This window comes from Lactobacillus sp. W8174, assembly GCF_016100975.1.
Lineage (GTDB): Bacteria > Bacillota > Bacilli > Lactobacillales > Lactobacillaceae > Lactobacillus > Lactobacillus juensis.
Genome location: NZ_JACFRN010000005.1, coordinates 115,344 through 173,014 on the forward strand (window position 1 = coordinate 115,344; position 57,671 = coordinate 173,014).

General features: G+C 34.7%; 51 protein-coding genes and 1 tRNA gene (1 of these 52 only partly in view). 8 read left to right on the top strand and 44 right to left on the bottom strand.

Features of this window, described 5'->3' with window-relative positions:
• Positions 1-581 precede the first annotated feature (581 nt).
• A complete protein-coding gene (locus H3U49_RS07840) occupies positions 582-2,645 on the bottom strand; it encodes a glucose PTS transporter subunit IIA (protein WP_232347656.1) in 2,064 nt (687 codons plus the stop codon).
• Between the two features lies 1 nt (position 2,646).
• Positions 2,647-3,348: an N-acetylmannosamine-6-phosphate 2-epimerase gene (locus H3U49_RS07845; protein ID WP_198180892.1), complete on the bottom strand. Its 702-nt coding sequence runs from the start codon at positions 3,346-3,348 to the stop codon at positions 2,647-2,649.
• Between the two features lie 139 nt (positions 3,349-3,487).
• Between H3U49_RS07845 and H3U49_RS07850 the strand changes: the two genes are divergently transcribed.
• Positions 3,488-4,309, top strand: a complete 822-nt coding sequence (locus H3U49_RS07850; RefSeq protein ID WP_198180893.1) for a MurR/RpiR family transcriptional regulator — start codon at positions 3,488-3,490, stop codon at positions 4,307-4,309.
• A 69-nt stretch (positions 4,310-4,378) separates the two neighbouring features.
• On the opposite strand, the gene H3U49_RS07855 is transcribed toward H3U49_RS07850, so the two are convergent.
• From H3U49_RS07855 to H3U49_RS07880, 6 genes are all read right to left on the bottom strand, one after another.
• The gene (locus H3U49_RS07855; RefSeq protein WP_198180894.1) at positions 4,379-4,864 is read right to left on the bottom strand and encodes a prolyl-tRNA synthetase associated domain-containing protein; all 486 of its coding nucleotides are present in this window, start codon (positions 4,862-4,864) and stop codon (positions 4,379-4,381) included.
• Between the two features lie 29 nt (positions 4,865-4,893).
• Positions 4,894-5,781, bottom strand: a complete 888-nt coding sequence (locus tag H3U49_RS07860; protein WP_232347657.1) for an Mrr restriction system protein — start codon at positions 5,779-5,781, stop codon at positions 4,894-4,896.
• Positions 5,782-5,859: 78 nt separating this feature from the next.
• Positions 5,860-6,570: an N-6 DNA methylase gene (locus H3U49_RS07865; protein ID WP_198180895.1), complete on the bottom strand. Its 711-nt coding sequence runs from the start codon at positions 6,568-6,570 to the stop codon at positions 5,860-5,862.
• Positions 6,570-10,955, bottom strand: coding sequence for an Eco57I restriction-modification methylase domain-containing protein (locus H3U49_RS07870; protein ID WP_198180896.1), 4,386 nt, complete (start codon positions 10,953-10,955; stop codon positions 6,570-6,572). The genes H3U49_RS07865 and H3U49_RS07870 overlap by 1 nt, the downstream gene beginning before the upstream one ends.
• Before the next feature lie 105 nt (positions 10,956-11,060).
• Positions 11,061-12,170, bottom strand: a complete 1,110-nt coding sequence (locus tag H3U49_RS07875) for a UvrD-helicase domain-containing protein (protein ID WP_198180897.1) — start codon at positions 12,168-12,170, stop codon at positions 11,061-11,063.
• A complete protein-coding gene (locus H3U49_RS07880) occupies positions 12,155-13,780 on the bottom strand; it encodes an ATP-dependent endonuclease (RefSeq protein ID WP_198180898.1) in 1,626 nt (541 codons plus the stop codon). The genes H3U49_RS07875 and H3U49_RS07880 overlap by 16 nt, the downstream gene beginning before the upstream one ends.
• 239 nt (positions 13,781-14,019) lie before the next feature.
• Here H3U49_RS07880 and H3U49_RS07885 point away from each other — a divergent pair, with 239 nt between their 5' ends.
• From H3U49_RS07885 to H3U49_RS07895, 3 genes are all read left to right on the top strand, one after another.
• A complete protein-coding gene (locus H3U49_RS07885; RefSeq protein ID WP_305067091.1) occupies positions 14,020-15,414 on the top strand; it encodes an IS3 family transposase in 1,395 nt (464 codons plus the stop codon).
• 238 nt (positions 15,415-15,652) lie between these two features.
• Positions 15,653-16,087: a LytTR family DNA-binding domain-containing protein gene (locus H3U49_RS07890; protein WP_187154505.1), complete on the top strand. Its 435-nt coding sequence runs from the start codon at positions 15,653-15,655 to the stop codon at positions 16,085-16,087.
• Positions 16,084-16,542: a DUF3021 domain-containing protein gene (locus tag H3U49_RS07895; protein WP_232347658.1), complete on the top strand. Its 459-nt coding sequence runs from the start codon at positions 16,084-16,086 to the stop codon at positions 16,540-16,542. Before H3U49_RS07890 ends, H3U49_RS07895 begins: the two co-directional genes overlap by 4 nt.
• Positions 16,543-16,632: 90 nt before the next feature.
• Here the strand turns inward: H3U49_RS07895 and H3U49_RS07900 are convergent, their stop codons facing one another.
• From H3U49_RS07900 to rlmD, 6 genes are all read right to left on the bottom strand, one after another.
• Entirely contained in the window at positions 16,633-16,998 is a 366-nt protein-coding gene (locus H3U49_RS07900; protein ID WP_198180899.1) for a TIGR02328 family protein, read from the bottom strand.
• Positions 16,995-17,375 carry a YbgA family protein gene (locus H3U49_RS07905; RefSeq protein WP_198180900.1) on the bottom strand — a complete coding sequence of 127 codons (381 nt, stop codon included), beginning with the start codon at positions 17,373-17,375 and terminating at the stop codon, positions 16,995-16,997. The genes H3U49_RS07900 and H3U49_RS07905 overlap by 4 nt, the downstream gene beginning before the upstream one ends.
• Before the next feature lie 41 nt (positions 17,376-17,416).
• Entirely contained in the window at positions 17,417-17,845 is a 429-nt protein-coding gene (locus tag H3U49_RS07910; protein ID WP_198180901.1) for a very short patch repair endonuclease, read from the bottom strand.
• Positions 17,846-17,996: 151 nt separating this feature from the next.
• Positions 17,997-19,244: a DNA cytosine methyltransferase gene (locus tag H3U49_RS07915; RefSeq protein WP_198180902.1), complete on the bottom strand. Its 1,248-nt coding sequence runs from the start codon at positions 19,242-19,244 to the stop codon at positions 17,997-17,999.
• Positions 19,245-19,292: 48 nt separating this feature from the next.
• Positions 19,293-21,083: an ATP-binding protein gene (locus H3U49_RS07920; protein ID WP_198180903.1), complete on the bottom strand. Its 1,791-nt coding sequence runs from the start codon at positions 21,081-21,083 to the stop codon at positions 19,293-19,295.
• An 890-nt stretch (positions 21,084-21,973) separates the two neighbouring features.
• Positions 21,974-23,323, bottom strand: coding sequence for a 23S rRNA (uracil(1939)-C(5))-methyltransferase RlmD (gene rlmD, locus H3U49_RS07925; protein ID WP_198180904.1), 1,350 nt, complete (start codon positions 23,321-23,323; stop codon positions 21,974-21,976).
• 173 nt (positions 23,324-23,496) lie between these two features.
• Between rlmD and H3U49_RS07930 the strand changes: the two genes are divergently transcribed.
• On the top strand, positions 23,497-24,207 hold the full coding sequence (locus H3U49_RS07930; RefSeq protein WP_198180905.1) for a Bax inhibitor-1/YccA family protein: 711 nt from the start codon (positions 23,497-23,499) through the stop codon (positions 24,205-24,207).
• Positions 24,208-24,274: 67 nt separating this feature from the next.
• On the opposite strand, the gene H3U49_RS07935 is transcribed toward H3U49_RS07930, so the two are convergent.
• The 16 genes from H3U49_RS07935 to H3U49_RS08010 all read right to left on the bottom strand — a co-directional run bounded on the left by H3U49_RS07935 (position 24,275) and on the right by H3U49_RS08010 (position 42,426).
• Positions 24,275-25,195, bottom strand: coding sequence for a diacylglycerol kinase family lipid kinase (locus tag H3U49_RS07935; protein WP_198180906.1), 921 nt, complete (start codon positions 25,193-25,195; stop codon positions 24,275-24,277).
• 30 nt (positions 25,196-25,225) lie between these two features.
• A complete protein-coding gene (gene gatB, locus H3U49_RS07940) occupies positions 25,226-26,656 on the bottom strand; it encodes an Asp-tRNA(Asn)/Glu-tRNA(Gln) amidotransferase subunit GatB (protein ID WP_198180907.1) in 1,431 nt (476 codons plus the stop codon).
• A gap of 3 nt (positions 26,657-26,659) precedes the next feature.
• Positions 26,660-28,099 (bottom strand): Asp-tRNA(Asn)/Glu-tRNA(Gln) amidotransferase subunit GatA, encoded by a 1,440-nt coding sequence (gene gatA, locus H3U49_RS07945; protein ID WP_198180908.1) that lies wholly within the window; start codon positions 28,097-28,099, stop codon positions 26,660-26,662.
• The gene (gene gatC, locus H3U49_RS07950; protein WP_198180909.1) at positions 28,099-28,401 is read right to left on the bottom strand and encodes an Asp-tRNA(Asn)/Glu-tRNA(Gln) amidotransferase subunit GatC; all 303 of its coding nucleotides are present in this window, start codon (positions 28,399-28,401) and stop codon (positions 28,099-28,101) included. The genes gatA and gatC overlap by 1 nt, the downstream gene beginning before the upstream one ends.
• A 14-nt stretch (positions 28,402-28,415) precedes the next feature.
• Positions 28,416-29,555, bottom strand: coding sequence for a CamS family sex pheromone protein (locus H3U49_RS07955; protein ID WP_198180910.1), 1,140 nt, complete (start codon positions 29,553-29,555; stop codon positions 28,416-28,418).
• 13 nt (positions 29,556-29,568) lie between these two features.
• Positions 29,569-31,581, bottom strand: coding sequence for an NAD-dependent DNA ligase LigA (gene ligA, locus H3U49_RS07960; protein WP_198180911.1), 2,013 nt, complete (start codon positions 31,579-31,581; stop codon positions 29,569-29,571).
• A 46-nt stretch (positions 31,582-31,627) separates the two neighbouring features.
• The gene (gene pcrA / locus H3U49_RS07965) at positions 31,628-33,880 is read right to left on the bottom strand and encodes a DNA helicase PcrA (RefSeq protein WP_198180912.1); all 2,253 of its coding nucleotides are present in this window, start codon (positions 33,878-33,880) and stop codon (positions 31,628-31,630) included.
• Positions 33,881-33,960: 80 nt separating this feature from the next.
• Positions 33,961-34,608: a glycoside hydrolase family 73 protein gene (locus H3U49_RS07970; RefSeq protein WP_198180913.1), complete on the bottom strand. Its 648-nt coding sequence runs from the start codon at positions 34,606-34,608 to the stop codon at positions 33,961-33,963.
• 165 nt (positions 34,609-34,773) lie between these two features.
• Positions 34,774-34,859 (bottom strand) — tRNA-Leu (locus tag H3U49_RS07975).
• Positions 34,860-34,931: 72 nt separating this feature from the next.
• Positions 34,932-36,683 (bottom strand): ABC transporter ATP-binding protein, encoded by a 1,752-nt coding sequence (locus H3U49_RS07980; protein WP_198180914.1) that lies wholly within the window; start codon positions 36,681-36,683, stop codon positions 34,932-34,934.
• A gap of 79 nt (positions 36,684-36,762) precedes the next feature.
• Positions 36,763-37,443 carry a MarR family winged helix-turn-helix transcriptional regulator gene (locus H3U49_RS07985; protein ID WP_198180915.1) on the bottom strand — a complete coding sequence of 227 codons (681 nt, stop codon included), beginning with the start codon at positions 37,441-37,443 and terminating at the stop codon, positions 36,763-36,765.
• Between the two features lie 109 nt (positions 37,444-37,552).
• Positions 37,553-38,008: a SprT family protein gene (locus tag H3U49_RS07990; RefSeq protein ID WP_198180972.1), complete on the bottom strand. Its 456-nt coding sequence runs from the start codon at positions 38,006-38,008 to the stop codon at positions 37,553-37,555.
• 1 nt (position 38,009) lies between these two features.
• Complete coding sequence (locus H3U49_RS07995; RefSeq protein ID WP_198180916.1) at positions 38,010-38,708, bottom strand: glycosyltransferase family 32 protein; 699 nt, start codon at positions 38,706-38,708, stop codon at positions 38,010-38,012.
• A 2-nt stretch (positions 38,709-38,710) separates the two neighbouring features.
• Positions 38,711-40,141, bottom strand: coding sequence for an oligosaccharide flippase family protein (locus tag H3U49_RS08000; protein WP_198180917.1), 1,431 nt, complete (start codon positions 40,139-40,141; stop codon positions 38,711-38,713).
• A gap of 3 nt (positions 40,142-40,144) precedes the next feature.
• Entirely contained in the window at positions 40,145-41,293 is a 1,149-nt protein-coding gene (locus tag H3U49_RS08005; RefSeq protein ID WP_198180918.1) for a CDP-glycerol glycerophosphotransferase family protein, read from the bottom strand.
• 284 nt (positions 41,294-41,577) lie between these two features.
• Complete coding sequence (locus H3U49_RS08010; RefSeq protein ID WP_198180919.1) at positions 41,578-42,426, bottom strand: aldo/keto reductase; 849 nt, start codon at positions 42,424-42,426, stop codon at positions 41,578-41,580.
• A gap of 290 nt (positions 42,427-42,716) precedes the next feature.
• Between H3U49_RS08010 and H3U49_RS08015 the strand changes: the two genes are divergently transcribed.
• Positions 42,717-43,457: a CPBP family intramembrane glutamic endopeptidase gene (locus H3U49_RS08015; RefSeq protein WP_198180920.1), complete on the top strand. Its 741-nt coding sequence runs from the start codon at positions 42,717-42,719 to the stop codon at positions 43,455-43,457.
• Between the two features lie 325 nt (positions 43,458-43,782).
• Positions 43,783-44,367: a TetR/AcrR family transcriptional regulator gene (locus H3U49_RS08020; RefSeq protein WP_198180921.1), complete on the top strand. Its 585-nt coding sequence runs from the start codon at positions 43,783-43,785 to the stop codon at positions 44,365-44,367.
• A gap of 70 nt (positions 44,368-44,437) precedes the next feature.
• Here the strand turns inward: H3U49_RS08020 and H3U49_RS08025 are convergent, their stop codons facing one another.
• The 13 genes from H3U49_RS08025 to H3U49_RS08085 all read right to left on the bottom strand — a co-directional run bounded on the left by H3U49_RS08025 (position 44,438) and on the right by H3U49_RS08085 (position 56,526).
• Positions 44,438-45,196: a GntR family transcriptional regulator gene (locus H3U49_RS08025; RefSeq protein WP_198180922.1), complete on the bottom strand. Its 759-nt coding sequence runs from the start codon at positions 45,194-45,196 to the stop codon at positions 44,438-44,440.
• Between the two features lie 289 nt (positions 45,197-45,485).
• The gene (locus tag H3U49_RS08030) at positions 45,486-46,019 is read right to left on the bottom strand and encodes a ClbS/DfsB family four-helix bundle protein (RefSeq protein WP_198180923.1); all 534 of its coding nucleotides are present in this window, start codon (positions 46,017-46,019) and stop codon (positions 45,486-45,488) included.
• Positions 46,020-46,080: 61 nt separating this feature from the next.
• A complete protein-coding gene (locus H3U49_RS08035; RefSeq protein ID WP_198180924.1) occupies positions 46,081-46,983 on the bottom strand; it encodes an ATP-binding cassette domain-containing protein in 903 nt (300 codons plus the stop codon).
• 3 nt (positions 46,984-46,986) lie between these two features.
• Positions 46,987-48,054, bottom strand: coding sequence for an ABC transporter ATP-binding protein (locus H3U49_RS08040; RefSeq protein WP_265892947.1), 1,068 nt, complete (start codon positions 48,052-48,054; stop codon positions 46,987-46,989).
• 5 nt (positions 48,055-48,059) lie between these two features.
• Positions 48,060-48,968, bottom strand: a complete 909-nt coding sequence (locus H3U49_RS08045) for an ABC transporter permease (protein WP_198180926.1) — start codon at positions 48,966-48,968, stop codon at positions 48,060-48,062.
• Positions 48,969-48,970: 2 nt separating this feature from the next.
• Positions 48,971-49,903, bottom strand: coding sequence for an ABC transporter permease (locus tag H3U49_RS08050; RefSeq protein WP_198180927.1), 933 nt, complete (start codon positions 49,901-49,903; stop codon positions 48,971-48,973).
• 77 nt (positions 49,904-49,980) lie between these two features.
• Positions 49,981-51,600 (bottom strand): peptide ABC transporter substrate-binding protein, encoded by a 1,620-nt coding sequence (locus H3U49_RS08055; RefSeq protein WP_198180928.1) that lies wholly within the window; start codon positions 51,598-51,600, stop codon positions 49,981-49,983.
• A gap of 15 nt (positions 51,601-51,615) precedes the next feature.
• A complete protein-coding gene (locus H3U49_RS08060) occupies positions 51,616-52,431 on the bottom strand; it encodes a PfkB family carbohydrate kinase (RefSeq protein WP_198180929.1) in 816 nt (271 codons plus the stop codon).
• A 15-nt stretch (positions 52,432-52,446) separates the two neighbouring features.
• Positions 52,447-53,424, bottom strand: coding sequence for an SIS domain-containing protein (locus tag H3U49_RS08065; protein WP_198180930.1), 978 nt, complete (start codon positions 53,422-53,424; stop codon positions 52,447-52,449).
• 232 nt (positions 53,425-53,656) lie between these two features.
• Complete coding sequence (locus H3U49_RS08070; protein ID WP_198180931.1) at positions 53,657-54,310, bottom strand: amino acid ABC transporter permease; 654 nt, start codon at positions 54,308-54,310, stop codon at positions 53,657-53,659.
• 16 nt (positions 54,311-54,326) lie between these two features.
• On the bottom strand, positions 54,327-54,965 hold the full coding sequence (locus H3U49_RS08075) for an amino acid ABC transporter permease (protein ID WP_198180932.1): 639 nt from the start codon (positions 54,963-54,965) through the stop codon (positions 54,327-54,329).
• Positions 54,962-55,777: a glutamate ABC transporter substrate-binding protein gene (locus tag H3U49_RS08080; RefSeq protein ID WP_198180933.1), complete on the bottom strand. Its 816-nt coding sequence runs from the start codon at positions 55,775-55,777 to the stop codon at positions 54,962-54,964. The genes H3U49_RS08075 and H3U49_RS08080 overlap by 4 nt, the downstream gene beginning before the upstream one ends.
• Positions 55,778-55,788: 11 nt before the next feature.
• Positions 55,789-56,526: an amino acid ABC transporter ATP-binding protein gene (locus tag H3U49_RS08085; protein WP_034977167.1), complete on the bottom strand. Its 738-nt coding sequence runs from the start codon at positions 56,524-56,526 to the stop codon at positions 55,789-55,791.
• Between the two features lie 331 nt (positions 56,527-56,857).
• On the opposite strand from H3U49_RS08085, the gene H3U49_RS08090 reads away from it, so the two are divergent.
• Complete coding sequence (locus H3U49_RS08090) at positions 56,858-57,307, top strand: GAF domain-containing protein (protein WP_198180934.1); 450 nt, start codon at positions 56,858-56,860, stop codon at positions 57,305-57,307.
• 112 nt (positions 57,308-57,419) lie between these two features.
• Here H3U49_RS08090 and H3U49_RS08095 read toward each other — a convergent pair whose 3' ends face one another.
• Positions 57,420-57,671, bottom strand: partial view of a calcium-translocating P-type ATPase, PMCA-type gene (locus tag H3U49_RS08095; RefSeq protein WP_198180935.1) — the final stretch only. 2,418 nt of this gene lie beyond the right edge of the window; 252 of the gene's 2,670 nt are visible here — the last part of the coding sequence; its start codon lies off the right edge, out of view — the gene reads right to left on this strand; it ends in the stop codon at positions 57,420-57,422.

The window sequence follows — 57,671 nt, forward strand, 5'->3', positions numbered from 1 at the left end:
TTCAACGTTGATGAGATATTAGCAAATTCAAATAAAAACTAAACTGATGAAATCCATCACCATTTAATGATTAAATGAATATTAATTATTCTAACTAAAACAACAGTTTATTGAGAAATTAGGTTTATACACAAGAAAGAAAGATACTTAATTAACAATGATTTAAATGTTTAATTAATGTCAGGATTAAACTGATAACTAAATTTTTAACATCAGATTCGTTACCATTATTGGCTGCGTTCAGGTCTTAATTTCTTGGTGCTTTTAAAAGCAATATCCTAGTCCTGACCAGAGATTAACGGCAACGAAAAAGATTCTACAATGAAAGTTGATATAATTTAACCAGTTACATTCATAAATAAAAATATTTACCTTTTGTTAATAATTTAGTGGTATTTATTTGATAAATATATACAAATAAATTACTGTATGGTTTTATCAACAAAATAGCTTTTAATTACATTATTTTTAAATACTCTAACTTGAGAAATATATCTTCTTAATACTGGCTAAAACTAAAATCACAATCAACAAACGACCAAACTTTTGCTAACCAATATCATCTTATCTACCAATTTTATTTATTTGATTAAAGCATGATAAACATCATCTTGAGCGTGAATCTCATCGCCTGTTTTAGCATCATCACCTGCTTGTATAACATGATCTACTGAATTTGTAATTACTGTAATAATTGTTGGCTTTTTACCACTTGCTTTAATTTGCTCAAGATCCACTTCAGCCAACTCAGTTTTTGGAGAAACTTTCTCTCCTTCTTTGACTTTAATAGTAAATGGTTTGCCTGCCAGATCAACAGTATCGATTCCCATATGTAATAGTACTTCCAGTCCCTCTTTCGTTTTAAGTCCAATTGCATGCTTGGTCTTAAAAATTGAAACAACTTCACCTTCTACTGGACTGAAAATATGTTGATCACTTGGTTCAATTGCAAAACCTTCACCCATCATTTTTTTAGAAAAGACTTCATCATCAACATCAACTAAAGATTTAAATTTACCGTTAACGGGTGCAGTAAAGTCAATTGTCATTTTATTATTTTCACTTACTGTATTATCTTCAGCATCATGGCTAGTTATGGTCTCTTTTATTCTTTCAGGATGAGCTAGCAAATCATTTATTTCTTGACTATAAAGATCGGCTTTCCCACCAAAAATAATTTGTAGTCCACCTGCAACTTTTAAAACACCTGGAGAACCTAATTTTTTAAATACAGATTCATTAACTTGACTGTTATCTTTAAGTGAAATTCTTAATCTGGTAGCACAAGCAGAAATAGTATTTATATTCTCAGCCCCACCTAAAGCCGCAATAATTTGCTCAGACTCTGTATGTAGACTGGTGGCATTTCCTGATTTTTGATTATTTTTTTCAACGTCATTATCTACTTCAGTTTGCATTCCAGGGATATTGACGTGGAATTTTTTAATACAAAAAGTGAAAACAAAGAAGTAGAGGAAAAACCAAATAACACCAATAATTAATACATTAGGCCAGTTTGTTTTATCTTTTCCTTGCAAAACACCAAACAACAGATAATCTATTAATCCACCAGAAAATGAATTACCAATTCTGATGTTCATAATATCTGCAAGATAGAATGAGCAACCATCAAGAAATGAATGAATCAAATATAACCAAGGAGCTACAAATAGAAATGAGTATTCTAAAGGCTCGGTAATACCTGTAAGAAAAGAAGTAAGACCACCTGAAAGATACAATCCACCATCTTTTTTCCTGTTAGCTTTTGGCAGGCAAAGGTACATTGCTAAAGCAGCTCCAGGCAAGCCAAACATCATGGTTGCAAAACGTCCAGCAAAAAACCGAGTACCATAAGTGAATAAACCATGGAAATTCGGATCAGCTAATTGAGCAAAGAAAATATTTTGCGCTCCGACAACGGTTTTTCCAGCTACTTCTGCTGTGCCACCGAGTGCCGTATACCAGAACATCGGATAAATAGTATGATGTAAACCGACGGCTCCAGTCAGCCGTAATAAAAATCCGTACAGGAAACTACCAAAACTGCCCATTGCAGCAATTGCATGTCCAGCAGTAGTCAGCCAACCTTGAATTGGAGGCCAGATTAAGTAAAATATTGCACCGATAACTATAGCAGCAATTGCAGAAATAATTGGTACGAATCTTGATCCGCCAAAAAAGCCTAAAAATTGTGGCAACTGAATTTTACGGTAATGATTATGCAAGTATGCAACAACGGAACCTATTACGATCGCACCTAAAACACCGGTGTCAATTGTATTTTTAGGGTTAAACAATTGTAGCAAACCAGAAATTGTCGCAGTATATACAAGATAGGCTACACCACCTGCTAAACCGGCAGTACCCTTATCACCTTTAGCTAAGCCAACGGCCAATCCAATTGAAAAGATTAAAGCCAAGTTACTAAAGACCGCGTTACCGGCAAAATTCATTATTTTTAATGTATTTTGTAACCAAACTTGATTTAAAACTGGAAAAGCTGAAACAGCCGCATCATTTGTTAAAGCTCCGCCAAGTCCTAACAATAGACCGGCAACCGGCAAAATAGCAATTGGCAACATAAAAGCTTGCCCTAATTGAGTAAACCACTGACCAATTGCAGTGAATCTCTTATTTTTAGTCATTTTATTCTCTCCCTTTTTTAAATACTGAAGTGAACGTCCTAGCAATTTGCAGAGGTCTGGTAATAGCACCACCAACTACAATTCCAAGCGGATTAAGGTCTATTACCTTTTTTAATTCAGCTGGAGTATGAATTTTACCCTCCGCAATTAGTGGCAGGTCAGCATCCACAATTTTTTTAATTAATTGAAAATCTGGTCCAGACTTGTTTTCACTTTCAGCAGTATAACCAGCCAAGGTAGTACCAACAAAATCTACGCCACATTCATAAGCATTCTGTGCTTCTTCAAAGTTTGATATATCAGCCATCATTAACTGATGCGGATATTTCAATTTAACTTCTTTGATAAATTGATTAATGGTTTGTCCATCATGCCGAGGACGTAAAGTGCAGTCAAAAGCTATAACGTCAACCTTGGTTTCAATTAATTCATCTACTTCTTTCATCGTTGGTGTAATGTACGGCTCTTCAGGTGGATAGTCCTTTTTAATGATTCCGATTATAGGTAAACTAACCGTAGCTTGAATTTCTTTAATATCACGGACTGAATTTGCACGTATACCTACCGCACCCGCTTCTTCAGCAGCCTTCGCCATAAGAGGCATTATCCCTCCTTTTTCAGTATACAAAGGTTCTCCGGGTAAAGCCTGGCAAGAAACAATCAATCCCTTATGAATCTTATTGATAAACTTTTCTTTTTCCATATGTATTTTTACTCCATTAATATTATTTTTTGAAGTTTTACTTCATAAAGTATGATATTATTTTTCGACGGGAAATGCAATCGTTTTCTTGAAAAAGGATGATATAATTTACTCATTAGCGAAAGAGGCTTTTTAAGAAATGAATTTTATTCAATTATTTAATGAGAACAAAAAAGAGTTGACCAAATCTGAAGTAAAATTAGCTAATTACATTGCTAGTCACGCAGAACAAGTAATTTACGATACGATAAAATCATTGGCTATAGCTTCAGGTACCAGCGATGCCACTATCATTCGTCTCTGCAAAAAGTTAGGTTTCCCGGGCTTTTCTAAGCTGAAAATATATTTAGCACAGGAGTCAATGACACAGAATCAATTAAGTGTTGAGAGTCCGAGTAACAACTTTTATGATAAAAGTGCAAACTTATTGATCGATTCAATCAACAAAACTAAAAGTTTGTTATTTCCCCAAAATTTACTCAAAGCGGTTAAGATACTGGCTAAGGCCAAGCGGGTCTATTTATTTGGCCTAGGGCACTCTGGAGAGTCAGCAAAAGATTTTGCTAAAACATGGTTAAGGATAGGTCTAATAGCACATGCTGAAGTTGATCCACACATTCAAGTACAAATTAGTTCATTACTAACAAAAAAAGATGTTGTTATTGGCCTATCTCTTTCGGGTCATACCAAAGATACATATGACTCTTTAAAACTAGCTAAAAAGAACGGGGCAAAAATCATTACTATTTCTAATGAATTGAGCTCGCCCATAGCAAATTTAGGCGACGTTCAATTACAAACAGCAGTGGGAGAATTTATAAATATTGGTTCTGTAGCCGGACAAGTTTCTCAACTTTATCTGTGCGATGTGTTAGCACGCGGGTACGAAATTTATACTAAAATTGATAGCAATTCCATCAAGGAAAAAGTCCTACCTGAAATATTAAAAAAAGAAATTTAATAGTTGCTATAAAAAAGATGGTAAACCTATTTTTAGATTTACCATCTTTTATAATATTCAGAATAAAAGTTACATCTTTACTACCCTAACAGGATTACCCAAACTTTTTATGACTTTAAGCAAGTCTTGCGGATCTAGCCAAATAGTAGCTGTATTGTCGTTGGGATGAACAGCGATTCTAGACTGCAGACTAAAGTATGAGTCAAGGTAAAACGGTATTTCATGCTCAGGATCGTTTAACAGACCTAAAGGTGTAACTGAGCCAGGTTCCAAATCCATTTTTTCTTTCAAATCTTGCGGTGAGGCAAAACTAAGCCTGCGTGTGCCATTTTCTTCACGAAATTGCTGTAAGTTAACTCTTTTATCACCTTTAATAGTCAAAAGGTAGTAGTTACGTTTCTTGTCATCCCTCACAAACAGATTTTTAGCATCTGCTTCAGGGTGTGGCAGAGCAATCTTTTCCATTTCTGCCATATTATAAACAGCTGGATGCTCCACTATTTCATATTTAATTCCATGTTGATCAAGGTAATGTAATGTTTCGTTTTTGTTCATTTGGTGTTGCTAAATACTAGTTTAATAATTTAATCTTTATCGGTATAAAACGATTTTAACTTATAGGTAGTTACGGGTTCAACATAATAATTATATTTTGCCACCAGGTCACAGATTTCCTCACCATCAATCAACGTGATAATTCTGGTGCCCTGACGTGCTGTCTTAATTGCTCCGCGAGTAAAATCAGAATTCGTAATAAAAATACCAAATTCCGCGTTATATTTATCCATTGCTCCGCGAAACTTATCTATTTCAGGTGCTGGCACATTGGATTGCCAGCGTTTTGCTTGCAGAGCCACTCTGGTAGTACGATAATCGTTTGAACGAACATAGCCGAAACCATCAAGACCACCGTCAGCAACATAGTTAACGCCAATTGTATTATCAACATCGATTCCCATTTTGGTTAGTAAACCACGACAAAAAAGTTCAAACTTTTTAGGATTCATTTTCATTAGAGCATCGAGCAGATCTTGTCTCCATTGGTCCTCTTCTGTTTCTTCATCCGCTGTATCTTTAGCAGAATCAATTTCCACCAAGCTCTTTTTCTTTAAGTTCTGAGAATTATTATCTTCTAAAAAGGAACGGACATCCTTTTCCGGATCAAAAGTATCAAGATCAACTTTACGCCCTTTTTCAGTTAATTCAAGAATTCGATTGTCATCAGATTGAATAAAATTTACTAATATTAAATACTTAATTGCAAAATTCATTGTGTAATAAAAAGGATGATACTTCTCACCTGTTTTTTGCGAAATCCGTGTCTTATCAACATCAGCTTTAGAAAAAACATTTGAACTATCACTAATTTCATTGCGTATATCTTTTCTGGTAACCTGACCACCAAGTTTATGCATAGCAATTAAAACTTCCTTCATTGCTAAATTCTGATTGGAAACATTCTTATTCGCCAAACAAAAACCTCCTTTTTAGTTGAGCTTATCTTTAATTACGTTTTGTAAGAAATAATATAGATAAAATTACCTGAAAACTTATTCTAATTCTTCTTTATAAATATCAGACCATTTAACTGTTGCATATTCTTTTTTGGTTTCTTGCTTTTGACTTCTATCTTCACCGTCATAATAACTTGCAAATAGGTCTATTTCTTCAAAAACTTTCTTTTGTGCCTTTTCAGGTTTACTACAGTTAAGAATTGATTCAAATGTATATTCTAACCGCTTTACTTTTCTGGGTCTTCCTTTAATAATCTTCCATTCTGAGAAAATAATCGGTTTTCCATCAGCTGTGATACCTTTTAAAGTATCACCCTGGGCTATGTTAGCTTTGATAATAGTTTGTGCACTTTTTAAAATATTTTTTTTCGGTTTCGAATTGGAAAAGTCTGCAAATAATATTTGATTGTACATTTCTTCGAAAGTCAGGATCATGTTCATAACTAACATTTCTACGTTGTCTTCCATAATCTCAATACCATACAAGGTAGACAAAGCTATTAAACAATTTTCACCAAATTCATTTGCATTTTTACTTTCTTTTTTTGCTACCTTAATTTTTCTCTTCAAAAGTTCAACTAAAAATGCACCTTCGCCAGCAGCTGGTTCTAAAAAAGTCGCAGTTAGATCTTGAATTTTTTCTTGAGTTTCTGGTTGATCCAACATTAGATTGACTGTTTTTTTCGGCGTAAAAACTTCACCCAAGTCTTTAACACGAACAGTTGACTTTATTATCTTTTCATTCATTATTCCATGTCCTGCACTTTCGCTTCAATGAAATCAGTCTCATCTTTAGATAAATTGTATTTTTTGTATAACTGCTTATCTATATCAGAAACAGACTTTGTCCAATCAATATCTGAATTGTGAGTAAAGTCTTGCAGTGGAACTAAGCGCCAAGTTTCCCTATTATTATCTTGTGTTACTTTAAGTATTCCTAACATTGTTCTACAAAATTTACTTTTAATATATTTTAAAGCTGATTTTGCTTCAAAAGAGGTGGAAAATGCACCAATACCTATAAAAGTTTGAGTATAACCAATCAACGGTTTACCAATCAACGGCGTGCTTAAAACTTCTCCCAAAGCACCAGATCCGTTAGACCTTGGAACTAAAACTTTATACTTACCTATATTTTCATGTTTCATATCTAAATATTTTACTGGAATATATCTCCAAACTCTTTTATTATTAATCAATCCAAGTACTTTAATATCATTTTTATTTGCTGGATTTTTTTTAAAAACAGGTATTTTTGAAAATATATTATTCCTCAATCTTTTATCCTTACCATTACTTCCTATATATTTTCTATACTCAGGATGATATTTATATAAATTATCTAAATTAAATTTATTTTGTGTATAAATTATATTGGACAGGCTTGTACTTTCATTTTTTGGTGCTGCTTTAGATAAAATAGAGGTTAGCTCAGGGAATGGTGTAAATATTTTAATAGGTGTAAAGATATCGTTCTTATCTCTGAGAGTAACTACGACTCCACCTTTAATATCCGTATTTGGAAAAACCTTAGAGCTATTTTGCTCATAGAAAATAATTTTCAAATGTTTGTCATTTAGCATTTTTTTATTCCAAGCTTTTGGAGTGCTTCCCGCATTAAATAAAAACCTAGCAGGGGTTATCAAAATTACTAAATCAGATATTTTATAAGAAAGATCCATAAAATCATTATAAATTGGTGCCGCAAAATTATCGTTATCACCTTTTTTAGAATCTTGATATGGTGGATTTCCTATTACTACATCGAATTTCATATTATTAAATAGCCCTTCAATCTTTTTCGCTTCTTTTTCAACATCTTTTTTTGAGTCCTCAACGATGTTATCGACAAACTCAATGTTAACCTTCATATCATGATAACCAACCAGTGTCCTTTGTGCAATTGCTGCTGCCATTGGTGTTTTAGCAATAACAAATATGTTCTCTCGTAAAACCCGTTGCCAAATCATTAATTCATCTTCAAGACTAAATTTTCCAGCAGTATCATTATTTAATTTTTGGTATTCACGCCAGTAAATCGACATTGCAGCATATAGTGGATAAAGCCCTGTCTTAGCATTAATTTCCAGAATATGGCTATCTTTAGAAAAAATCTTATTTGTATATTTTGTACTAATCCAATGATTAGCTCTTTTGCCTTCAAATGTTGTGTATTTATATTGATCATCATAAAAACAATACCCGCCTAAAGTCATTCCTAATTGCATATTTACAACTCTCCAAGGAGTCAATACTGTTTCTTTGTCTGGATTATGGAAAGTTCCAAAAATCTCAGCTAAGTGGTCAACACGATCGATAGGATCTTCTTTATCTAACTTCTTCACTCTTTGACGAATAATTTTGCCTGCTTCAATAAAAACATCTTGGTCATAATACTTGCTAAATTTTCGAAACAACTCTTTCGTTACGCCTATAGGCATAAATTCTTTCCATGACTTGTCATCCACTTGATTAATAAATTTATTAATATTTACGTCTTCATCAAGTTTGACATCCATGCCATAAATCATCATTGGAATCCGAATAGAAATAGAGCGCAATATCGATATCATTGTTTTACGTTGCTTTTTAAGTTCTTTAACCTTATCAAGTACAGCTTGTTCTTCCGCTGTTCTTTGACGCTTAGGCTTTTTTTCACCTTGAATAGCTTTATCGTATTCTTCCTGATCAAGACCTTGATTATTAACATCAACTTTAAAAGGTTTTTTCTCAGCTTTAGTAGTTCCCACAATTGCTTTCAGACCATTAAAATCATCTAGGTCCTTTTCCCCTAACATTAGCAAAGCATCACTGTATAATGAATCATCATCAAAACCTGTACGAACAGCTTTTTCAGCATAAACTCGCTTAATTTTTGCTAGCAATGAATCTACTTTATAAGGCTTCATTCCCTGACCAGATTCGCCTATAATTGGTAGAAAGTTCAGTAATTCACCCATTTTTCTTTTTTGAACACTCGAAGTTAATTTGCCTACTCCAGTATTTAGCCTTGTAGAAGCTGCCATTATTTTTAGTGCACGGTCAGGTGCAAAGTCAAAAATATAGCAATTCGTTTTTTTACCAAATGTAGGTGACGAATAGGGTGTTTGAGCTCTAAAAGCAGCCTGAAGATACTGCATTGCACTATTAGTGTTGGATAAAAATAAAACTCCTGTCCAAGGTTTAATTGTGACACCAGTGGTTAACTTTCTTACAGTTAAAGTAATTGTTTTCGTTTCTGCTGGATCAGGACCCATAGCATCATTAACTTGTTTAATATCACTCTCGTATGTGATACCATTATCGTCTCCATTACGAACAACGTTAACCACCTTGTAATCCATACCAAAGACAGGATGATCTTTTAGCAATATTTCAAGCGCATTGGCTTCTTTAACTCCTGGTAAGATCCATAGGGTATGACGTAGCCGTTCACGAAATTCCTTGGTTGAAAATGGATAGTTCGTATTTTTATCAGGTTGAGTGATATTATCCAAAAAATGGCGAACTTTATCTTCATAAATAAACTTCCCATTCTGATTAACTCTAAAAAATTCCTTAAAATTAAATGAATTGTTTTCATCTAAAAAGATTTCATCTTTAAGCTTTCTATTCATTTCAAACGTGAACATGGAAACTTTAGGTAGTCCATCATAAGGATTTGGCTCATTGGGATGAAGTTCATTCCAGGTGTACTTTGCTTGTTGCTCCATAACATAGTCCCATGTATAAGTAGTATCTTCGTTATACTGATCAAGAATATTGAATGGAGTACCTGACAATTCCAACAATTTTGTATAACCTTTTTTTACAACTAAACTAGTAACTTTTTGGGCTAGCTCCGTCTGGGTACCTTCATGTGCCTCATCAATTATTACTAAATCCCAGTTAGTACTAAATAATTTACGGTTTTTATCTCCTGCAGTACCACCGACTATCTCAGACCCACGCAAATCCTGTAAACTTGCAAAATATATGAATGGCTTATCACTATTCGATAGATAATCAAAATCCTCTCCTTCTTTTTTAGAGCCATAAAGATACCCTGCTTCAGCCATATTTAACTTTTTGAAATCATTGAACCAACCATCATCAACAACTGGCCGATGTGTCATAATCAAGACATGTTTGTATTGCTCATCTTTTACTAGCTGCAAAGCAGAAATTGTTTTACCAAAACGCATTTTTGCATTCCATAGCATTTCATCATGTTTCTTAAAAGCCCTTTCGGTTTTCTTAACAGCATCTTTTTGCTCGGGGCGTAAAACAATATTAACTTTAAGACTATTACTGCTTGGCGCATCAATAGATTTTTTCCCTTCTTTAACAGCTTTGATAGCCTGTTTTGCAGTCTCAAGATCAGTTTCAAACCATTCTTGCCCTGTTCCCATTTCTTTTTTCTTAATGCCAGAGCGTAGCAAAACTTCATGTACATCGTAATCACGAAACCAACTGTTATCAAACTTTCGATAAGCTAATTCAGCCCATCCTAATTTATAGGGCACGCCAGCCGTTCCCATATATTGTTTAATCCTATTATTTGCTACTTTTCTTAAATCAGGACTATTGGGCTTATTATCCATTTCGTAATCGTCTATGGTGGCATCACCAACTTTTTCTAGCCCATTATAAGCAGGCCATTTACCATCTGTATTATCACCCGTTTCTACATAGATTAATTTTCGTTCAGCTGTTTGATATAGATTGGAATGCTGTGGCTCAACAAAGTTGGTGACCTTTTCATGTCCATCAAAATAGGAATTGGTAAACCATATTAAAATACTGTAAAGTTTCTTTAAACCCCCTAAAGCGTCAGACTTACTATATTTTTTTAGAGTATGGGCAGCACTATTACCTAATGATTTTAATTGGTAAAACAAATTTAATATTTCTTCACTAACCAAATTTTTTTGTTTTAATATTCTCAAGTTATCATTTAAAGAATTAAATTCATCAACAGCTATGTAATTTAAATCTAAAATCATTAAAACTACTTTTTCAATGATCTTGCGAATAGATTCAAACTCATTGCTAAACTTTCCAAGAACGTAAAGTTCTTCAGCATCCTTAGCTGCATCATACAATAAATGAGTATCGATATTATTATTTAAAAATTCAAAATTACTTTCCATACTTTTTACCTAACCTAATGCTTAATTATCCTAAATTCCGCCTGTAAATTTTTTTAAAAACCTGTATACCAAATCTAAAAAATAAGTATATTTAAAGAATGCCATTCATTTTGTTAACAGATTAATCGCTTTATCATATATATTTTTGGGCATTAGATAAATATCAGATGACGAACGTGTTAAAGCAACATAAAGTTTATGCAAAGTTTCCTTTGTTATTTTGTTCTTTCCTCTGTTTGACAATAAATTATAAGCATTCTCAGTCAAAATTACACATGTTTTTTCAAAAGTACTCCCTTTAGAATAGCCCCATTTATTTTTGTTCTTTAACTTATTGTATCCTTTTGAACTCGCATCATATAATAACTTTACAATACTATGATCGACCAAAATATTTAAAGCTGTACCTATATTTAAAACAAAATTTACCTCGCCTTTTTTGTTATCTAATTTAGGGAAAATATTGATCCCTAAATTGGCTCTTATAAAGCTACAAATTTTTGGCGCACAGCGCCAGCTTTTCACTAAAGTAACTGTATCAACTTTGATTTTTTTATTTTCAAGATATTTTATAAATTGATCGTAATCATATTTTAAATAAATATTTTGGCTTTTCTTAACTTTTCCAGCAAAGGTTACCAAACTTTGATAGTAATCTCCTACCATAGTTACATTATAGTTTTTACCTTTGCTTATATCTAATATAAGTTTATGATCAAAATTTATAAAATCCTGAAATTCATCAATATAAATTTCATCAACAAACTTACCAATATACTCTCTTACTGCCTTTTTAACTGTAGCTTTTTGTTTAACAAATAGCTCCGAAAGTCTTCTGACATAATAACGGCTATTTTCATCAAGAAAGTGTCTAGGAAATTCATCTTTTACGTATCCATTTCCCGGATTATTTCTATCAAATTCAATAGGTTCAACAATAGTCATGCCCTTACCTTTTAGCCTTTTCCCTGATTTACAGAGGTACAATTTTTCATTAGGTTTAATAATCCAATAATATACAAATTTTGTATAAGTCATTATTTCTGTGTTGGCTGGTATAATTCCATTATGGCTTTCCTTTACACTTTTTATTAGGTTTTCAACGTTTAGGTTAGTGAAAGTTATCAATAAATTTTTCTTATTTGGATCAATCATCTTTCCCAACCAAGTAGTTTTACCTGCTCCGGCAACTGCTAATTTTACTTCAGCAGCCATGTTATACCTTCTTCTATATATTCTGGGGTTCTAAACTCAACCTTACCCTTAATCTTTTCGGCTAATTTTAGTGCAAACTCTGTCTTTCTTGTTAGCATTGCAGCCAATGTATTTGGCAAATCTTCATGTTGTTTATATCTTGTATTTCGAAGTTTGCCTTTTGTGATTTCTTTGATGATTTGCTCACATAACTCTTTGTTATTATTATAAAGGGTAACTTCAAATGTAAATTCGTCAATATCTTTCGGCATATTTACTTTGAAAACTTCATTATTTATATTATTTATATTTTGGACTCTTGTCACATCACCGTCATTGTCAGTTAACACAAGAGTTTTCTTATTTACTATTTTCGATAAACTTTTAAAATGATTATAGTGAATTCCTCTCATCGATATAATACTAATTTTATTTTCATCCAAGTCCTTATTTAAAGCATATTTAACTATTGCAGGTAGTAAAATATACTCACTTGCCCCCTCAACAAGTATAATTCTATTTCCTAAAACATATCTCAAAATATCAAAATTATCAGCTTTTTCGAAGTATAGCGCATCATCTTTTGGCAAGTCTTTGAGACTTTGTCCCTTATTCTCTTTAATCCAAATAGCTTTCATTAAATTTAATTTATTTATAATCATAGATTCATGAGTTGTTGCTATTATTTGACTAACATTTTTTTCTTTTTCTTGAATTCTATCAATTTGCTTCCTTGTATTCGAATAACTTAAATGATTTTCAGGTTCCTCCAACATTACTAGATCTAAATTTACTTTTTTTTGTAGAGAAAGTGAAGTTTTTAAAATATTTTCTTCACCTTTACCCATATTTCGTAAAGAAATATTATCCTCTTGAATTTCTATTAAATTATTTAATTTACTTTTTTGTTCGTCTAACGCAAAAGTTCTTTTCTCACCTATATCTAAGATATCTTTCTTATCAGATAAAAAATTTTTCAAAGAATTTGAGAAAACATATGATAACTTTCTTTGATCTCCCTCACTTAGGCTAGCTCTATACAAATTACGAGCATAATTTCCATAGATATCCTTCTTACTTTCGGAACTATCAATTAAAATTGATTTTAAAGGATTCATATTTCTTTTATATGCTTGACCACTAAAAGTAGTCCAAACTGCGTGATAATATTCTATAGGTATGACTTTGTTTGCATCATTTGAAAAATCTATATTATTAAATTCTGAATCATAAGCTTCATCAAATGAAAACTTAAAATTAATTCCGTATCTGCAATTTTCATCTGAATCTTTGGATAATAAATTATAATTTTGTCCATAAAATCTTTGATTTTTCAACTCATTATCTAAAGCTAATTCAATTTCAATTTCAATTACAGGCAAATCTTTTGGCTGCGGTGATTTCTTCTTTAGAAAATGATCTATATTTTTCATATTTAGCTCTTGCTGATCTTCATTGCTGAAGCCATTAAAATAGTATTGATTTAAGACAATATTTATTGCTTCAAGTATTGTTGACTTACCTACAGAATTCTCACCAATTAAAATATTTAGTCCTTCTTGAAATTCAATATGAAAATTTTCAAACCTTTTATAGCCTTTGATATGAAGCGATTTTATATAATTTGCCATAGAAAAATCCTTTTTTAAAATTACTTATTTAATGTTTTAAAAAATAATACTTATACAAAGTATACCATTTGAATATATATTTGCTTATCTTTACTATAGTTTACAACAACTTTCAGGTGGAAAGTTCAGAATTTTATTAAAGCTAATTCTAACTTCTTAACCAAAATAGCTAGCCAAATAAAAATAGAAGCCAATATGATATGACCACCAAATTTAGGACAAATTTGGGGGTTATTTTTATGTCTAAATTATCCAAACAAGATAAAATTGAAATCTATCATCTTTGGCATGATTATCAAATCGGCCCTGCTGAGCTAAGTCAGCGTTATCAGGTTGGCAAATCTAATATTGGTTACTTGTTGGCTTTAATTGACCGTCACGGTCTAGCCATTTTAGATCAGCCTTTCACAGCTTATACAAGTAATTTTAAGGAGCAGGCTCTTAGGCGAATCATAGTTGACCATGAGCCCCTTTATCACGTAGCGCTAGATTTAGGTTTAAAAAGTCATGGCATGTTGTCCAATTGGCTGCGCGAATACCGTAAAAATGGGTATAATATCGTTAACAAGCAGAGAGGACGACCGCCCCATGACCAAAAGAGAGCAGCTGATCAAACAGGAAAACCATCGACTCAAGCAAGAAAACGAACGCTTACGCCAGCAGAACTTGAAGCTGAAAATCGAGAACGAATTCGTAAAAAAATTGAGCGCCTTAGTCGACCAGCGGACCAAGAACCGCAAGCCGCGGAAATAGCCCAGGCAGTTACCCAACTAAGGCGCGAGCTTAAAGTCAGCGTAACTTTTATTCTTGATGCCATTAATGCCAATCCTGATCTGCCCCATCTATCCCGCAGCAATTACTACTACACTTTAAAGAAGAAGGACAAAGAGCGGAATAATCGAGAAATAATGGCTGAAATCAAAGCTGTTTATGAGGAACACAAGCACCGCTATGGCTATCGCCGCATTACTGCAGAACTAAGACGTCGCGGTTTATTAGTCAACCATAAAAAGGTGCAGCGCTTAATGAACAAGCTGAAATTGTTTGGCATAGTCAGTAAACGCTGGCACAATTACAGCAGCTATCGCGGCACTCAGGGTCCGATTAAGCCTGACTTGATTAAACGCAGCTTCAGTGCGGTTTATCCCAATCACAAATGGTATTCAGATGTGACGGAGTTTAAGCTCAAGGGGCAAAAGACCTATTTATCACCGATCATTGACGGCTGCACCCAAGAGATTGTTTCCTATACTATTTCCCGCAGCCCTAATCTTAAGCAGACCATGGATATGTTAAAAAAGGCCTGGCACAAATATCCGGCCTTGAATGGCTTGATCTTCCATACTGATCAAGGCTGGCAATACCAAAACGGCCAGTTTCAAGCGTGGCTGAAAAATCACGGCATTAGCCAGTCAATGTCACGCAAGGGCAATTCGCTTGATGATGGGTTAATGGAAGGCTTCTTCGGGATACTCAAGCGAGAAATGTTTTATGGTTTTGAAAAGCACTTTAAGAATCTCACTGAACTGGAAGAGGCGATTAGAGACTACATTGAATATTACAATCAGAAAAGAATCAAGATCAAACTAAAAGGACTAACTCCGCTTGAATATCGGAAGTTAGTCCTCAGTTAGCTAATATAAAGTGTCCTAATTTTAGGGTTCACATCAATATTTTGGAAAAACTCTTTTTCTTTTAAATTATACTTTAGTATATTCATGCACTCAAACTCTCTTTTTATTATAAAAGCTAAATTTTAGCCAGAAAGACAGATTTTGTAACCATTAATGACGTTTATTCCACCATTTGCAGTAATCTAGGATAAAAGTTGAATTCATCTACTATACTTATTAACAGAAAGGAGCGCCAGGAATGAAAATTAATTGTCACATCGATCCTAATATTAGTGAAGAACACGGTGAATTATGGATCAAAAAAATGACACCAGCAATTAATGAACTTTTGCAAAAATTAACAAAGTCCGAAAATTCTTTATGGTGCCATTATCAATCTCAAATTTATCCTATTAATTTTGAAGATATTTATTCACTTGAAGTTGCTAATAGAGATATTAATGTTTATACAGAAAAGCAGCAACTTACATATAATGATCGTTTATCTAATTTGAAAGCAGATCTACCGAACTATTTTATTGAAGCTTCACGCAGCGCTATATTTAATTATCAGCATATCGACCACCTTGAATTACTTAATAATGGGTTAATCGATGTTGTTCTGACTAATAAGCATCGCGTACAAATATCAAGAAGAAATATTAAGAACCTGAAAGAGAGGCTAGGAATATGAAAAACATTAAAAAATTCATCAACTATATATTTAGGTTTTCAGCTGAAGGAACCCTATATGGACTGATCGTTTCTCTTTTTTACAATTTTTCCAATAAAAATTCAGTATATTATCCCTCAGATCCCAGTTTTACCACAAAATTTGCTACCCCTTTAAACGCTATGACCGTCTCAGTAATTTTATGGGCATTAATGGGATTAGTATTCGGTTTTGGCAGTTTTGTCTTTGCTATTAGACAATGGTCCATATTAAAGAAGACAATCGTTAGTTTTATCATTTACTACATCGGGTTTACTCCGCTTGCTTTTTTAGCAGGTTGGTTTCCAGCAAATATCGTTAACTTTATGATTTTTACAGGAATCTTCATCTTAATTTACGTCATAGTATGGTTTATAAGATCTTACCAAGTTATAAGAGAAATTAGAGAGATCAACAATAAAATAAAAAAGAAATAGTTTATTTGTTTCTACAAATTAAAAAGGTGAACATTTTGAAGTGCTCACCTTTTTATTCAATCAAATTATTTTCTACTGACTAACCGTGATCTAAAATAGATCAATTCCTTTTTGATGCAAATTATCTAAGCAACTTTGCAAATATTCATCGTCGTGCTCTGGGTAAATTGGATCAGTCCACGGAATAGCCGGTAAACTTGCGTACTCAGGACAATATTGTCCTCTATAATAAGGATCAAACCATTTAATATCTGGATGATAATGGCGTCGTTGCATTTCAGCTAATACTAACAAATGAAATTGATACAATTTATACGGTGAATACTGAAAAACATAGTTAACAGTGGCATGTGATTTGCCCCAGCCACGTCCGCGCAAAGCTGCAATTTCTCGATGTTGCCCTAATAACTGTTGCCTTGGTAATCGCCAAATTAAGTCTTGATGCCATAATCTCATAATTTTTCTTTATTCTCCTGAATTAAACGTGAATTTAATAAATAAGAAACTTGATACTTTTCAGCTAAACGACTTAAAAATGGACCCAATTCATCTTCTGTTGGTGATAATTCTTGCAATAAATGTAAGTAAGTTTGCTTTTCCTCTGACGTACAAGTTTTCTTAAAGTAGCCCCAGATATGTTGATAGGCGTTGGTTAAGGTTTTAACTGTTGGAATTTGACTGGCTGCTTTTTCTAATAAGTTCTTGAATTCGATATTCTTTTGCTCTGACCATTCGTTGTCTTTAGCCAGCAGCCTAATCTGCTCATAGCACTGTTGCGAATGAGCCATTACCCAATATTTATTATAGGCCCACTCTTCTTGCCATTTTTCCATTTTCATTTGTCCTATTTTTTCGTGCATTTACATGTATAGTTTTATTTTACAATAATTTTTTTCTGTATTTCGTTAACAATTTGAAAGACACAATAGTCTACATCCTTTAAAACTTCATGCTTTTCCCAAAACCTTAAAACTATCCAACCCATGTTTGCTAATTTTAAATTGACTTCTCTGTCACGTTTCATGTTGTTACTTATCTTTTTTATCCAAAATTCTCTATTTTTATGAACTCTTTTTCCTGAAGCAATTTCATCAAAATTATAGCCATGCCAAAATTCCCCATCAACAAAAATAGCAATTTTATATTTGGTAATTGCTATGTCAGGTTTACCTAGAAGTTTTTTGTAATTTCTAAAATATCTAATTCCTTTATGCCACAGTTCTTTTCCTAATAAAGTTTCTGCTTTACCTCCTGTAGATTTTATCTTCGACATCATTTTAGATCTGTATTCATTCGTTTCCATTATTTGCATCTTTACCGTTGATAAGTACTGTTAATACATTATTTTATATAAATTAAGTTTATTTACGCAATTATAAAATGCGCTTATTTGAAAGTAATTAAACGTTTTACGTCAAAAATAAATTTTATTTTAAAATTAAAAAATTTGGCTTTCATAGCGAAAATTGTTTAAGAGATATAAATACAGCTTTAGCTATTTTTTTTGATAGCATAGGGGGGACAGCATTACCAATTTGTTCATAAGCAGCAGTTCTTGAGTTTTCAAAATAGTAATCATCAGGAAATCCTTGAATTCTTGCTGCCTCGCGAACAGTTATTGATCGATTTTGAGTTACATCTGGATGAATATAGTGATTACCATCTTTAGCAATATGCGCAACAATTGTATGAGAGGGCCCATCCCAAGGCAAGGCCTTATATCTATCTAAAAATTCTTTTGTATTTTTATGTGTGATTAATTCTTTATCTAATTCATCATACCTTAGATTTATTCCCTTTTGCTTAGCTTCAGCAACAATTTTATATATTTTTAGATCATTTGCATTATTGGGTCTAGATATATTCTGAGTAAGCTGAATTTTATTATTCTTTCGATAATATTTTTTTTCAATATAACTAACTTTATCAGTATACATATTATTAGTCTGTCCAGCTTTTAGCTTTGGCAATCCTGTAAAAGCTTCCTTAACTGTTAATGGGTTTTCTTTCATAGCTTCAAAATTTTTAAAAAAGATTTGTGGAAGTCTTGGATAAACTTTTTGAGCTCCAAAAATAATTATTCTCTCACGTATCTGTGGGACGCCGAAATCCGCTGCATTAATGACTTGAAATTCTAAATTATAGCCAGCTTTTTCAAATTCTTTTTGCATTTTAGGAAACAATAATTCATTACTTGTATCTCTAAAACTTAGTAACCCTTTAACATTTTCAAAAACAAAAAAAGTTGGTTTATATTTTTTTAAAAAACGGATGTAATACTTATACAAATATATTCTTTTATCTTTTGATTTTTTTGAAGCGTTCCTTGAACGTCCTATTGTAGAATAAGCCTGACAAGGAGGACCGCCAATAATACCTGTTATATTTTCTTTTCTATTTAATTCCTGATCTATTTCATGAAAAATACTCTGGATATTCTTATTATTTATTTCGATATTAAGAGTTTTTCTTAATACCTTTTTGGGAACAACAGAATATATTTTTTTTTCACTAATTTTGCCTTTTAAAAAATCATAATACTTATCTATCATATTATGATTTGAGAAATAATAAAAAGAATCTCTCAGCCTTAAAGTTTCACAAGCTGCATTCTCCTTCTCCACATGTTTAACAATTCTAAATTCTTTTCTAAATCCTTCAGTGAGTCCACCTGCACCAGAGAATAAATCAATTATTTGCAACTAATTACCCTTTCATTTAAAACATATGTTTAATAAATTAAAGCTTTTTTAAATATAATTAAAAGCTTCTAAAAAAACTGGGCATAATTCTTCCCAGTATGATTTTAATATTTTGAATTTTGGAAAATCATTTGGATCATGCATTAACTCATCTAGTCCATTAATTATATCTAAACTTTGAAAATCATGTTTATAATATCCTAAGTTTTTTCTTGAAGAAAAAGCTTTTTTCAAATCTAAAAATTCTATCATTGCGTTTAACCTTGTACTCAGAGATAAATTACAAATCCATCTATTGCTGACAACAGTATTTTTCTTCATTTTAGTTGAAATACTATTTAAATCAGTAATATTATTCTTATTTTTTATAAGAATTTCACAAGTTGTGGCCTCAAGAATTGCTCGTAAAAGCAAGCCTTCTGATATTATATAATTATCTTCATCTTTCATTCTACTTGCTAAACTAACGGCTTCTTCACGAATTCTTCTTATTTTGTCGTTTATTTCTTTAGGAACAGTAAAATTATGTGGGATCAAATCGCTATATACACTATTATCCATTACATATGCATCACTATTCTTTAATATTTTTTCAAAATATACTTTTTTGTCTTCTTTTTTTACTTTTTCTTCTCCCTTTCCAAAAACTTCTCGAAATGCATCGATGTTGCTTTTATCCTTTTCTGAAAAGTTAATAGAACTATTTACTTTTTTATATAATTCGCTCTGACTAAAAATATCATCCAATTCTTTTTTATTTTTTTCTTTAGCTTCGTTATGTCTTTCTTTTCTCCATTTTCCACCTATAATATTAATAAGTTTTTGCATCGCTTCTTTAATATTTAACAGTTTCCTATCATTTTCCCACATTACAGATTGCCTATCTGTAGATATATTATCCGTACGGTTATCTTTATCTATAAAGTCCATATTAAAATATCCTGCTGCATAACTATAGAATAAATCATTGGCTCTATTTGAAAATTGGTAAGTAAGCGTATCGCCTACTAATTTACCACGGACTAATATACCAAAACCTTGATCACGTGCATTTAAGGGTTTCACAGAAGTATATACTACTCCAGTTACTTTTTTTCTTTTCAATTCCTCTAGTGCTTTGTTTTTTTTGATTTCTTTCTTAAAATCCTCTGGAAATTTGTAGGTTGCCTGGATATCTTTAGGTTTAATGCTTTCTAAATGTGTATTTTCATCTATTTCTTTCTTATTCCCCTTTTCATCACATAAAACTACTAAAAATTCTTTTCTTGAATATTTGGAGAATCTTCTTGCCAATGAATGAGACAGTTGATTTATATTCATTATATTAACAATTGAAAGATCCTTCATCACGAATGTAGTTCCATCACGTTCATTATTACCAGCTTTTTGGTTATATAATATAGTTTTCGGATGATATTGCTTGTTACTGTTTGTTTTTTTAATTTTTCTGTGATCCATTAAAAATGAGTTTACTAAACCATTTTTTATACTAGTAACCTCTATCACATTAGCTATGCCAAAAAGTGCTAGTTTTCCAAGTCCTTTTTTCCCAGTAACCGCTCTCCTTTTATTAGCAGAATACGCTCTTCCATTTATTCTTCTATTTTTATAAACAGTCAAGAAATCTTGATTTAACTCTTGATAGGTCATTCCATCGCCATTATCAGAGACAGTTATTTCTTTTTCTTTATAATTAATAGAAATTTTTACTTTAGTAGCATCAGCATCCCAAGAATTAGAAATTAGCTCTTCTAGTGCTTCTGGTAGTTGTTTATATAAACTAATTCCTAAACTATCAATTATATTTGCAGAAATAGATAACGTAAAATCGTCTTTCATTATGATAACCCACCTATATTTATATAATCTATAAATTTAATATACATCAAAGTAATGTTCAAAGTAAAATAAAACTTTATTTATGATATTAAAAAAATTTACAAACATTAAAAAATATTTCAAAAATGTATAATAATAAATAGACGGTTTATTTGACCTCGGATAATGATTTTTTAGATATAATTTTTAATTTAAATCATCACTATATTATAGCAATAAATAAATGCAGTACTATAATATAAAGAAATATAGATGAACTTTTTAGTGTGAATTAGATTTACAATAATATTCTGTATTACAGTTTTTATAAGGTACCTTTGTTTTTTTATAATAAAGAAATGATTTTATTGTCAGATAAATAAAATGTTAATATTCGTATTTCTATTAACTTATCAACAAAACGTGATACTAGCATTTTTCAAAATAGAAATAGATACACTCTTCTACAGAAGAAACTTATTATTTTGATTTCAGTTTTTTATCTGCCAAATTAAATCATCATGATGGCTTTTATATTATTCTCTGTTTTAGATTTTTGCTTGATAAAGCCATTTCCTTACTAAAAGAATAATTTTCAACACAAAAAGTCCGCAAACTATTTACGGACTTTTTTATTAAACCTAAATTCATAATTAAATAATCTGGTATCTAAATGAATTTAAAATAATAACTTATATTACCCTGAAAAGACCTAATTTGGGAAACAGAATATCTCAAAATTTTTTGATGTATGGACTCAGCCTATTTTTGTCCCAAATGTAGGAAACTTTAATTAGCAACAGAGCTTAATCAATTTTTTTATAATAGTAGTTAATAACAGTTTTTACAATTCAGAAAATGAATGAGAGACTTTCATGACTATTTTTTATTTTTAATAATTTCAAAAGTTATTACTTCATCCGTTCCAGCACCGTCACCGCCTCTACATGCGGTGTTTGTGGAAACATGTCAACAGGATCAATTTGACTAAAGGTGTATCCTTCATTCATAAATTCCTGCAAATCACGAATCATGGTTGCGGGATTGCATGAGATATAAACAATTTTCTTTGGACTAGTTTTTACTGCTGCCTCAATAAATTCTGACGTTAATCCTTTTCGTGGTGGGTCGACAAAGATAATATCAGCTTTCATCCCCTTAGCAGCCCATCTTGGCATCACTTCTTCAGCTTTACCAGTAACGTATTTCGCATTATTGATACCATTCAACTTAGCATTATTATTGGCATCTTTCACCGCGTCAGACACACTTTCAATTCCACGGACCGATTTAACGTGTTTAGCAACACTTAAACCAATAGTTCCAATACCAGAATAAGCATCAATCACGATATCATCAGGCTTTAAATCAGCTTTTTTGATAGCTAAATCATATAGGCGGGGAGTTTGCAGTGAATTAATTTGAAAGAAACTCTCAGGGGAAATCTTAAACTTAACATCACCTATTTGATCCGTAATTTGTGGTTTACCAAAGATCAAATAATCAACTTTGCCCAAGATAACGTTGGTCTTCTTCGGGTTATAGTTCAAGACTAAGCTAGTAACACCGTCAATTTGCTTAATTGCATCAGCCACTTTAGGTAGTTGCGGAAAATCCTTGTGCAGACAAACCAAGATGACCATAATTTCACCAGTCGCTTTACTGCGGCGAATGTCCAAGTATCTGACTTCACCCTGATTACGAATTTCATCGTAAGCTGGAACACGATATTGTCTTAAAATGTCACGCACAGCAACTAAAACGCGGTCAATTTCAGGATCAGTAGTAAAGAAATTAGTCAGTGGCACTAAATCATGTGAGTGCTTTCTGAAAAAGCCAATTTCAAGCTGGCCCTTAACTTCACGAACAGGCACTTGTGCCTTGTTACGATAGCCAGTTTGTTCTGGACTAGGCAAGGTCTCTCCCACTTTTACATCATCTAAATGTGCTTTTTGCAGTAAATTTACTACTTGATTACGTTTAAATTCCAGTTGTTTATCGTATTTAACGTGTGCTAAAGATGCCAAGCCGGTTTGCACCCACTGGTTGAGCTTAATATCAACCCGGTCAGAACTTTCCTTAATGATTTGCTCGATTTTAGCAAAAGCAAAACTCTTTTTGACTTTTAAGATCTTGGCTTCTACCGTTTCTCCCGGTAAAGCATTGTTAACGAATACCGTCATCCCTTCATAATGGGCTACTCCCATAGCTTCATATGATAAGTCGGTAATTTCAAGTTTAATTATTTGATTTTTTTCCATATTTTGTCCTTTTTTACAAACACTAATTAATATATCTATTTTACTAAAAATCCCAACAAAAGTAATGTACATGCCGTATTCTTAATATTGAATTAATTTCAGTTTTTTCCCTTCACACTTACTTTACTCTGTGTTACTTTTAATACTAATCAATTAAAGAAAGGACGTTTTTCATGAATAATTATGATACCAATTCAGATAGGCGCCAAATCCACACCATCTCCGAAACTAATACTTTTTTAACTAAAATGTATGCTCTCATGGGTGGTGCCGTGCTGATTTCTGCATTAGCTGCTTACTTAACAATGACCGTATTCAGAAGCGCTGTGATGAATATGCCAGTGGCCATGATGTGGCTCATTTTATTTGTACCTTTTGGCTTATCAATGGGAATTAGCTTTAAGGCAGATCGTAGTCCAGTTGCCAGTTTAGTAATGTTAACAATATTATCAGCAATTTACGGCTTTGAGTTTGCTTTAATTGCCGGCTTTTATACCGGCACCCAAATCACCACTGCTTTTGTTTCAGCAGCTGCCGTGTTTATTGCCATGGCCTTGTTTGGTACTTTTACTAAAAGAGATCTTAGCAACTGGAATTCATACTTGAGTGCTGCTTTACTTGGTTTCGTTGTTGCCTGGGCAGTTAATATGTTTTTACGTAGCCCTGCCGTTACCTATGTCTTCTCATTTATCGGTGTCATTCTTTTCACGGGCTTAGTTGCCAGTGATGCTAACAGAATGAAAGCAATTTACAGTAATTACGGTGATCAAGTTTCAACTAATGGCTTAGCAGTTCTCGGTGCATTGCAACTTTACCTTGATTTCATTAATATTTTTATGTTCTTGCTAGAAATCTTTGGTGGCAGTGGCAATAGCCGCAACTAATAGATTTTATTAACAAGCAAAAAGAGCAGCTGCTATTAATGGCAGTTGCTCTTTCTTTGTGTTTTAATTATTCACCAACAAAAAATTCAATTCGTTGTTGTAAATTTTTAAAGGTAACAGGACAATAATCACCAATTTCACCATCAAGGTTAACTGGCAACTTCTCTCCCTTGCTTTTACCCATTAATTCAATCTTTAAGCTACGTGTCTTGGTATAAATAATGTTTGGGTCATCAACATGCTTGCCGTTTAATGCCAAAGCCATCAATTTCAGTAATTTTACTGGATCAGACGGCTTAACAATTATTAGTTGGAATAAACCATCACTTAGTTCAGCATCAGGCATTATTTGTTCAAAACCACCAATAGAATTGGTCATTCCGAGCAATAGCATTGAAAGCTTGCCCTCATATACGCCCTCATCATATGTTAGACGCAGTTCATTTTCAGTTAAATGAGGCAACATTTCAGCACCTTTAATTAAATAGGCGGTATAACCCAGAGCAGATTTTACTTCTGAAGGAACTCCATAGGTTAATTCAGTTAGTGAACCACAAGCTGCAATATTGACGAAATACTGAATATCTTTGGCAAAAGTTGCTTGACCAATGTCCATTTTACGAGTTTTATTTTTGAGAATAACTTTTGTCGCTTCGGCAATATCATTTCGTGGAATATGTAGAGCACGAGCATAATCATTAGTTGTACCGGCAGGAATAATTGCCATCTTAGGTCTTTTCTCTAAATAAGCAATGCCGTTTACTACTTCATTGATAGTGCCATCACCACCAGCGGCAACAATCAATTCAAAACCTTCATTAGCTACTCGAGTTGCTTCTTTTTGCGCACTCTGCTTTTCCGGCTTAGTTCTAAATGCACTTGCCTCATATCCAGCTTGTTCCAAAACGTCCAATATATCCGCGACATTTTTAGGCATCTGTTCGTGACCAGATACAGGATTATAGATCAATCTTGCTTTTTCAGTCATAATTTCTACCCTTATTATTTCAAAACTTACTTAACGCTTCTGCAATTCTTCATTCAGCAACTTATTAATTACCTTTGGATTTGCCTTGCCCCTGGTCTGTTTCATCAACTGGCCGACAAGATAGCCAATTGCACGGTCTTTACCGTTCTTAAAGTCTTCTACTGATTGTGGGTTGTTATCAACAACTTCTTTAACCATAGGTGCCAAGACGCTGGTATCAGATAACTGCACCATACCTTTGTCTTCAACATATTTCTTAGGATCGGTACCATTAGCAATTGTCTCTGCAAAAACCTTTTTAGCAATTTTAGAAGAAATTGTGCCATCTTTAATCAACTTAATCATGGCAGCCAAATGCTCTGGTGTCAACTTAATATCAGCAAGTTCAACGCGATTATCATTCAAATAACCATTAACTTGGGTATTCATCCAGTTGGCAGCAAGTTGCGGATCAGCTCCAGCAGCAACAGTCTGATCAAAGAAGTCTGAACTTTCTTTAGTTTGCAGAAGAACATTAGCATCGTATTCTTTTAAACCAAATTCATTCACGTATTGGTTGTATCGTTCTTCAGCTGAGCGTGGCAAAGTTGATTTGATTTCATCAATCCACTCTTTGCTGATATGATCAGGAGCAATATCAGGTTCAGGGAAGTAACGGTAATCTGCATCGCCTTCTTTGACACGTTCCAAAACAGTTTTACCAGTTGCTTCATCAAAACGCCGAGTTGAAAGTTGCACGCGACCACCAGAAAGGAGAACTTGTGCTTGCCGCTTTTCTTCATATGCCAAAGATTTACGCACATGTTCAAATGAGTTCAGGTTTTTCATTTCAACTTTAGTACCCAGCTCTTTTTGGCCAGCGGGTCTAATGGAAATATTGGTATCAACACGCATTGATCCCTCTTCCATCTTAACATCGGAAGCTCCTGTAAACTGAACAATTTTACGTAATTTTTCAAGATAGGCATAGCCTTCATCAGGATCAGCAATTTCTGGTTCAGAAACAACTTCAAGTAAAGGAACACCCTGACGGTTTAAGTCAACGTATGAATACCCGTTTGTACCATGAGTATTTTTGCCGGCATCTTCCTCGATGTGCATTTCATGAATGCCGATACGCTTTTTCTTACCGTGAGATTCAATTTCAACATAGCCATCACGAGCTAGTGGTTGGAAAAATTGGGTGATTTGGTAAGCCTTAGGGCTATCTGGGTAATAATAATTTTTCCGATCAAAATGAGTAGTTGGCAAAATATGAGCATGTGTTGCCAATGCAACCATAATTCCTAAGCGATAAACGTCTTTGTTAACGTAAGGTAAAACACCCGGCATTGCCCAATCAATTACATTTGTTTCCGTGTTGGGCTTTGCACCATAACTTACTGGTGAAGGTGAAAAAATCTTACTTTTAGTTTTTAATTCAAAGTGAACTTCGAACCCAATCGTTGATTTAAAATTCATCAGTTAATCCTCCATTCCAGTTGGTGTTTTTTCATAAAATTTATTAGTTCTTTCAATAAAGTCAGCCACTTGGAAAATGCTGCCTTCATCGAATCTTTTGGCCATAATCTGCAGACCTACAGGCATTCCGTCAACTAAACCAGCTGGAACACTGGCAGCAGGAATTCCAGCTAAATTTGCTGAAATTGTCAAAATATCATTGTTGTACATTTTGATTGGATCAGAAATTTCACTGCCGATGCCAAAAGCAGGAGTTGTCGTCGTTGGTCCCACAATAACATCATTTTCAGCGAAAATCTGATCGAATTCATCACAAATTAACGTTCTCACTTTAGATGCTTGTCTAAAGAAACGATCATACGATCCAGCTGAAAGAGCAAAAGAACCCAGCATAATCCGCCGCTTAACTTCTTCGCCAAAACCTTCTGAACGAGATTTAACGTAAACATCTAGTAAGTTCATAGTATTTTGAGCACGGTAGCCGTAACGAATACCATCAAATCTTTGCAAGTTTGACGAAGCTTCACTTGAAGCAATGATGTAGTAGTCGGGAACTGCATATTTTGTTAAAGGTAAAGATACCTCGGTGATAATAGCACCTGCTTTTTCCAGAGCATCAATTTGTTCTTGCAGAACAGAACGCATATCGCCATCAACTGCAGCCATATATTCTTTAACAACTGCTACATGCATCCCCTTAACATCTTGACCAATATATTTGGTAAAATCGGGAACTGCCCTAGTTGAAAGAGTAGAGTCATGATCGTCACTACCTGCAATAACATTTAAAACTTGAGCCGAAGTTTTTGCTCGCTTACTCATCACACCGATTTCATCTAATGAAGAAGCAAATGCAATTAAACCCCAACGTGAAACTCGACCATATGTCGGCTTAATACCAAAAATACCGTTAAATGCAGAAGGCTGTCTGATTGAACCACCAGTATCAGATCCTAACGCTGCTACAACTTGCCCAGAAGCAACAGCAACTGCTGAACCGCCCGATGAACCGCCCGGTACCTTATCCAGATTCCACGGATTATGGGTGATGCCAAAGTATGAGTGCTCCGTAGAAGAACCCATCGCAAATTCATCCATATTGGTTTTGCCCACGAAAGTCACTTGTGCTTTTTTCAGCCTTTCGATAACCGTTGCATCATATACTGGAATATAATTGTCCAAAATATGACTGGCAGCTGTTGTCTTAACACCATCAGTTATAATGTTATCTTTAATAGCAATCGGAATACCAGCAAGTTTATTTTGATCAAAATCAAGATTACTTGCAGGTTTAGCATCTTCTTGAACAGTAATCCAGGCATTCAACTTATCATCTGTTTTTTTAATATTATCGATTGTATCTTGCGCTAATTTGTCAGCAGACAAAGTTCCTTGGGCAAGCTTTTCATTTAAAGAGTCAATATCTTCATTTAAATAATTCATTACTCGTCCTCATCCTTATTAATAATTACTGGAACCTTAATGAAGCCATTAGCTTGGTCAGGAACATTTTTCATTAATTCATCTCTGTCTTGCCAGTGTTCAGGCTTATCTTCTCTAAAAACAGTATCACGATCAACAACCTGAACTGTCTCTTTAACGCCATCGGTATTAACTTCTGACAATTGATCTGCCATATTAATAATTGAACTCATTTGTTCAGTTACTTTGCTGATATCTTTTTCATCAATTTCAAGTCGCGACAAAGTCGCAACGTGTTTAATTGTATCTTCTGTAATTTCCACGCAAATATACCTCCTTATTCGCCACCATAAATATGGACTTGATAACTACTATCCCCTGTTTCCTTGGCAACTAAAGCTTGGATGTCATTAACAGAGCCAATTTTAATTTCAATTGGCACGTTATTAGCCAAATACTTCTTTGCAGTTGATAAAACAAGTCTCGTGAAACTTTGAATTTGCTCATACCCATAAAACTGGGTAGTAATTGAAATATTTTCCTGAGCTAATTTACCATTTTCATATCGTAAAGTTGCCGTTACACCACTGATATTAGGGAAATAATTTTGAATAGATTCTTTAAAACTATTGAAACTGGAAGCATCACTGCTGTTGATCGCTTTTTTACCACCAACAGTAGGCAAAACTTCAGATTGAGTATTAATAGTTTTCCATTTAGTTATTTTACTACTATTAGCAACCGCTGTCCCACTCAAAAAGTAAGTTCCAGCAACTAACGAATCCTTGCTTTCTTTTGCAAAAAGACCAACAGTGATTGGAATTTTCTTTAACGATTTTTTCTTCCGCAAGCGAGCTACGACTTGCTCAGCTGCTGCTTGGCCATATTGCTTTTGCTTTGCACGCGATATTTGGGCTTGATATTCAGGACCATCTTTTTTCTTTTGATAGTAATCAATAGAATTAAGAGCAAGACCAACGCTAATACCGCCAATATGATAATTCGAACCGGATCCTGTCAAAAAATCTTGTTCAAGTATTTCTTCTATGTAATACGGCTGATAATTTTTCTTAGTTCCAGCTGCAGGATTCAGACCATTGGGATTTGACTTTGACTTGCGCCCTAACCATTCATTAGCCATGTTGGCAGAAATATACTGACCTTCTTGAAAAACATAAGAATTGGTTGAATAAACACCCTTAGAAATCTGAACCAAACCTCGTTCTAATTCTCTGGTATCCACAGAATTATCATTATTAGTTGCTGTTAAACCAGATATTGGGCTAGTTACATAGTGTCCGTTTTTAAGCAAAACAGTATATCCATTGTTACCAGTATCAGTAGTCTGATAAGTTTTAGAATTGGAATTAGAAGATGTTTTGGCATTATTCGCCAAGTCAGAATTTTTCAAGTTTCCACAAGCCGTCAAACATAATGATATTCCTAAAAGCGCTAATATATGCAAGTATTTTTTCACTTTAAATGGTCCTTTATTTAACTTGAGCAATTGCTTCTTCCTCAGTCAATAATGGTACACCCAGTTTCTGAGCCTTGGAGTATTTGGAACCAGCATCCTGACCATAAATGACATAGTCTGTTTTACCAGAAACAGAACTAGTTACTTTTGCACCTAAAGATTGCAATTTCTTAGTAAATTCACTTCTAGTATAGTGAGCCAAAGTCCCTGTTAAAACAACAGTCTTATCTTTAAAGTAATTATCTGGAATAGACTCAGTTTCTTCTGGACCTGCACCAAGATAATCCATATTAAGGCCGCTATTTTTAAGTTCATTGACTAAATCTACGACTTCATCTTGAGCAAAATAAGTAGTCAAAGATTCCGCAATTGTCATGCCTATTGTATCTATTGCAGCCACATCTTGCACGTCCGCTGCCATAATCTTTGCCATATTTTTAAACTTTTGTGCAATCAAACGTGCAGCTTTAGCACCAACATGATCAATACCCAGTCCAGTTAACAATAATTCGACTGAATTTCTTTTCGAATTATTTATTGCATTTAATAAATTGCTGATGGATTTATCTTTGAAATGATCTAGTTTTGCTAAATCAGATGCATTTAAATGATATAAATCAGCCACATTATGTACCAAATCGTTCTTAATTAGCTGTCGCACAATTTTGGGTCCTAAACCATCAATATTCATTGCAGGTCTTGAAGCAAAGTGAGTAATTCCTTCTTCAATTTGAGCGGGACAAGACGGATTAACGCAACGCAAAGCCACTTCATCTTTTAGATGAATCAGTTTTTCACCACACGATGGGCACTTTGTCGGAATTGTATACGGCTGGGCATCCTTAGGCCGTTTAGCTAGCACCACTTCTGAAATTTCAGGAATAATGTCACCCGCTTTATGTAGCATAACGGTATCACCAATACGAACATCTTTTTGTTGCAACAAATCGGCGTTATGCAAAACTGCATGTGAAACTGTGGTACCAGCAAGTTGCACAGGATCCATGATAGCAGTCGGCGTCACGACACCAGTACGACCAACGGTCCATTTGATTTCATGAACCACAGTTTCTTGCTCTTCTGGTGGGAACTTATAAGCTATTTCCCAGCGAGGCACTTTAACCGTGTTTCCCAGTTCTTGTTGTAAATCCAGATCGTCAACTTTTAAGACAATACCATCAATGCCATAATCAAGTGAATTTCTTTTTGCAGTAAATTCATCAATAAAAGCAAAAATGTCAGACATTTTAGCAATTCTGCGCCCAGTTTGGTTGGTATGAAAACCAAGCTGAGTCATTTTTTCAATAGCCTGGTGTTGACTGGTAATTTCTGCTGGTGGATTAACCCAAGTATAAATAAACGTACTTAAATGACGGTGCTTGGTAATACTGGCATCCAGTTGCCTCAAAGACCCAGCTGCAGCGTTACGCGGATTGGCAAAAGTTGTTTCTCCCTTTTCATCACGTTCTGCATTAAGCTTTGCAAAAGGCTCTTTGCCCATATAACATTCGCCCCGTACTTCCGTTGTCAATTTTTCAGGTAAAGTTTGGGGAATATCTGCAATATAGCGAGCATTAGGTGTAACGTCTTCACCTACTTGACCGTTACCTCTAGTGGAAGCTCTAGTTAATTTACCGTTAGTATATTCAAGTGCAATTGATAAACCGTCAATTTTTAATTCGACGTTATAAGCAACCTCATGACCAATCTGTTTTTGTACTCTGTCATCAAATTCTTGTAATTCTTCTTTTGAAAAGACATCACCCATTGATAACATCGGAATTTCGTGATTAACCTTAGCAAACTGATTGTCAATCTGACCCCCAACCTTTTGGGTAATTGAATCTTGCGACACCAGCTGCGGAAATTCCTGTTCAAGTTCAACTAAACGATTATAGTTTTTATCATACACATTATCTTCAACTTCAGGTGTGTCTTTAGTATAATATGCATTTGCCCATTCATCTAGCTTATCTCTTAGCGCAGAAACTTCTTTTCTGGCCTCATCAAGAGTTAAATCTGCCATTTTCTTCCTCCTGATTAAAAAATAGTATTTTTTACTTCTACTTTAATTATACCTTTTTAATTGGTGCAAATGCTGCTAGAAGCCGCTTAATTCCTTTGCCACTGAATGCAATATCTAGCTCCATGTCTTCGCCTTTACCATTAACCTTAGTTACAACGCCTCTTCCCCAAGACTTATGTTCTACTTGATCACCAACATTCCATCCCTTTTTCTCAGCTCCAACTGCACCAGCGGGTTTGATTTTAGGAGTGTAAACCTGTGCACGGGCTCGTTCATCGCTATTAGCAAAAGGAACAGTTTGTGTCTGGTAATTGTCATTTGAGAAAGTAATTGGAACTGAATTTTCAATATCCAGATCATCTTGATCAATTTCTTCCAAAAATCTGGATGGCGGATTATTCTGCATTCGACCATACATCATACGCGAATATGCATTAGTTAAGAATAGTTCGCGCTTAGCTCTGGTAATTCCAACATATGCCAATCTACGTTCTTCTTCTAACTGGTCGTCTTCCATTAATGAACGCGATAAAGGAAAAAGTCCATCTTCCATCCCCACTAAAAAGACTACAGGAAATTCCAGTCCTTTGGCAGCGTGTAATGTCATTAATGCCACCTGATCATCATTATTAGCTAAATCATCTTGGTCACTTAAAAGAGAAACTTCCGCTAAAAAGTCACTAAGAGCATTTTCGGTCTCATCACTGTCATCATTTTCTTCGTATTCGTCATCAAAACGTTTCGTAACAGACAAAAATTCATCCAAGTTTTCTAGTCTGGTTTCAGCTTCAATTGTGTGTTCTGCCTTAAGAGCAGCTGTATAGCCAAAATCCTGCAGTATTTTTTCTGTTAGACCGGTAACGCTATGATCTTTAGCAAAATTAATCGCATCGCGTAGTTTAGCGCCAAAATCACTCAGTTTGGCCGCTGCCCGAGCAGTAACGCCCGACATATTAAGGTGATCAAAAGCTCCTAGAATCGACAAATTATTTTCACGGGCAAAATCTAGAAAACGTCTGACACTAACTGGTCCAATACCACGTTTAGGGGTGTTAATAATGCGGTTAAAACTCATTGAATCGCTCGGATTAGCAACCAATTTTAGATAAGCCATAACATCCATGATTTCTTTTCTGTCATAGAACTTATGACCACCGACTATTTGGTAAGGCACGTTTGACTTTACGAATGACTCTTCGACCGTACGAGACTGGGCATTAGTACGATATAATACCGCAAAATCATGATAAGAGCGTCTTTTTTCTTTTACCTCTTCTTGAATTTTAGAAATAATAAAGTGAGCTTCATCATCGCCACTTTGGGCACGATAATAAGTTACTTTTGCTCCTTCACCTTGGTCAGTCCATAATTTTTTTGCCTTACGGTTGCTATTATTCGTAATTACTGCATTAGCAGCTGCCAAAATATGACCAGTTGAACGGTAATTTTGCTCCAGTTTAACGGTTTGAACACCTGCATCATGATAATCTTTTTCAAAATTCATGATATTTTCCATATTAGCACCGCGCCAGCCATAGATAGACTGATCCGCGTCTCCCACAACGCAAATATTTTTATATTGTGCAGCTAATGCATGACACAATTCATATTGTGCCTGGTTGGTATCCTGGTATTCATCAACTAGCAAATAGCGAAACTTATTTTGATAATAATGCAAAACAGTAGGATCAGTTTTAAACAGAACTAAGGTTTGCATGATCAAATCATCAAAATCCATAATTTGATCATTCTTTAAGCGTTTTTGATATTCCTGATAAACTTGGGCAGTTACTTTTTCAAAAGGTGAAGAAGCGCTGGCAGAATATGCATCTGGAGTAAGTAAATCGTTTTTGCCATTAGAAATAGCAGATAAAATCCTGCGTGGTTCGTACATTTTAGGATTAATATTTTGTTCTTTTTGAATATGCTTAATTAAAGTAAGCTGTTCCGCCGAATCAGCAATAGAAAAATTACTGGTATAACCAATTTTTTCTGCATCTCGCCTTAATATTCGCACACAAAGAGCGTGAAAGGTAGACATCCAGATACTGTCAGCCTGTTGTCCCAATAATTTATGCTCACGCTCTCTCATTTCAGTGGCAGCCTTATTGGTAAAAGTGATAGCCAAAATATTCCACGGCGCAATTCCTTTTTCAGCAACAAGGTAAGCAATTCTTCTGGTTAAAACGGAAGTTTTCCCTGAACCTGCTCCTGCAACAACTAATAATGGTCCTTCAGTAATCTGCACTGCCTTTTTTTGCTGTGGATTTAAACCCGCTAAAATTGATTCTGCGCTCATTTTGAATTCTTTCACCCCAAAAATTTTTTAACTATTCTATTGTACCAAAAATCATGACCATATTTTGAGTTGATTGCATTCTATTTATCAAAACGTGCAAGATCGTATTCTTCGATTAACTTAATTAATTTGTCAGCATAATTGGGGTCTGTTGCGTAACCGTCTTTAACTAAAGCACGAGCCTGCGTTTGATAGTTCTTAGCAGCCAGAACGTGACGATATTGTTTTGCATCCCAAGTTGTCCCCTTCTGGAATAGCCTGGCATGAGCCCTTATAGAAGCTTCATAGGAATCATAGATTTGAAAACGAGCTTTAACAACTACCCATTTGCCTTTTTCAAACTCTTTGGTTTTTAGTACTGCCGAAGTATTAGGATTATTTCCTTTGACGCCAAATAGGTTATTGTATTTTTGTGAAAGATCGCTTTTGCCATAATCACTTTCAAGGCAGGCCTGAGCAATCGTGATGCTTGGCAAGAGATCGAAGGATTTATCTACTTCTTTAGCTATGGGACCTATTTCTCTGATAAAAGCTTTATGTTGCCTGATGATCTTCTGCCTGGCCTGTTCTCGAGCAAGCTGCTCCTGTCTAATCTGCTCTGATTGAATTGCCTGTCTGCGATAATAACGAAAAGTTGCAAAAGCAATAATCAATAAAAATAGAATTATAAATGTTCGAATGATGATCGCTGTATTAGATAATTTTTTGCTTTTTCGTTTTCTCGCCATTTGTTTTCCCTTGCTTTAAAAATCTCCTCTTAAGTATAACCTCTCTTGAGTATAAATTATGCAATGTAATTAATTTTTAAAATAAAAGTAGTAAGCTAACATGACAATTTTGCTCATATATAATTAAGTATACAAAAAAAATGGAGCCAAAGCTCCATTAAAAAATGCGGGCAAGAAGACTCGAACTTCCACGATCTAAAAGCGATCACAAGATCCTTAGTCTTGCGCGTCTGCCATTCCGCCATGCCCGCAACACATTCAATACTATAACCCAAAATTAAATTTAACACAAGACTTTTCTTACTCATTTTAGCTAAAAAGCTTTAATCGACCATTTGCTCATTTACATACTTGGCATACAAACTGTGATTTTGCATTAATTCGTGGTGAGTACCATGACCTGTAATTTTACCGTTCTCTACAAAATAAATTTGATCAGCATTAACTATCGTAGCCAGGCGGTGTGCGATAACCAATGTGGTTCTATTGACCATTAGTTTATCAAGAGCCTGTTGCACTTTTCCCTCGGATTCCGAGTCCAGACTTGCCGTTGCTTCGTCCAGCATCAAAATTTTAGGATTACGCAAAAAAGCTCGGGCAATAGCTAAACGTTGTTTCTGACCACCAGATAGTTTAATTCCCCGTTCACCAATTTCAGTTTCCATTTGATCAGGAAATTCACGCACAAATTGATCGGCATAAGCCAATGCAAGCCCGTGCCAGAGATCATCGTCAGTCATATCTCTGGTTAAACCGTAAACCAAATTTTGCCGGATCGTTCCGGAAAAAATAGCACTGTTCTGAGAAACATAGCCTATTTGGGAGCGCCAATTTGCCAGGTCAATATCTTGAATATCTTCATCCCCAATAGTGAATTTGCCACTTTCAGGCTGATAAAAGCGTTCTAATAAGGCAAAAATGGTAGATTTGCCGCCACCACTAGGTCCCACAAAGGCAATTACAGAGTTGGGTTTTGAAACAAATGAAATAGATTGTAAAACGGGTTCATTTTTAACATAGTTAAAGCTAACGTTTTGTGCTGTCAACGTTTTATTACTCAAATCAAAAGTATGATGACTTAAATTCTTTTCAGGTTCAATTTGTAAAATTGCTTGTATGCGTTCAGTTGAACCCAAGGCTTTTTGTATCTGTGAAAAGAAAGTTGCAAAATTAGCAACTGGTGCAATCACGTTAAACAGATATAGTAAGAATGCTACAAGAGAACCACTGGTCAAAGAACCCTGACCTACGCGAATAATACCAAATGCCAGAATGCCTGCAAAAGCCGCCATCATCAAAGTCATGATAATCGGCTGCAAAATAGCTTCAACCCGAGCGTCCAATACGCCAATAGTAAAAATCTTCTTGATCCTGTGGTTACCCGATTCTTGTTCATACTGTTCGCCATTACTGGATTTAATTAAACGTACCTCAGACAATTTTTCACTGACATCACCGTTAAATTTAGCTGTTTCTGACTGCAATTTGCGACCAAGTCTCACCATAATGCGACCAATTGGCAATAAAATTACTACCACAATAGGGATTACGGTAAACATTAAGGTGGCCATTTGCCAATCCATCACAAATAAGATGATTAATGAGAAAAATAGTTGTATTGCCCCAGTAATAAAGTTAGGAAATTGAGAAGCCAGCAAATCTTTAATAATTCCCGTATCATTAACCAAACGAGAACTGCTTTCACCTACTTTAGTAACATCAAAATAACTTACAGGCAGCTTTAAAAGATGACCCCACAGGCGTTCGCGCAGACTTTTAACAACGCTTTCACCAAAATAGCGCAAAACAAATCCGCCCACTGTTCCTAAAATTAATTGAAGGACAAAAACAATGATAATAATAATTAAGCTCGAATAATTAAAATCATCCCACTTGCTAGTATCTACTAATTCTCTGGTTAACAATGGTAAAGCCAAATTTGCTACACTTGTGATCAGACTGAGAAACAGCCCTAATGCAAATAACGATTTTTTAACATTCAAACTTTTTAACAAGTTTAAAAAATCACTGAATTTAACACTTTGTGTTTTATCTTTAAGTGACTTGAATGCCATAAAAGATACCGGCTTTCCTTAGTTAGACTAAATAAAAGAGTTTTTCAATAATTGAAAAGCTCTTTATTTATCTTGCTAATTATAATTCTTCATTTTCATTATGCCAGAATTTGCGCCAAAAGTCCCGATCATATTTATGCATCTTATCATAATTATAACAATTTTTGGTAAAGTCACGTGGTTCAAAGTCATGATGGCAGTGATGCTTCCTATACATGTGGCGGCACATGTCTCGCATATCAGACCTGGAGAAGTCATGGTCTGCAGCATATTTGCGCCATTTTTTAATCCTTTCCATACGGTAGGCAGGATCAACAAAATCAGTGGCTTTTTCCTTAAAATCTTCATCCCAGCCAGCAGCAATTTTTTGCAAATATTGACCAAATTGCTCCTGCTCTTGCGCAGTCAAACCGGCAAAGAAAGGCTCGGTATCTTGCTTGTCTTTTAATTCAGCCAGCTTGGCAGCCTTTTCTTTCCCAGTTGCTGTTAGATAAACACGTTTAACACGTTTGTCCTGCTCATCAACTTCACGTGAGATATCACCTTTTAGTTCCATTTTTTTCAATAATTCAGCTAAAGAACCAGGTTTCAAAGCCAAAATTTCAGCTAAATAATTTTGGGTTAAACCGTCTTCAAGTTTTAAAACAGCCAATACCCGTTTTTGTCCCGATATCGGTTCTTTGTTTTGAAACATATAATAACGACTAGCCCGCAAAATAAAATGAAGTTGTTTCATTAGTTGATCACTTGTTTGACTCATAATTAAGCTCCTTTTATGTAATAAAAAGTTAGGTACCTAATATAATTTACAATTAAATTATAGTTTGGTACCTAACAGTTTGTCAAACAAAAATGTTTAATTTTTTTATTCATCCATAGTCAACCAGTTTTAATTTACCTTTACAATGACCACACGCATATCGTCGTAAATTTAGCCGGCGAACTCGCCAATACTTTTGTCCGCAAACTGTGCAAATGTATAAGTACTTTGCTTTTCTTTTGCGTCTGAGACCAATATCCGGGGCATACCTTGAACCACCAACTTTATTAAGTAAAACTTTAAAATCATGGTCTTGATGACGATATCCTCTGTGATTTAAATGTAAGTGGTAATGCGTCAATTCGTGCTTAATTATGCCAATCAATTCTTGATAATATTGCGGCACTAAAAAATGCGCATTAATTTCAATGTGGTGATCATCTAAATGATACCGACCACCAGTTGTTGTCATGCGCTTATTAATTTTTACTTGGTGCTTAAACTGTCTGCCAAAAGATGTGCGCGAGATATTTTCCACCAATTTTTGCAACTCTTCTTCCGTCATGTTACCTGAAAAGTTTGGCATAAAGAGCTGCCTCTTTTTTTGTTTTAATCCTGACTTTAAGAGCTGTAACTAATTTTCTTTTTAATGGTTTAGCACCTTCCATCCACGTACCGGTAAATACGTGGATTGTCTTTGATTGTGCTGACGGATTACAAAGAACGCCATCCGGATAAACGTGTAAACCGGTCTGCAATTGCTGTTCTTTGTTATTGGGCTGAGCATGATACTTGTTTTTTAAAATGTCAGACACCGATACAGTATTGACTCCCGCCAATTGGTCCTGCTTATCAAATGTAAAATCACGGTCATCATAATAAGAAAGCATGTCCTTAATTAATGGATGACCTTTTTCGGCGCCAAATACTGCTGTAAAGGGATTCTCCTTATTTTCAAAACCGACAAAAGCTCTATTACCTAATAAATCATGCAAATTGTCCAAGACTAAAACGTCAGTATCCATATAAATGCCGCCCATTTCATAGACAGCTTTAGCCCGGATATAATCGGAAACAAATGCCCATTTTTTAGCTTGATAAGCCTGCTCAACATATTTATTTTCGTGGATATCAAAATTTTGTTCGTTCCATTCGATTATTTGGTAGTCTTGCAAATGCTTTGTCCAAGTTTTCATGCAACGCTGAATGTTTTTAGGCTTAGGGTTGCCCCCCACCCATACATAGTGAATTATTTTGGGAATCATATTTAACCTCTAGTAAAAAATTTCTTTAATAGCAAAATTATGTCTTGATTAAAGTCTAGTTTTAACAAGAACATTAGAGCTATATACAAAACAAACATAATGATTGATTTGACTAGCATATTAAGAAATGCTGATGTAAACATTTGTGGCAGAAGCATCCCCACTGCCAAAACAATAATTGCAATTATAAAATATTTAGGAATTTCACGAAAAGAATATTTAAAATCATAACCATCCCGCACAATCCATAGTCGTAAAAGCAAAACTATAAACTCGGTAATTAAAATTGCAATCATTGCTCCTGTTGCACCATAAAACTGATCCAAAAAATAGCTTAATACTACTTCTAAAATGGCTCCCACTATAACGGGAATGGCATAATCTCGGTCTCGGTGGTTTGCAAGTGCAAATTGGTTAGCAAAAACTCCACCTGTGGGAATCATTATGATGGTCAAAGTGAAGAAGAACATCAAAGGCGTCATTGGGATAAATTTATGCCCAAAAAAGAAAGGCACAAATTCTTTAGTATTAGCCATAATAATAACTGCAAATAATGTTCCCAGCATCACTGTTGCTTCCAAAGATTTTTTTAAAATAACCCGTTGTTCTTTTTTTCCTTCACCCGCCATTTTAGGCATAATAACTAAGGAAATACTGGTTACAATTCCCAAAACCATATTGGAAATTCTTTGTGAATTGTCATAAAAAGCAACCTGCGTCGAATTTTGAAAAAGGCCCAAAATAGGTTTATCGAGAGAAGTATAAATTTGGGTAGCAATTTGCGGAATTAAAAGGGTAATGATTGCCTTAACAGTCGCACGATATTGATAAAAGTGTTTGACAGGTCCACCTACATAACGGTGGATATCAAACCAAAAGACAAATGATCCCAACATAGTTGAAACCGACATAATCAACATATACTTCCAAAGATCACCAGGACTTTTAACCCATAATAAAATCAAAATAACAGATACTAGTTTAACAGCAGTATTTTTTAAAACCACCCGGCCAAAATCAGCCAGACCCTGAAAGAACCAGGAAATATCTACTTGGGCTGAAATAAGGTAAGGCACCATTAATAACAAATATTGACCGTACTTAATATGGAAAAAACTGGTTACAGCAATTACTAATGCAATTGTCACCAAGCCGGCTATTGCCTGAAAGTACCATAATCCCCAAAAAGCTTTAGTTAGATCTTGACCACTGCCAAAAGCTCTAATCTGCGAAATTGTCCTCATACCAATATATGACACAGACAGTGTACAGAATATCATTAAGAACTGAACAATATTATTCACATTGCTATAAATACCATATGTTTTAGGGCCTAAAATTCTGGAAAGGTAAGGCACGGTTATTAGCGGTACTAATACCAAAAATATCTGGTAAACCGCATTATATAGAATGTTTAAAAATGTTCTTTTCACAACTTACCCTCTGTTTTTTAACAACTTAAAGACATTTTCACAATTTGAACCAGCCTGTACCTCATTAGTTAAATTTAGCCAGTAGTGCCGCTTTTGACTGAATTGATCAGGCATTACAAGTGCCTTAATCAGCTCCTGCTGCGTTTTCACACACAGTCCAGGCACAATTTCTTCATAAGGACCCATTAAAAGTCCTCGCTTTTTTTCATATTGTCGCAAATAATTGGTAATGAATATGATTGGCTTATCAATGTTTAAATAATCAAAATAAATCGAAGAAAAATCAGTAATTAAAAAGTCTGTATTACCTAAAAGTTCATATAAATCAATATCAAGTTGATACAAGTAGTCGTTATTGAGAAAGGCAATATTTGAAAAGCTGCTCCGCAAGTGTTTAAACAGATTCATTTCATAGGGATGCAACTTTACTATTAAATACTGATGGTTCTTTTTTAAAGAATTATTCAGCTTCACAGCATCAAAATCAGGCAATGTAAAGAAATTACCCTGCTCAACTTGCGTCATAATTTGTCGATCGTCCATTTCATAACGAAAAGTTGGCATGTATATTCCAATTTGAGCGTCATCATCTTCATCTTTAGCTTTGAATAAGTCAGTTAATAGTTTCTTTTTACTAATAGCAGGATTTTTCAAGGCATCAAGACGAGGAAACCCAGTTTTTCGATATTTGTTAGTTTCAATCGCGCAGCAGGCACTCATTAGACTTTCGTATAAATCACTGCTTGAACAAACAATATCCGCATTTTTTTGCCATAAATTAGCATTACGCTGATCAGTTTTGCGACTAGTATTATTAGCCATAAATCCCATGCGCTTGAGCGGAATACCATGCCAGAATTGAATATTGATTTGTCTGGCATGAACTTTAAATGGCTGGTGTGTCGTTAACACAAACTTTGCTGCACCGATTTTTCGCCAAGTTTTTAACGATAAATGTGAGGACGGCCAAGGTTCAACGGTAATAACTTCATATTCAGGATGATTTTTTTGCAAATATTTACCGAACAAATAACCATTCGACCCTGATCTACCTGCGCCATTTAGAATCACCACTTTATTATCTTGCACTGGTGTAAAACGAGCAATTAATTTCATTGCCGCCAAATATAAACGAAATAAAAAACTCTTCATTATTCAACTTCCCAATTTCTTACCTAGTATAAGAGTACAGAAAAAGCCTGAGAGAACTCAAGCTTTTTTACTTTATTTTTTAGTTTTTTAATGATTATGGCTTATAAATTATTTTATTAGCTGCCGTTTTTCAACGATTTGCATTGCTCATATAAAGAATCCACAATTAAAAAGAAGCAAAAATACAGTATTAAAGAAATTTTTAGTAATATATCAATATTTTTTACCTTTGGCGGACTGTATAAAAGTTGACATATTGGGGCTTAATACACAAGCATTGTTTTTTAATATATTGCCAGAGGCTCTTTATGATCTGGTTTCGGATAAGCCTGTTCCAAAACTTGTAAATCTTCCTTTGTTAGCTCAATATCTAGCGCCTTAAGATTAGATAATAAGTGTTTTGAACTACTACTTTTTGGTATTGCCAAAACATCTGGTTGTTGCATTACCCAAGCAAGTAAAATTTGATAAGGACTTGCCTCGTGATCTTCAGCCACCTGTAAGACTGCCTCATTTTTGGTCATTGTACTGCCCATTTTTGGCCCTCGACCTAGTGGACTATAGGCAATCAACGGCATATTATGTTTCCTTTGCCAAGGCAACAGACTATATTCAATTCCTCTGGTTTCTAGGTTATATAAGTCCTCATTAGCAACGCAGTTTTGACCATCCGGCAATTGCCAGAGTTCTTGCATATCATCGATATCGAAGTTTGATACGCCCCAAGACCGAATTAGTCCTTCATCTTGCAAAGACTGCAATTCAGAAACGGTCTCCGCCAAAGGCACCATTCCGCGCCAATGATAAAGGTACAGATCTAAATAATCAGTTTGCAGCCTCTTAAGACTAGCTTCTAAGCTTTGCCGCATTTTGAGTGCAGAAGCATTTTGGGGCAAAACTTTGGAAATTAGAAAAATTTGTGATCTTTGATAAGGCGCTATCGCCTCACCAACTAGTTCTTCCGAATGACCATTGCCATACATTTCGGCTGTGTCAATCACCTTCAAGCCTGCATCAAGCCCTGATCGAATAGCTTTGATTTCCTTTTCTCTATCTTCGGAATTGTCCCCCATTTCCCAAGTTCCAATACCTAAGGCTGGCAGAACCTGATTATTGATAGTAACCTTTTTCATAAGTAGCCTCCTTAAATTCCATTTGGTATTATTGTGTATATATAGTTATTTATATCTTCGCAAATAAATTGAAATTTTATATTTTTTATACAATAAATTTTCAACCCTAATATAATTAATTGTAACACATGTTCATTAGCCTCTATTAATGCAAATTCACCTTTAAGTTGAAATATCAGAATTTCATTAAAACAGTTAAGTAAAAAAAATATTGTTTTTCTTTTCACAAGCTTTGCGATTGTATTTTTAAGAGTGACAATATAGAATCAAAAATAAAAAGGTGAATTCCAATGACAAATAATTTAACAAATTCATTTCACTTATCTGGTAAAAAATGGTTATTAATACTATTTTCTAACATAATTGCATACTGCTGTTTAGTCATGCCTGGTATACAAATACCTGATAATTTAGTCTTTGATGAAAATCATCCCTCTTTAGCAGCTGCTTGTTTTCAGTTGTTAATTGTAACCATTTTTTTAGTAATTCAAATAATCGGTGTCCAAATTGCTACTGGTAAAAGATGGCACCAATTATTTCACGTGCCACATGCTAAGGAATGGCTTTGGATTCTTGTTTTCTTTATCTTTGCCTACATCGTATCTGTGTTATCAGGCACTATTTCTCAAAAATTATTTGGCTCTGTTTCAGGTAATGCAGCTGCAGGATTGACTATGAAGACGCCTCATGTTTGGCTCATTTTTCTTTATCAACGCTTTAGCAGCGCTATCCAAATATTGGGTGAAGAATTCTTAGCAATCATGCCCTTACTAGCTGTGACCCAATTAGCTGATTCTTGCCATATGCCTCACCCTTTATTATGGGGTAATATTGTTTCGGCTTTAATATTTGCACTACTGCACCTATCAACTTATGACTACAATCTGGGTTATGTCATATTAGGATTGGCATTTACACGTCTAGTTTTAAATTGGGCTTTCATCAAAACCCATAATATCTGGGTCAGCTTTTTAGTCCACTTCTTGTTTGATACAGTAGCTTTTCTAATTTTATTGTTAGCAACAAAGTAGAAAATTATTTTAAATAAATTTAAAATCATAACTGAAATTTTTCTGGTTATGATTTTTTTTGCACTAAATTAGGCCTTCTTAGGAAAAAATGACTCTCAGATAGAAGCTTGAATGCCCACTTTACGGGGCAGCCCAATATTTCTCACATGTCTACTATGGAATACAAAATGTTTTAACCTTTAGCGATAAATTCTTTAACACAATACCAAATTTGATTATGCGCTTTACTTTTAAGTGCCTTGTTAGTTAATGTGATAATTGTTACAATTAGACACAAGCAGTCAGTGTTAAAAATTCAAGAGTTGAGTTAAGGTGGGCAGTCAAAATGAGCAGTAATGTTGAACAAAGAATCTTAACAGCTTTCTCACAATTATTAATTCACAATGGCTATCAAAGAACCACTACTAAAAAAATTGCTCAAGTTGCTCGAGTTAACGAAAGTACCCTGTTTAGGCATTTTAAAGATAAACACGGCATTTTACAGCAACTCATATCTGAGTACCATAATGATATTCAACTAATTGGTAAAAATTATCAGCTAGTCGGCAATTTAGAAAAAGACATTATAAATTTGTCTATTATATGTCAAAGCTTTATAAAACAGCATCTAGCACTGTTTTTAACCGGCATTCGTGAATCACAAAATTTACCGGAACTGCAAACAGTGATTAAAAAGTTACTTGATTTACTCAGAGAAACTTTAGCTGAAAAGTTTGAACAAATGCAAAAGAGAGGAGAAATTGCTGAAGATATAGATAAAAAAATTGAAATTGACAACTTAGTTTTACTCAATTTAGGTCAAGCCATCATGCAGCATTCTTTTCCTAATTCTGTTTTTCAAACTCAATCCAACGCCTTTATGCAAAAAAATATTCGCACATACGCTCATCATTTAAAGCCTGAAAATTAACAAAACGGTCAGTTGAATTTATTGTCCAGCTGACCGTTTTTTTAATAATGTCAAATTTGCAAGTGTATGATCACTTTTTGTTATTAAGATAAATATTACTATCATTTTTGGAGTCAATAGTATAAATCATTTTGTCTCCTCTTACTACATAATGTGAAAACTCCAGCGGCTGATCAAATTGATTATAAACAGTCTTGTTCACATCAAATAGTGGTACCACATTCGTTAATGCCAATAATCTGGCTTGCTCACTGCTGGGTAGGATGGTACTAATTTCACGATATGAACTTGCTAAAGTTTCATGATACTTATCTGCCAGGTATTTGTATAGTGATGTTTCTTCATGAATATTTCTGAGTAAATCAGGAAAACGTTCAGCTGATAACCACGCTTCATCAATTGCCATGGGCACATTTCCTGTTTGCGATATTCTTTTAATGTAGACTAAATCTGTTTGTTCAGGCAATTGTAAAGTCTTAGCAATTTTAGCGTTTTGTAATATTTCTCTTTTTAAAATGATCTTTTTATTTGTCTTAGACCGCGACTCAGCAAATTCAGAAAATCCTTCAATTTGTTCCAGCCTCCCCGTCAATTTTTTGACATTAACATAGGAGCCTTTACCCTGAATAGTAACTACCAGTCCTTCATCAGTCAATAATTTCAGAGCTTTCCGCACTGTTATTCTGCTAACCTGATATTTTTGACACAAATATTGTTCACTTGGCAATTTTTCATCAGTTTTAAAGATATTTTGCTGAATCTTTTGTTTGATATCTAAGTAAATTTTTTTGTAAAGTGGTACGCCAGCTATTGTTTTGACAGAATTCATTATCACACTTCCTTAATTATTCAATATTACTAAATTAAAATAGAAATAACAAACTCAAAGATTAGTATAACAGTCATTTAAAATTATAACTGTATTAAAAGTTGGGACGATTATACTAATCAAAGCACTCTAAAAATATTTTAAATCCTGTAATATTGACTTAGAGCCATAGCTGTATATGTTTTCTCACCAGTATTTTAAATAAATTGACCAAACTCTAATTTATTTAATAAGTAGCCCATTCAAAACAAAAACCGTCAGCTTTTACGCTAACGGTTTTCATGAGCCCTTATTTCAAGGATCTTTGATATTTTCGTAACTTCTTTAAAGCCCATTCATAATGACTGCTAGTATTTGCAATGAAGTAAGTACCCAATGCATTATTACCAGTCCAAGGAAAAACATTTTTTTGAAAGAGTTGTTCTTCCGTAAAGCTATCAAGCAAAGCCATAGTTTGTTTATGACTAGTCGCCAGCAGCTTTTCTGCTTCTGCAAGTGAGGTAGATTGGTGTTTTTGCCAAAATTCTTGATTCATTTCACCATAATTGCGCCAATTATACCCTTCAGGCAAAAATTCTTTGCTTTCACCAGATTGATTGCTTTTAACCCATTCTAGCAACAATTTTTGCCATTCATATAAATGAATCAAAACGTCACGTACATTATGATCTCTCTTCCAGTGGGCTTCTTTTAATTTACTCGTATCAAAATTGAAACTGCCAGTGCGAGCTTTTTCCGGCAACTTAGCAATTAAATCAACTATCTTTTGGTATGACGAATTACTTGCAGCAACTAATTCTTGCTTGCTTTTAGGACGTGGCATCTATTATTCCTTTTCTTGATAATATTAAAAATTATTTATCAATATTTTATCATAAAGAGTTTTACTTAGTCCACGACCCATCGTCTATTACATAGTGATCATTGCCTAAATCTACCATTTCTTTATTTTCATACTGTTGCCTGAATGCATGATAATCTGATAATTTTTTATTTTGTTCTGCTACCGGATTAGTCGTGGGAATAGCAGTTAGCAAACTTTTTGTATAAGGGTGCACAGGATCATCAAAAATTGCTTCTGTAGGTCCAATTTCGACAATATGTCCCAAATGAATCACGCCTATATGACTTGAAATGTGCTTAACCATTGCTAAGTCATGGGCAATAAAGAGCATGGCACTGCCACTTTCTCTTTGTATTCGTTGGAGAAGGTTGACAACTTGGGCTTGTACTGAAACATCCAAAGCGGAAATAGCTTCATCTGCAATAATAAGTCTAGGATGCATGATCACCACTCTGGCAATACCAACCCTTTGTCTTTGACCTCCGGAAAGTTCTTGTGGGTAACGGTTAACAAAGGATGAATCAAGCCCGACTACTTTGAGCATTTCTATAACCTTTTGCAATTTTTCATCCTTAGATAATTCTGGATAATGAATATCTAACCCCAGCTTGACTATGTCACCGACTTTTTTACGAGGATTTAGTGAAGACATAGGATCTTGAAAAATCATTTGCATGTCTTTACGCAATTTGGCAGTCTGCTTTTTACTTAAATGACCCGCTATTTGTTCACCCTCAAAAATCACCTCACCTGCAGTAGGCCAATAAAGACGAATAATTGAACGTCCAATAGTGGTCTTTCCACTTCCTGACTCACCCACCAGGCCAAAAGTCTCACCATTAGCAATGTTAAAGGACACATCATCTACCGCTTTAACTATTTTTTTATTTGCAACTGGAAAATATTGCTTCAAATGATGAACTTCTAAGATATTTTTAGTCATCGCTTATGATGCTCCCTTCATTTTTAAAATTCTTTTTTGCAAAACTGGTGGAATTGATACTTTAGGAGCCCTCTTATCTAGGAGCCAAGTTGCAGCATAATGGTGGTCGTTAATTTTAAACATTGGCGGTTGCTTTTTAAAGTCAATATTTAAGGCGTACTTATTTCTGGGAGCAAAAGCATCACCAACAATTGGCTGTGTTAAGTCTGGAATCGTGCCTGCAATAGTTGGCAGTTCGTCAACTTTTTCATTAATATCAGGTACTGATTCAAGCAAACCCCAGGTATATGGGTGGCGAGGTTCAAAAAAGATATCTTGGCTCGTTCCCGTCTCAACTATTTTTCCAGCGTACATGACGTTCACATAGGTTGCAATATTGGCAACTACTCCCAGATTATGAGTGATAAAAATGACAGATAATTTCCTTCTTTTCTGGATATCTTTAATCAGGTTCAAAATTTTTGCCTGAATAGTAACATCCAATCCCGTTGTTGGCTCGTCACAGATCAGTAAACTAGGATTTCCAGCCAAGGCTATGGCAATAACAATTCTTTGTCTCATGCCCCCAGAAAGCTGGTGTGGGTACTGGTTTTGAACAACCTGCATATTTTGAATGCCAACGGTTTCAATTAAACTAAGCACCCGTTCATTGATTTGATCCTTATTCATCTCGGGATGAGAAGACTTAACTGCCTCAGCAATTTGTTTGTTAATTTTCATGGTGGGATCAAGAGAGGTCATCGGGTCTTGAAAAACCATTGCTATTTCCTTGCCTTTAATGCGGTTTTGCATAATCTTAGGACTAATTTTTAATAAATCCACAGTTTGCGGACCATTTTCAGTCTGATAAGTGAAATTGATCTCACCGGCTTTAATTATTTGATTGGCCTCTTTTTCGCCCATGATTGGTTTGACACTGGCCGACTTGCCACAACCGGATTCACCAACCAAGGCAACTGTTTCACCCTTTTTTACCTGATAACTTATCCCCCTGACAGCTTGCACTTCTCCATGATCGGTATGATAGGCTACTTGTAAATTTTTTATTTCTAAAACTGTTTCGGTCATAATCTTACCTAACTTCCTTCAATAGCATCCCGCAAGCCATCCGCAATAATATTAAAGCTCAGCATAATTAGTGCTAAAAATAAAACTGGGAAAATAACCATGTACGGGTAAACGATAGCTTGGGTATAACCATCATTGATCATCGTTCCTAACGATGCTAATGGTGCCGGAACACCTAAACCGATAAAGGCCAAGAATGCTTCCAAAAAAATTGCGTTCGGAATAGATAACATAAATGTGGTAATTATTTGTCCTAATGTATTGGGTAAAATTTGAGAGAAAATAATTTTAATATCAGATTCTCCCATTGTCTTTGCTGATAAAACATACTCGCTGGTTTTCAGTTCCAACACCTGTGCGCGAACTATTCTACTCATATTAATCCAGCCGACAATCATCATGGCCGTAATTATGCTTACTAGACCTGGTTTCATAACCAGAACCAGCAATGTAACAATAATGATCATAGGAATAGTACTGAGAATTTCTGTTATTCTTTGCATGAATAAATCGATTTTGCCACCAAAATATCCTGAAATTAGACCATAACTAGTACCAATAACCAGATCAATTGCCATAGCCACTAATGCAACCCTTAGTGAAACTGACGTACCAGCCGCAACTCTTACAAAAATGTCTCTGCCTAGGTTATCCGTTCCAAACCAATGACCATTAACACCAGGAGCTAAATTAGACTGGTTAGGATACGGCGTAGTGGGTGAGTATTGACTAAGGTGAGGTGCCAGAATAGCTATTAAAGCAATAATAATTAAAACAACTGCGCTAATCACTGCACCTTTATTTTTCAAAAAGCGATGCCAAACCAACTGCCCATATGAATAAGATTTACCAGAATAATGGTCAACTGTTTCCGATTTATGGGCAAAATCAAAATCATTATTTTCTATATTAGTCATAATTACTTGCCCTCATCTAGTCTAATACGTGGATCTATCAATCCATAGAGAATATCAACAATTAGCATAATGCTGATAAAAAGCACTGCATAAAAGAAGGTTATGCCTAAAACAACATTATAATCATTAGCCTGAATAGCACTAATATACAAAGTACCCAGGCCTGGGATAGCAAAAGCTTTTTCAATTACCATACTTCCAGCAAGTAGGTCAATCATCAGTGGTGCTAAAACTGTAATAACTGAAATTAAAGTGTTTCTGATAACATGATGTCCGATCAATTGGAACTTCTTAATACCCTTTGAATCCGCTAAACGATAATAATCGGAATTCATAATATCAATCATGTCGTTTCTGACGTACCTTTCAATACTTGCCATAGTAAAAGTACTCAATGCTATCGTTGGCAGAATGCTGGAAACAAATGGCTGACTGGGTTGGTATGTACCTGGGAAGACCATCAACTTGTAAGAAAATATGATTGAAACAATCAGAGCTACTACAAAGTTAGGAAGACTTATTCCTAAAACAGAGATGCCAGTCATTAAGTTATCCCAAATTGTACCTCTTTTGATCGCTGCCAAAATTCCCATCAGAAAGCCTAAAACCGAGCCTAGTACAGTAGCCTGTAAACCTATTTGGAGTGAAATAATAAAATGTTGCAAAATCATTGTAGTAACCGGTGTATTAACCTGAACTGTGTACGAAACACCAAAATCACCAGACAACATATTTTTCAAGTAATTAAAAAATTGTAATGGCACTGGACCATCTAAACCATATTTATGATAAAGTGCCGCTACTTGAGCATGTGACATTTTTTCATCATTAAATGGCGAACCAGGCATTGCCTTTTCCATAATAAAAAGAATCAAAGTAATCAAAAATAATGTAATCATTGCAATTAAGATTCTTTTCAAGACATACTTTTTCAAGTTTTTCCCTCCTATCTTCTTCTATAAGCAAACAGAGCTGAGATTGTATCCCAGCCCCGTTAATACTTATAGTGAAATTATTTAATTGAAGCATATTTGAAGAAGAATGGTACACCTGCAATATGCATCGGTAAATCTTTAATATTAGATCTTTCCAAAACTGGTGCGCCAATTTGATAAAGTGGTGGGCAAGAGGCACTGTCAATTAGGATATTATTTGCCTTGAGAAGCAATTTGTATCTCTTAGCTTGATCAGTTGTTTGATCAGATTGAGCCATTAACTTATCAAATTCTGAATTTGCCCAGCGACCGTAATTACTGTCGTTCTTAGATTGATACATACTCAAGATCGCTGTTGGATCTGCATAATCTGGTCCCCAACGAGTTAAAGTAGCGTCATAAGTAGCTTTTGACATCTTATCAGTTCTGGTCTTCTTTGCTACTTGTTGCAGTGTCACTTTCATGCCAGGAAGATGTTTTTCAACTTGTGCCTTGATATAAGCAGCTACGTTAGCATATGAAGGATCACTGTCATCATAAAGTAAGGTAAATGACCTTAGATTAGTTGCTTTTTTGGCCTTATTCCAATACTTTTTAGCTTGAGCTGGTGAATACTCGTAAAGATTAGTAGTTGATTCATCTGCAAAATCTTTGCCTGTTGTCGGATTCTTAACCAAATCTTTCATAACCATAGAATGAGAAGGAATTGAACCATCTTTTAGGATGTGAGTTGTTATTTCTTTACGATTAATACTGCAAGAAATTGCCTTACGCAAATCAGCATTATCTAATCCCGGTTTTTTCAGATTAAACATAATGTACTGGGTAAAATTACCAACATCATTGACAAAGTTCTTATCTTTTCTATATTTAGAAACAAGCTGACCGCTTAAGTGAACATAGTCTGCACTGCCGTTTTCGAAGGCAATTGCGGCTTTTTCTGGATCGGTAATAATATCAAGCTTAACATTCTTTATTTTGACATTTTTGGCATCCCAATACTTCGGGTTTTTAACCAACTGGATAGTATTGTCACCTAATTTCCAGCCCTTAATTTGATACGGTCCAGAATAAATTAAGTGATTAGAATCTTGTGCAAATTTCTTTCCTGCTTTTTCAAAATATTTTTGATTAACGGGGGCAAAATCACTAAATGCCAGCAATTTGTTCATGTAAGGTACAACATGATCAAGTTGCACTACTAGAGTTTTAGGACCTGCAGCTTTAACACCTAATGACTTAACCGGCTTCTTGCCAGCAACAATGTCATTGGCATTTTTTATTCCGGCCGCACCTGGCTGGAAGTTAAAGGCTGAGGCAATCTTAGGATCTGATAACCGTCGCCAGGCAAAAACAAAATCATTAGCAGTTACTGGATCACCATTTGACCATTTAGCATTCTCACGAATTGTATATGTCTTGGTTAATCCATGATTACTCGTTTTAACTTTAGAAGCCAATGCCAATTGGGGCTTATCGTGGGCGTCAATAGTATAAAGCCCTTCTGTTGTATTAGCAACGACAGTTGAGGAAGTGTTTTGATACGCTAAAATTGGGTCAAGAGAGTCAACCGTGGCATTTTGGACAACAGTGATTTTATCTTGATTTTTAGTACCAGAACTAGAATTTTTCTGGCATCCTGTTATTAGCAAACCTACACATGCAATTGCAGTAGCAAACAATGCACTTTTTTTCATAATTATCACTCTTTTCTAAAAAGATTTCTGATGACCAAAGCCACCAGATAGTTGGCAAGTAGCTGCAGCATTTTTACTAGCAGCTAAAGCAGCTTCTTGCAGATTGTTTTGATTTAAATAGGAAACTAGAAAGCCGGCAATAAAGCTGTCACCTGCTCCCATCGTATCGACAATCTTCACAGTTTGTGGTTCTTGATAAAGGGACTCTTGCGATGTCAACAAGAAAGCTGGCTTGGCACCGCGTGTTATAACAATGACTTCTGGTCCTAAAGTGAGATATTTTTTGGCAAAACCTTCTACCTGTTCATCAGACATCTCCGAACCAGAAAAGAAAGCGTAATCTACAAAAGGTAAAACACGTTTAAAATAACTTTCATTGCGAGAATCTGAAAAATCAAATGATACTTTGGCAATATGATGCAGTTCATCAAGATAATTTTCAATTCCTGAATCAATTCCAACGTGAGCTACATCAAATTTTTTTATTTCAGCAAAGTCTGTTGGTGTAAGCCTTAAAGATAATAAATGCATTACTGAATTTTTAGGACCAGGGGCAAAAGTTCTATCACCATCATCTGTGAGAATAACCCGAGGCTGAGCTGTAGGTGCATAGACCTTACGACAGTTAATAAGTTCCACTTTTTCTTCAGTTAAAGATTGCTTGATATGCTGTGCGCGATCGTCATCCCCAAACATTCCTAGGTAAGCTGATACATCAGCTCCTGCCTTTTTGGCGTCGACTGCTACATTGACACAATTTCCGCCTGGAAAAAATACCTTTTGCTTGATGTATGTGTCAGCCACATTGTCACCAACTGCAATTATTTTCATGAGTTGCAGCCCTTTTTAATAATCCAGATGTCCCATATAACGACGAACATCTAACGAGTGGCCTCTTTCATAAGCAAATCCTTCAGCTAGTTGACGGAAAGCAACTCCTGAAAGAATCTGAGAATAGTATTCTTTAAAGTCGTCGTCTACTTCATGCATATCAAAGTCAGCATCGTCAATTACATAAACTTTTTGACTGTGCTTTTTGGCAAAGTCAATTACGCGCTGATCCATTTTTCTAGTTACGCCTAATCCTTTGCAAATGATAAATGGCACATCAAAATCTGTTACTTCGAATGGACCATGGAAATACTCGGCAGAATTGATGTAACCACTATGAATCCATTGCATTTCTTGAAGCCAGCATGCTGAGAATGAATATGTTTCTCCAGTATTAATACCTGAGCCTACAGCATAAATTAATTTTTCACGTTTTAATTCACTAGTCCATTTCTTAGCAGTTTCGCCAAATTGCTTTCTCACCCTATCAGCCATAGTTTCTAAACTAGCCAAAGCCTGCAAGCCTTTTTCATATTTATTATCACCAGTTACAGACTTCAATAGGCTAAACAAGAAACCATATAAAACCCCATTATTTAAATCAGAAGCATCTGTTCCTTTGCCCCAGCTATAATGCAAAGTGAAATCTGAGTTCTTTTCTAAGTCAGAACCTGCCGTGTAGGTAATGCCGACTGTTAAAGCCCCTTTACTTTTGGCAAAATTAACTGCCTCATTTGTTTCTGGTGTAGTACCTGAATGAGAACAAGAAACTACTAAACTATGTTTGCCTAAATCATGAGGATTACGAGTTGTGAATTCTCGTGCAGGTAAAATTGTAGCAGGGATATCGCATTCGCGATTGAAAATATATTCAGCTGGCTGCATAAAAGCCATTGATCCTCCACAAGCTACAAAGTAAACATGATTAATGCCATCAAGCTTTTCTGTAGCGGCAAGTGCATTTTTAATTTCTTGTTGATATTCTTTTTTCATTTTTAACCTCTCAATCATTCTTGTTATATGATGTTATATTATAAGATAATCGCTGGATTTTAATATGTCAAGCGTTTTCTTAAAATTAATTAAGAAAAATGATCAATTAGTAAAAATCTGATAAAAAGTTTGTGAACTGGTATAAACCAATTGCCTATATATCAAAGCACGCAAAAAAAGCACTTCACAAACTCGTGAAATGCTTTAAATAATTATTAATAAATATCTTACTTTATGACAAATGTTTACCAATCACACTACCAATAATTGACAGTGTAAAACAAACTGCAAAGTACAATACAGCTAAGGCAGCAAACATCGGCAAAATATAATTTGCATTTTGACCATAAATAACTTGTGCGTGTTGCATCATTTCCGGCACAACAATGATTGTTGCCAAAGAGGTGTCCTTAATTAGAGAAACAAACTGACTGATAATCGTTGGAATCATGTTTTTATAAGCCTGAGGTAAAACGACATGCCATAAAGCCTGAACAAAGGACATGCCAGTTGATCTTGCACCTTCCATCTGACCGATAGAAACAGATTGAATACCAGAACGCACAATTTCAGCAATCATGCAGGATTCAAATACTGTCATGGCAATAATCGCCGCCGGTATAGTTTCCGGTCTTAAGCCAAAGTTTGGCAATCCAAAATAAGTAAAGAAGATAATTAGCAACAAAGGAATGTTACGAATAATATCAATAACGAAACCTACAATTGCTGAAACATATTTAATTTTAGAATATCTGATTATTCCTAAAATGGAACCAATAATAAAACTTAAAATGACTGAAATTACGGAGATGTAAATAGTTACCCAGAGGCCCATCAACAAAAAGCGTACATTAAGCCACGAAAAGGCGTTAACCCAATTTTGCATTTTCTAGTACCTCCTTTTAACCTAATTTCTTTTCCAAGTGCCGCATATAATAACTAATAGGCAGAGTAACAATCAGATATAAAACACCTACAACTAAATAACTGTTAATAGTGTCAAAAGTAGTAGACGCAATTGAATTAGCTTGGTACATTAAATCAAATCCTGCCACAAAGGCTAAAACTGAAGAGTTTTTGACCAAGTTAACAAACTGATTTCCTAAAGGTGGTATTACTATCTTGAATGCTTGAGGCAAAATGATATAGCGCATTGCCTGCCAGTAGGTCATACCAGTTGATCTTGCACCTTCCATTTGACCGCCGGAAACAGACTGAATTCCTGAACGAATTGTTTCGGCAATAAAAGCAGAAGTATACAGTGTTAAGCCAATAGTCCCTGCAGTAAACCCATTGATTTTGACCACATACATCGGAATTACTAGATAGAAAAACATAGTGATTACAAGCAAAGGAATGTTACGCATTATTTCCACATAGGTATGTCCAATTACACGCATTACTTTACTTGGAACAACTTCCATAATTGCAAATATAGTTCCGATTATTAAACTGAAAAATAAAGCAATTACACTAGATAGTATTGTCCAGCCCAAACCAACAAACAGCTGGCTGCTGAATTTTGAAAAAATATTAATCATCGGCGATACAGCTCCTTATACTTAAATCCTGGAACATCGCCAAACCACTTTTTAATTAAGCGATTATATTCACCATCATGCTGCATCTCAAGAACTGCCTTGTCTACAGCTTCAGTAAATGAGGTTTGTCCCTTATTAACCGCAACACCGTATGGTTCAACAGTAAAGGTACCGCCACGAACTTCGTAGCCCGGATTTTGCACCGCTAAACCAAATAAAATTCCGTTATCAGTAGTTAGAGCATCTCCTTGATGTGACTTCAGTGCATTCATTGCTTGGGCATAATCCTGCAATTCAATCACTTTTGCTTTAGGAGCCACCTTTTTAATGTTTTGAACTGAATTTGCGCCTACAACACCGATAACTGTTTTACCGTTTAGATCCTTAGTACTTTTAATTGAAGAATCTTTAGGAACTAAAAGTGACTGACCCGCATCAAAGTATGACTTTGAAAAAGATATAATCTTTTTACGCTCGGGAGTGATTGACATCGTGGCTATAACGGCATCCACATTTCCGTTCTTTAAAAGCGGAATTCTGGATTGAGATGTTGTAGTAACAAACTCAGCTTTTCCTTGAGGTCCTAATATATGCTTTGTAATATGCTTTGCCATATCAACATCAAAACCCTTTTGCTGACCATCCTTAACGTCAATTAAGCCAAAAAGTTTAACATCACCTTTAACACCCCAAACAATAGTATTTGCTTGTTTGGCATTATTTAAAACGGATTGATCACTAAGACTTTTACCACAACCAGTTAACATCAAAATACACGCTAATAAAGGAAACAGCCAAAATTTCTTTTTCATAATTGGCCTCCTTAGTGAGAAATAATTTTACTCAAAAATTGTTGTGCCCGCTCCGTCTTAGGCTGCTTAAAGAAGCTTTCGCTATCATCATCCTCAACAATTCGACCCTGGTCCATAAAGATAACTCTATTTGCTACCTCTTTAGCAAAGCCCATTTCGTGAGTAACAATTAATGAAGTCATACCACTTTCATTGGTAACTTTCTTCATAACTTGTAAAACATCATCAATCATTTCCGGATCAAGAGCAGAAGTTGGTTCATCGTATAAAATCAGTTTTGGTCTCATTGCCAATGTTCTGGCAATAGCAACACGCTGCTTTTGACCACCAGAAATTTGTGAAGGCATATTATGTGCCCATTTGCGTAACCCAACCATATCAAGTAAATCTAACGCCTGTTTTTTATTTTCCTCTTCAGGCATGTGGCTTACTATTCTGGGAGCCAGCATAATATTTTCCAATACATCTTTGTTTTTGTATAAATTAAAGTGCTGGAAAACCATCCCAACATCACTTCGTAAGATGTTGAGGTTCGTCTTTGGATCTGAAAGATCGTGACCGTTAACTACTAACTTACCTTTCTGGATTGATTCAAGTCCGTTTACGGTCCGTACCAAAGTACTCTTACCCGAACCAGATGGTCCAATCAGAACCACCGTTTCACCTTCATCAATCTCTAAATTAATGTCGTGCAGTGCATGAAAATGGCCATAAAATTTTTGCACGTCATGGAACTCTATCATCGACATTGTCATCGCCCCTTTCATAATCAATGCATGAAATAATAAGTTGTAGAATCTATTTTACTATAACCGTTAAGAATTTTAAAAGTAATACAGTGTTTTTAATAAAAATTTATAGAAAGATCTGCTTAATTCACATTGACTTGAAAGTCACCTAGTTAGCGTTATGACGGGAAAGTATAGTAATAAAAAGCTTTTTTGTATGTTCATTAATAATAATTTAATGTCAAAAAATGCCAGTTATAATTAAAAATATCTGTGAAAAATATACTCTTATTTGCATTTTTTCTTCCAAAAATAGTTTGACTGGCATACACTCTAATTAAGGAGAAAACTTATGGATAAAGAAAAAACTTATAAATTACTTTTAAAACAGGCTGGCAGCCTTCTTCAAGATGAACATGACTTAATTGCCAACATGAGTAACATTAGTGCACTGCTTTTTAATGGCTTACCCGAAGTAAGTTATGCTGGATTTTATCGCTTCCAAGAGCAAGAGCTCATTTTAGGACCATTTCAAGGGCCAGTCGCCTGCATGCGTATTCAATTAGGAAAAGGCGTATGCGGCACAGCTGCACAAACCGGTCAGATTCAAATTGTTCCCGATGTTCACAAGTTTAGTGGTCATATTGCCTGTGATGCCAATACCAATTCAGAAATCGTTCTTCCCATTATCCACGATAAAAAACTTGTCGCTGTTCTTGACCTTGACAGCAATGACTTTGCCAGATTCGACCAAATTGATGCTCAATATTTAGCAAAAATAGCAGAACTGCTATTTAATTAAATGCAAGAAATAAAATAAAAGACCAGTAAATCAACTATTAGATGACTTATTGGTCTTTATAAATTCTAAACTCTCTTAAATCTCTGACTAAAAGTTATTCCGTTAAACTTTTTTACTTTTTACCGGCTAGACGCTGAAATCCCTTCACAATTTCTACTATTAAAATCATACAAATTCCCGCTCCTAAAACAATTAACCATTGAGTCGAGTTAAGTTCGGTTACATCAAAGAACTTGGTCATAAACGGTAGTTCAACTGCCGCCATGACAACAGCAGAAATTAGTATCGCCCAATTAAACCATTTATTAGCAAAAGTCCTTTTAGAAAAAATTGATTGGTGAATATACTTAGAATTAAAAGCATG

Coding starts and splice junctions, on each gene's coding strand:
- H3U49_RS08015 (WP_198180920.1), top strand. CDS start 42,717: ATGACAAATAATTTAACAAATTCATTTCACTTATCTGGTAAAAAATGG.
- H3U49_RS08005 (WP_198180918.1), bottom strand. CDS start 41,293: ATGAAGAGTTTTTTATTTCGTTTATATTTGGCGGCAATGAAATTAATT.
- H3U49_RS07995 (WP_198180916.1), bottom strand. CDS start 38,708: ATGATTCCCAAAATAATTCACTATGTATGGGTGGGGGGCAACCCTAAG.
- H3U49_RS07880 (WP_198180898.1), bottom strand. CDS start 13,780: ATGGCAAATTATATAAAATCGCTTCATATCAAAGGCTATAAAAGGTTT.
- H3U49_RS08085 (WP_034977167.1), bottom strand. CDS start 56,526: ATGTCGATGATAGAGTTCCATGACGTGCAAAAATTTTATGGCCATTTT.
- pcrA (WP_198180912.1), bottom strand. CDS start 33,880: ATGAGCGCAGAATCAATTTTAGCGGGTTTAAATCCACAGCAAAAAAAG.
- H3U49_RS07855 (WP_198180894.1), bottom strand. CDS start 4,864: ATGAACAAAAACGAAACATTACATTACCTTGATCAACATGGAATTAAA.
- H3U49_RS08090 (WP_198180934.1), top strand. CDS start 56,858: ATGGATAAAGAAAAAACTTATAAATTACTTTTAAAACAGGCTGGCAGC.
- H3U49_RS07865 (WP_198180895.1), bottom strand. CDS start 6,570: ATGAATGAAAAGATAATAAAGTCAACTGTTCGTGTTAAAGACTTGGGT.
- H3U49_RS07885 (WP_305067091.1), top strand. CDS start 14,020: ATGTCTAAATTATCCAAACAAGATAAAATTGAAATCTATCATCTTTGG.
- H3U49_RS08020 (WP_198180921.1), top strand. CDS start 43,783: ATGAGCAGTAATGTTGAACAAAGAATCTTAACAGCTTTCTCACAATTA.
- H3U49_RS07845 (WP_198180892.1), bottom strand. CDS start 3,348: ATGGAAAAAGAAAAGTTTATCAATAAGATTCATAAGGGATTGATTGTT.
- H3U49_RS07980 (WP_198180914.1), bottom strand. CDS start 36,683: ATGGCATTCAAGTCACTTAAAGATAAAACACAAAGTGTTAAATTCAGT.
- H3U49_RS07935 (WP_198180906.1), bottom strand. CDS start 25,195: ATGACTGAAAAAGCAAGATTGATCTATAATCCTGTATCTGGTCACGAA.
- H3U49_RS07990 (WP_198180972.1), bottom strand. CDS start 38,008: ATGACGGAAGAAGAGTTGCAAAAATTGGTGGAAAATATCTCGCGCACA.
- H3U49_RS08080 (WP_198180933.1), bottom strand. CDS start 55,777: ATGAAAAAGAAATTTTGGCTGTTTCCTTTATTAGCGTGTATTTTGATG.
- H3U49_RS08070 (WP_198180931.1), bottom strand. CDS start 54,310: ATGCAAAATTGGGTTAACGCCTTTTCGTGGCTTAATGTACGCTTTTTG.
- H3U49_RS07890 (WP_187154505.1), top strand. CDS start 15,653: ATGAAAATTAATTGTCACATCGATCCTAATATTAGTGAAGAACACGGT.
- ligA (WP_198180911.1), bottom strand. CDS start 31,581: ATGGCAGATTTAACTCTTGATGAGGCCAGAAAAGAAGTTTCTGCGCTA.
- gatB (WP_198180907.1), bottom strand. CDS start 26,656: ATGAATTTTAAATCAACGATTGGGTTCGAAGTTCACTTTGAATTAAAA.
- H3U49_RS07910 (WP_198180901.1), bottom strand. CDS start 17,845: ATGGAAACGAATGAATACAGATCTAAAATGATGTCGAAGATAAAATCT.
- H3U49_RS08055 (WP_198180928.1), bottom strand. CDS start 51,600: ATGAAAAAAAGTGCATTGTTTGCTACTGCAATTGCATGTGTAGGTTTG.
- H3U49_RS07875 (WP_198180897.1), bottom strand. CDS start 12,170: ATGGCTGCTGAAGTAAAATTAGCAGTTGCCGGAGCAGGTAAAACTACT.
- H3U49_RS07895 (WP_232347658.1), top strand. CDS start 16,084: ATGAAAAACATTAAAAAATTCATCAACTATATATTTAGGTTTTCAGCT.
- H3U49_RS08060 (WP_198180929.1), bottom strand. CDS start 52,431: ATGAAAATAATTGCAGTTGGTGACAATGTGGCTGACACATACATCAAG.
- H3U49_RS08035 (WP_198180924.1), bottom strand. CDS start 46,983: ATGACTAAAAATATCTTAGAAGTTCATCATTTGAAGCAATATTTTCCA.
- H3U49_RS07850 (WP_198180893.1), top strand. CDS start 3,488: ATGAATTTTATTCAATTATTTAATGAGAACAAAAAAGAGTTGACCAAA.
- H3U49_RS07870 (WP_198180896.1), bottom strand. CDS start 10,955: ATGGAAAGTAATTTTGAATTTTTAAATAATAATATCGATACTCATTTA.
- H3U49_RS07840 (WP_232347656.1), bottom strand. CDS start 2,645: ATGACTAAAAATAAGAGATTCACTGCAATTGGTCAGTGGTTTACTCAA.
- rlmD (WP_198180904.1), bottom strand. CDS start 23,323: ATGGAAAAAAATCAAATAATTAAACTTGAAATTACCGACTTATCATAT.
- H3U49_RS08075 (WP_198180932.1), bottom strand. CDS start 54,965: ATGATTAATATTTTTTCAAAATTCAGCAGCCAGCTGTTTGTTGGTTTG.
- H3U49_RS08045 (WP_198180926.1), bottom strand. CDS start 48,968: ATGACTAATATAGAAAATAATGATTTTGATTTTGCCCATAAATCGGAA.
- H3U49_RS08065 (WP_198180930.1), bottom strand. CDS start 53,424: ATGAAAAAAGAATATCAACAAGAAATTAAAAATGCACTTGCCGCTACA.
- H3U49_RS08030 (WP_198180923.1), bottom strand. CDS start 46,019: ATGCCACGTCCTAAAAGCAAGCAAGAATTAGTTGCTGCAAGTAATTCG.
- H3U49_RS08025 (WP_198180922.1), bottom strand. CDS start 45,196: ATGAATTCTGTCAAAACAATAGCTGGCGTACCACTTTACAAAAAAATT.
- gatA (WP_198180908.1), bottom strand. CDS start 28,099: ATGAATTATTTAAATGAAGATATTGACTCTTTAAATGAAAAGCTTGCC.
- H3U49_RS07905 (WP_198180900.1), bottom strand. CDS start 17,375: ATGGAAAAATGGCAAGAAGAGTGGGCCTATAATAAATATTGGGTAATG.
- H3U49_RS07900 (WP_198180899.1), bottom strand. CDS start 16,998: ATGAGATTATGGCATCAAGACTTAATTTGGCGATTACCAAGGCAACAG.
- H3U49_RS07920 (WP_198180903.1), bottom strand. CDS start 21,083: ATGAAAGACGATTTTACGTTATCTATTTCTGCAAATATAATTGATAGT.
- H3U49_RS07985 (WP_198180915.1), bottom strand. CDS start 37,443: ATGAGTCAAACAAGTGATCAACTAATGAAACAACTTCATTTTATTTTG.
- H3U49_RS07930 (WP_198180905.1), top strand. CDS start 23,497: ATGAATAATTATGATACCAATTCAGATAGGCGCCAAATCCACACCATC.
- H3U49_RS08010 (WP_198180919.1), bottom strand. CDS start 42,426: ATGAAAAAGGTTACTATCAATAATCAGGTTCTGCCAGCCTTAGGTATT.
- H3U49_RS07970 (WP_198180913.1), bottom strand. CDS start 34,608: ATGGCGAGAAAACGAAAAAGCAAAAAATTATCTAATACAGCGATCATC.